Source organism: Flavobacterium xinjiangense (assembly GCF_900142885.1).
Classification (GTDB): Bacteria; Bacteroidota; Bacteroidia; order Flavobacteriales; family Flavobacteriaceae; genus Flavobacterium; species Flavobacterium xinjiangense.
This window is the reverse complement of sequence record NZ_FRCL01000001.1, coordinates 57,672-115,342: the sequence shown is the minus strand read 5'-3', so window position 1 is coordinate 115,342 and position 57,671 is coordinate 57,672. Positions and strand designations below refer to the sequence as shown.

The following is a 57,671-nucleotide window of genomic DNA, read 5'->3' as shown; positions in this document are numbered from 1 at the left end:
CATGAAGAATTCTTTTCTTATCAAATTCTGAAATCTGAACTCTATCAATCCCTTGTTTATGAAAGGCATAGGTTTTGTATTGACTGAAATCTACATTTTTGTCATAATCAGAATTTACTCTAATCGAGCTGCAGGAGCCCAATATAAAAAGAAATAGTATCGGAATGAATTTAATTGCTTTCATAATGTAAATATTTGATTGTTAATTCTTTATTATAAAGATACGGCCAAATTTTTAAAAATCCAACAAATTGTCGGCAACTGAGTTAGGAATGGTTACCTTCAATAGAGGCTGCGCTTCCATGGCTCTTTTTATGGCAAAAATGGCTCCGTCATTACGCGCCCAGCTTCTTCTGGAAATTCCATTGTTGACATCCCAGAAAAGCATAGATTCTAAACGTCTTGATGCTTCTTTAGATCCATCAAGAACCATTCCAAATCCACCATTAATTACCTCGCCCCAGCCAACTCCTCCACCATTGTGAATGGAGACCCAAGTGGCACCACGAAAGCTGTCTCCAATGACGTTTTGTATCGCCATATCAGCAGTAAAACGGGAGCCGTCATAGATGTTAGAAGTTTCTCTGTAAGGTGAATCAGTACCGGAAACGTCATGGTGATCCCGACCTAAAACTACAGTTCCAATTTCACCTTTGGCAATAGCCTGATTAAAAGCTTCGGCAATTTTCACACGTCCTTCGGCATCAGCATAAAGGATTCTGGCTTGAGAACCTACGACCAATTTATTTTCCTGAGCACCTTTTATCCAGTGAATATTATCCTGCATCTGCTGTTGAATTTCTTCGGGAGCTGTTTTTGCCATTTCTTCCAGAACCTGACAAGCAATTAAATCTGTTTTGGCTAAATCTTCTGGATTCCCTGAGGCGCAAACCCAACGGAACGGACCAAAACCATAATCAAAACACATAGGACCCATAATATCCTGTACATAACTCGGATACCTAAAATCAATATGATTCTCTGCCATAACATCAGCACCGGCACGGGAAGCTTCCAGTAGGAAAGCATTTCCGTAATCAAAGAAATACGTTCCTCTGGCAGTGTGTTTATTGATAGCAGTAGTGTGGCGACGCAATGTTTCCTGAACTTTTATTTTGAATAAATCCGGGTTGTTAGCCATCATTTCATTCGCTTCTTCAAAGGAAACGTCAGCAGGATAATAGCCGCCCGCCCAGGGATTGTGTAATGATGTTTGGTCTGAACCTAAATCGATATGGATATTTTCCTGATCAAATTTTTCCCAAACGTCCACCACGTTTCCGAGGTAGGCGATAGAAACAATTTCTTTGTTGGCTTTCGCCAAAGCGACTCTTTGTACTAATTCGTCAATATTTTCAATCACTTCATTGATCCAGCCTTGGCTGTGGCGAATATGAGTAATTTTTGAATTTACTTCGGCACAAACGGTGATGCAACCGGCAATATTACCTGCTTTGGGTTGTGCGCCACTCATTCCGCCTAATCCTGAAGTTACGAATAAACCACCTGTAGGACTGCGTTTTATTTTTCGGAAACCATTCAAAACGGTAATTGTTGTTCCGTGAACAATTCCTTGCGGACCTATGTACATATAACTTCCGGCAGTCATTTGTCCGTATTGCGAAACGCCCAAAGCATTCATTTTTTCCCAGTCGTCCGGTTTAGAATAATTAGGAATTACCATTCCGTTTGTTACTACCACTCGTGGCGCTTCTTTGTGCGAAGGGAACAAACCCATTGGATGACCTGAATACATCGTCAATGTTTGCTCATCCGTCATTTCTGATAAATATTGCATGGTTAATAAATACTGTGCCCAGTTTTGGAAAACGGCTCCATTGCCACCATAGGTAATCAATTCATGGGGATGTTGCGCCACGGCATAATCCAAGTTGTTTTGAATCATCAGTATTATAGCTTTTGCCTGTTCGCATTTTCCCGGGTATTCGTTAATTGGACGCGCACGCATTTCATAATCGGGACGAAAGCGATACATATAGATGCGACCGTATGTTTCTAGTTCTTGACGAAATTCTTGTATTAGCTCGCCATGATGCTCTGGTCCGAAATAGCGCAAAGCATTACGAAGGGCTAATTTTTTCTCCTCTGCCGAAAGGATTTCTTTTCGTTTCGGAGCATGATTAATGTCTGCCTCATACGGTTTAGGCTGAGGTAGTATAGAGGGAATTCCCTGTTTGATTTGTTCTTGGAAAGTCATGTTTTTTTATTGAAAAATTTAAATATTGAAAAATTTAAAGAAATTGCAATGTTTTTCACATTTTTATGTCTTCAAATTAACTCGTTTTCGAATTGTATTTATACTCGATTCGCATTTTGTTCCTCATTTTAATTAAGGAATGCAGTCAATAAAAAAACGGCTATGGATAACGAATATCCGACCTGTGGTAGGATTTATGAATTTTGATTCTATATTTTTGAGATTGAATATCCATTTTTATTGGTGAGTTGATTTTGTGATTGAACTCTCTCTACTTTTTTAAATTTCCCGTTTTCTTATCATAACCGTACGGACAATGACGACAGCCGCTTTTGCAACAATATCCTCTTTTTAAATGATGTTTTTCTGTAAAGCATTTATAACCTTCAGGCGTAAAGTAGAAGTCTTCGCCTTCAATTAATTTAGTTTCATTATTCTCGTCAATCATGTTCGGGTATTATTATGAAAATTAGTTAGAATATTTCAATTTATACGATTTACTCAAACGATTGCGTTTTTCGTTAAAGGAATTATTTTAGTTGCACAAATTTATAAATTTTATAATCTAAGTTAGAATGATTCCCTTTCTATTTTTTTGAAACAAATTAAATCATTTGATTGTCGTAAATATTTTTAAATTTTTCAAAAAAAAAACCACTCGGTGAGGAGTGGCTTTTAGAGTTAAGTTTTGCAATTTAGTATATTATTTTTTTGGAAACTACGGTATCATCGTCTAAAGTGATTTTTACAATTAAACCCGCCGTCGTTTTGTTTAAATGGCTCAAGGTATATTTTAGTGCATTTACCTTTGTATAACTATCAATTTTTCTTCCCAGTAAATCATATACTGTGATGTTTTTTATCACATGGTTTGAAGATTGAACCGTTACGTTTTGATTTACAATCACATTTACTTCCGTAGATTTAGACAAACTAAATGTATCTGTTCCTAAAGTTTTTTCAGTAAAACGAAGATAGAATCTATCGTTAAAAGTTCCTTCTGGAAGTTCTATCTCATAAAGCGCGTCCTTTATATTGTGATAGGTATCGTCTGATTTATCATAAATATAAACATTTTGACGATTATCAAAATTTTCTAATTCATCAATTGTAAAGGATACTTTTCCTACTGTGTCAGATCTTACACCAATTGGGAAAGAAGCATCTTCATCGAAAAAACCTTCGCCTTGAATTACTAATTGGTTTTCTCCATTCAACAAATACATATCATTAGAAAAATCGTCAAAATTTAATCCATCATAACCATAATCCATTTTGCTTGTCGCTTTTTCATTCATGAATCCAATTAAAACTTGGCGGTGAAAATCATTGTGCGAATTAAAACCTAAACGAATTTTTTTGTAGTTGTCTTCCTGTATAGCGTCATTTGCATTATCGGACCAATGATTTGGTTTCTTGTTAGCTGTTTTATATAACACATTAGAGTTAGCATCAGTCTCTCTTTCAAATCCTCTTTGACTATTTTTAAAAATAACATTTCCTCCGGTTGCACTCCCATTTACAAAAAAGCCCTGACCTACTGGAATAAATTTATTAGGAATACCTCTTGATGGAGATCCTGCTTTACTTATGAAATCTACACCAGAGGAGGAAGGAGCAAGACCTCCGGTAAGATTCCTTGCGGCATAGCCACCTTGATAACCTGCTAAATTATGGGTGTTGTTACTGGCGTAATGTTCCCAGAAATACAATGTTCCATCTATTGTGTTGTCATCTGGTCTTTGAACGGAATTTATATTATCCGTTATAAAAGCATCAGCATCAATAGCTGACGGGTAAGGATTTCCGGTAAGTAATAATTGATCAATACCCAAAGTATTACTGATAGTCCCATTATTTGGTTTTCCTACAAAAGTTAGATTTTGGGTTGCCGTTGGAGCTCCACTTCCTTTTAAAGTAAATCCTTTACCAACTTGCAGTAACCCTGTTTCTCCTATCTGAGTGTAATTCGCGTAGTCATTTGACAAGTTATCAAATTTATAAATCCAAAAACGAGCGAGGCTTATGGGCGATTTTGCCGATCCATCATATCCATCTACCCAACTGATATTTGTAGGCGTTCCAGTTGTACCATCTTTTAATATGCCACCAACTGTGTAATTGGTATTGTTCGCTGTATTATTAATAGGGTTTACAGGAGAACTCCAGTAATTATAATTGAATTTATTAGATTGCCCTTGCTGGTCTCTTTCGATGAAACCATTGCTTGAAGCGTCTAAGTCACTCCCTTCTTTTTGAATTAATTGGGAACGTCCCTCTAGATCAATTTTTCCGTCTAATTTCAAGTAATGGGAGACTTCAATTTTGCTGTCATTAATTGCATTTAAAGTATTAGTATTTACAAATAATCCCATAAGAATTTTATTCCCTTCAGACGTAATATTATGATTTGTTTTTACAATATTCCAATCAATAGTTTTCGAAGGATCTTCAATAGATACGCTAAATGGTAAATCTTGTAAGGTATTATTCAACCATGTTGCTGGAGACTGCCATAACCCATTGGCTTGGGATTCATATGGTAAAGGAGCAGTTTGTGCATCTACCGTGTTCAAATTTCTCAATGCGGCATAATTATTATTACCGGAGATGTCTTTGGCATTAGTATAGGTGTAAGTTGACATTGGATAATATGCATCTAAAGCAGTCCAAGGAACATTGCTGATATCATTTAGTGATATTGAATTAGGAATTATTGCGCCATTAGTAGATACACTATTTTTTATAATTTCCTGATTCATTACATATCGAAATTGTGCTTCAGTTAAAGCAGTTTTCCAAATACGAACTTCATCTATTGCTCCATTAAAATAGGAGGTTGGATTTACACCATCTGCGGCAGCGATTAAAAAGGATTGTGTAGTTGGTGGAATATTAGGCATTGAAGTGTTGCTTATTTTTGTCAAACCATCAATGTATATTTTAGCAGTTGTCGTTGCACTATTGTAGGTAATACCGATATGATGCCATTTTCCCAATGGAATTATCTCACTTGATGTAATAGAATATTTAGTAGTGCCTACCATCCAACTCATTTCTGCTTTTCCAGCGGTGTTTATGCTTAAATCATATCCTTCGGTAAAAGTTGCATTTCTTTTGGATAGGATTGTTTTGTTGGAAGAATTTCTTTTTACCCAAGCAGAAACAGTAAACGATGTATTTAAATTTAAGACTTTCCCAGAATCAAGATAATCATCAGCACCATCAAATGAGATACTGCGCACAAAAGTTTTTTCTGGAGCATATCCAAAAGTGATATACTTTGTGCCGTTAAAATCATAGGTAGTCTCCAGATTCGAACCATTAATCGTCATAATACGGTATTCAGCAGTTGGATTAAAAACAGGGGTATTAGATATAAACATCAAGTAGTCACCGGGAGGAGTAATTGTTGAGGTTAGCATGGCCGAAGGAATTGATACTTTAGTTGCTGCTACATTTCCTCCGGTCTCAACTACTTTCCATGTTCTGCCTACAGAGATAAAGCTCACAGCACTTGTTAAACCTGATATACCCGCGCTCATATTTACTTCAACAGCTGGTTGTGCTTGCAATGTTCCGCGATTGTTTCCCCAAACCAAGAATTTTTTGTCGGTATCGAAAGAATTAATATTTTCAGTATTAGTTGCATAAATAGTACTCAAACCTATTGTTATGTCGTCTGTAGTATTGATACTTTTAGATTGTTTCTGGTTTAACCTTGACAAGTCGTCTCGACCTATTCCAGTTATGTCATAATTGTAACCGGTATTTGCCGTAACGTCCCATAAAATGTTTGAAGAGGAGTTGGTGTAATTTATTGAAGTGCCATTTATTCCAAGGGTTATCCCGTATTTTATAGCTAAATAACTTTGAATATTACTTCTCTCATTACTATCATTTTTCCTGGAGCTGTATGTAATTACTTCAGCAACTCTTCCGTCTAAACTACCGTCCCATCCTTCACTTCGTCCAATCCAAAATCTAGAATCATTTACGTTCGAAAATAGTGAAGCGTCCGTTGTTAAATTGACGATGTTATTGGCATTAAAGTATAATTCTGTTCCTGTTGCCGCACTATTGTTTCGAGCATTTATAATACCTGCCGAACTGTATGAAGCCGAAGTGCTTTGCTGTGCAACTCCATAACCTATACCTGCTCCGGAAGACGTTCCTAATGCGTACGTTAAAATTTCATTACTCATTCTGCTGGTATAATTTCCATAACCAATACCTGTCGCATCTGTTTCTTGTGCAGCATTGTTTTTATCTCCACAAAAAATATCCATACTTGGCAAAGATGAGGTCACCGTAACATCAGGTATCATAACCACAAAAATATCCTGACTGTAAAAACCAGAGGCTCCTTTTAAATATTGCCTGGAAGCATCGTTATCAGTATATACCTGTGGAGTAGTAGCATAATTGTTTGTAAAGTCAACAACAGAGTTGAAATTAATGTTGTGCGTTGCATTATTTCTATATTTTGGTGCACCCACAGCTGATGGCTTTGTAGCATCACTACCGCGACCTTGTGTGTTCCAAGTGATTACATCAGTATTATCCGCAAGATTAGTTGTGCCATTAATTAAGTCCGGTCTCAACCATAATTGTAAATCGGAAGTGACACCTCCAGGACCAAAAGTTAATGGAGCTATTGTTCCCGTTCCTTGAATCGAAAAATCATAAGGATTTTCATCACTATCATTATTTACAATAGAAATTGTTGCAGTTCTAGTTCCAATAGTACTTGGATTAAAAACTATAGTAAAAGTTGTTGAATTTCCTGCAATTATTGTTGTACTTGGTAAATTTGCTATGGAGTAATCAGCAGCATTTGCCCCAGAAAAGCTAATTGTTCCAATCGTTAAATTAGTATTTCCACTATTTTGAATAGTAAAGGTTTTTGTAGTTGCTATACCTACGGTTGAAGAACCAAAATCAGTGCTATTTGTAGTCGTTGGGGTTGTATTACCATCAAAAACGGTATTACCATTTCCTGCGATATCAATTTCAGGAGCATTATAATTCACCGTTAGGTCAGCAGAACTTGAAGGGCATGAAGAGGAACTAATTGTCCAACGAAAGACATAAGTTCCAATTAGGCTAACTGTAGCAGTTGATGTACCTGAAGAGCTGGCACTAAAAGTTACAGTACCTGGCCCAGATATTTTTGTCCAAGACCCCGAGCCAGAAGTAGGTGTGTTGCCTCCTAATGAAGTTGATGTTAAACTACCATTTATATTCTGATTACTTCCTACCGTTGCTGTTGTTGGTGGGGTATTTACAACTTGAGTTTTTGATGCAGATGTTGTGCCACAAGAGCCTCCTGATGATGTGAGTGTTAGTGTTGCTGTTCCGGTATAAGTTGTTGGCGGCGTCCATGTCGCTGAGTTAGGTGTTGTGCCAGTATTATTAGCGAACACACCGCCAATACCTCCGTCTGACCATATTGCGCTAGTAGCCGCCCCACCAAATGATCCTCCTAATGCTGTTGATGTGCCACCTTTACATATTGCGGTAAGTACTGGCCCGGCATTGATAGTTGGGCTTTGATTTACAGTAAAAGAGGCAGAACTGCTAGCTGTACCATTTGTGGTTGTTACCATAACTGTTCCCGTTGTTCCAGATCCTATAACCGCAACTAAAACCGTACCTGAATTTGAAGTTATTGAAGAAACGGCAGTCCCACCAATTTTGACATCTGATGCAGTTGCACCTGCTAGGTTTGTACCATTTATAGTGATTGAGGTACCCACGCATCCACTAGTAGATCCTAAACTAGTAATAGTTGGAGTAGTAGATGAGGTAACATCTAAGACGTAATCCTCAGATTGACCTGAACTATAGGAACCGCAAGGATTTGTAATAGAATTGTTACTTTTAATAACTCGCAGACGGGTTTTTCCTAATATTGCGCCGCTAGGGACAGTAATATTTCCACTGCTAAGTTTACCGTCTGATCCATTTGAATTTGTGATTGTGGGAAGATCTATTATTTCGTTTGATAGATTTCCGAAAACTCCATTTTGGTCCCAATCAATATATACTCTAATATTGTTTAGGGAATTACCATTTGTGTTGCCTTGAATAGAAATCGAATTAGTAGTTGATCCTTGCACTACAGATCCATCGTCACAAAATATTTCACTTCCTGGAGTTCCGTTTATAGAGGCAGACGAAGTTTTGTTTATACCTGCAAAAGTGACATTTGTTATTGGTCCCACAGTTGAAAAACTGGAATTACAGTACGTTTTTAAATTAGAAGTGTAGGTTATTGTTATTCTTCCTTCCCCTCCTGAACCACCAGTTCGAGAATTCCCGGATCTGTCGCCAGAAGAACCTCCGCCGCCTCCAGGATTTGAGCCATTTCCACCATTTCCACCAATCGTACCTCCAGCACCTCCGCTCCCTCCAGCACTCCCTGCATTTCCTCCTGAACCACCAGTTGATCCAGATCCTGTTCCACCTATAAAACCAGTAAAGTTAGATGTTCCTCCTGATGCTGTCCCGCCACTTCCTCCAGCTGTTAATGTTCCACCACCACCACCATTTGCTGTAAATATTGAATAAGAAGAGGCACCGCCAGCTCCTCCATTGGTGGAGCCCGCAGTACCTGCAGCACCAACAATAACTGTAATTACTTGGCCGGGGGTAACGGCAATTGTTCCAATGGTGTATCCACCCCCACCCCCACCGTGACCTACGGCTCCGTCATTAGTGTTATCGCCATATCCGCCACCCCCACCGCCCCAAGCTTGTACTTGAATTGACGTAACGTCGCAAGGTAATGTCATTGACCATGTTCCAGGTCCGGGGGGGGATGTGACAGTAGTTGTTTGTCCATTTACATTTGATCCGAAAGGGATCATAATAGCTAAAATGAAGTATAGTTTTAAGGATTTTTTTTTGAATATGTTACCACGCTTTTTTTTAGAGGGAGCAGTATCAAAACTTAAATTATTTTTATTGTAATTTTTAGTAAAGTAATTTTGTTGCATATTTATTTATGTGGTATTTAGTTTTATCGGCTTGTCTTAAAAAAAACAGTGTTCCTTGTATATAAATACCTACGTAAAAAATATAGGATTGGTTTTATTTAATTGTTTTAATTTGAAATTAGATTCGTGTTAATTTTAGTGCGTACTTAAGGTCTTGGATTAAGTTGTTAAGGATGAAATTTGGGTATAAAAAAAGCCACTCGGTCAGGAGTGGCTTTTAGAGTTAAGTTTTGCAAATTAGTATATTATTTTTTTGGAAACTAGTGTATCATCGTCTAAAGTGATTTTTACAATTAAGCCTGCTGTCGTTTTGTTTAAATGACTCAAGGTATATTTTAGCGCATTTACTTTTTTATAGCTATCAATTTTTCGTCCTGATAAATCATATACTACAATGTTTTTTATCAGTTGGCTAGAAGATTGAACGGTCACGTCTTGATTAACAATCACATTTACCAGATCAGAATTAGATAAGTTAAAGGTATTCGTTCCTAAGGTTTTGTCGCTGTATCGGAGTACGAAACGATCGTTAAAATCACCTTTTTCTGTTTTGAAAACGTACGGTTTTTGTTTTAAATTATGAATTACACTCAGTTCTTTATCTTCTAAATAGATGTTTTGAGTGTTGAAAAGACCATCAATATGATCAATTCTAATTGATAGTTCCCCAGTAATTTCCGAATTATATCCTAAAGGAACTAGATCGTTTTCATCAAATGGTAACGCACGTCCTTGAATCGTTAATTCCGCTTCCGGTATAATAGAGTAGAAGCTAACATCGTTTCCTCCCAAAGATTCTCCGTCAAAACTCCTGTCTAATCCTTGTGTCGCATCCTGAACATATCCAACCAATGTTTGACTGAAAGCTCCTGAGTTATTGGTTAGGTTTATCCAAATGCGATGTCTTTCTATGTCTGTAACGCTCTTTGGAATGGCTTCGTCTTTATTGTTTTTAGTCAATTTAAAGAAATCGCTATTTTTCCCCTCTACACCAACACGCATACTATTGTTGAAAGTTGTTGTTGCAGTAGTCCCATTTGCCATTGTATTTGCTGCTTTCACGAAGAATGATTGTCCAGAAGCTATGTAGCCAGTGGGCGTAGATCCGCCGGTAGAAGCTGGTGCTGTAGCAGTACCTCCTGTTGTGTTAAAAACAGCATAATCAGTGTCAGTGTAATTCAATGCATAATCACCATAAAATGGATCTATCGTGGCAGCGTTAGGTTGTGAATTATGTGTCCATAAGTAAACTGTTCCTCCTATAGCCGGCACATTGCTTGCTAAATTTAAGAATTTTGCAGCATCAAGTGCCGAAGGATATGGATTTCCAATAAGGTTCCATTCGTCATTCTCGTCAGTACCGTCAAAAGTTGAAGTAGAAGCAGTTCCGCTTAAGTTACCTTTTGATATTGAAGTCGTTATATCACCGTTGTTTGGAGTACCAATAAAGGTTGTGGTATAGGTAGTGCCGTCTGTATGTCCCCAAGGAGTCCTTAGTATGTAGCCTTTGCCAGTACTCATAATACTGGAGTCGTTTTCCGGGTTCCAGTTACCGCTATTACCTGAAACTGTTGGAATCCAGGAATACATATACGAATTGAAAGAAGAAAATCCTCCTAAAGTAAAACCTGCTACAGGCGAACTCCAATAGGTATAATCTAGTTTAGATAAGGCGCGGGTAGTTCTTTGGATATTTACACTTCCTGTATTAGCAACATTATTAATTTGTATTAGACTAGCTTTGTCTCTTATGTTAAAAACTCCACTAGTGTTAACATTAACCCATTCTGAAACGGTTAAGTTACTTGTGGAAAGAAGCTCTAAATTACCGGTTGATTTAACCGTAAGGTTTTTAGCAAGAGCATTATAGTTACCACCAGGAATTACAGATGTGTTAGGTATGAAAACACAATTTGTTAAATCAGGAACTCCTACCGGTTTCCAGTTGTTAGCATCGTCCCAATTAGAAGTGGTACCTAGCCACTGTTTAGTTTTGTTGTAAATAGTAACTAGTTTTGAAACAGGACAGCCGTTAGAAAGAGTTGCGCTAGCGGTAAATGACCATGATGTTGCGGACAATTGTGTACTAGTTGGTTTGATATATATAGTAGTAACAGCCTGATTTGTATAGGCAGTTGAACAAGCTAAATCAAGATAGGCATCGACGGTTCCTCCGCTCCAAGAAAAAGTTGTGTTTAAAGGTTTAGTTCCATAGAGTCTAATATTATCAATTGCCCATCCATCGTCCCAAGTTCCTTTGTAGGTAAAACGAAATCTAAGATTTGATTGACCTGCGTATGCTGAAAAATTAACAGTTTCGTTTTTGAATTTAGAAGCAGAACCTAAATCGCTATTATATGTTGCTATAGCTGGAGTTATCCAAGTTGTACCGCCGTCAGTTGATACCTCAATAGAACCACTGTCCGCTGAATAATAAGAGTAATAATGGTCAAAATTAAGTGTCAAATCAGTGTATACGGATGCATTTATTATAGGAGTTGTTAGTCTTGTTTCAATGTTTGAACCACTATAATCGGAAGTTGTAAAAGCAAATTTGTTATTTGTAGTTGCTGGCGAGCTTGAATTTATTGCTGGTTTCCATACCGATGTCGTACTGGGCAGATAGGGACTAGTTTTAATACTCCAAGGTGTGTCTGCGCCTCCACTTGTATTAGTAGGGGTTGTAATTGTAAATCCAGCAATTCCACTCTCGAAATTTTGTAGTAATAAATTTTCAATAACTACATCACCTTTTGCAATAACTTCTACAATATTGTTTTCGCCACAAACTGTCGGAACAGAAGGTGTTAGTGCTATGCTTGAAGTAGACTTAATTGTTGCTATAACTGGTACTCTATATAGTGATTCACAAGTTCCATTATATGCTGTGACATAAAATGTAGTAGTGACACTTATTGGAGCTGTAGTCCAATTTCCTGTTGCGGTCGTTGCAAGTAGAATTCCTCCAGTTTCGGCTGTATACCACCTGAATCCTGTTGCCCCAGCGGATACTGCAGAAAGATTGACGGTACTTGTTGGACCACATGCTTCGCCGTCTGTCCAGCTTGTGATTTTTTGAAGACAGTCAGCCTGAATGTTTATCGTGTAATCTTCTGTTTCACCAGTTAAAAAATTAGTTGTACATGGATCTATAGTGCTATCTTCGTTATAACTTTTGGTTCTAATTCTCATTCTGTAGTTGCCTGACGCTTGTGTTCCTGCAACAACAAAACCAAAGGAAGTATCGCCAGTTGCGGTAGTTGCTGTGCTGTAAACTTGTTCAAGGGCATCAATAAAATCGCCATCATTGTTCCAGTCTACATAAGCTCTAACAAACTGTCCTGCCGCTCCTGCTAAATTGATGTTGATATTAATACCGCCGCCGGGAATTTGCTTGGCAATCGTTATTGCCGTATAGTTCCCGTACCCATTTGGAGAGAAGCCTGTTGGCGCATTTGAAATGTCATTTAACGTACCTATAGAAGTAATTCCGGAAATATAGGTGCTGGAAAACACGGACGATGGTGTGCAATAAATATTATTAAGTGTTGTAGTGGTTCCGTTTAAGGGAGATGAACTATTGTATAATGGTCCACCTGTGCAAACGCCGTTAAATGAATAAATATATATATAGTAGGCGGTATTTGGTGTAAGACCGTTTGCAAGGAAAGTCGTGTTGTCGTCTGTATCCACAACTGTATATCCAGCTCCCACAGTTCCGCCTATAGTATATACCGTTCCATTTGAAGGAGTAGGAGCTACTGCTGAAGTGCTGACAACTATTAGATAATTACTTGGGTTAGAGCTTGCTGCTGTAAAAAAACCTGAAATGGATGTGCCGTTTGGGGATAAAGTCAAAGCTGTTGGCTGGGAAGTTGGAGTTGTGCAAACAGCAGGATTTGAAATTATATTTATAGTATAGTCTTCGACTTCGCCATCGAATCCAGTACTACAAGATCCCGTCGTAGAAGAGTCGTACTTTGACTGAATTCGCATTCTCACAGATGCAGTTGCAGCGCCTAGTGGAACGGTAATTGGGTAGGGAGTTAAACTAGAAAGTCCATTTGTAACGTTTTTTGCTGTACCCAAATTATAAAATTCGCCTGGATCAGTAAAGCTTCCATTACCATTCCAGTCTATCCAAGCGGATTGATAATTTGTGAAATTACCTCCAGTATTGATATTTACGTTAAGATTATATGAATTTCCTTTGGTAAGTGTCGTGCTGATTGCTGTATAATTAGAATAAGCCACATTAACTGCAGTTCCGGTATTGCTTATCGTGTTGAAATCAACCCCTGTTATTCCATTTGCGGATGTTGATCCACTTGATGTGCAATAAGATAATGTAACCGTTAGCGTTGCCGAGGTAGATGCCGCTGACGTGCCACATGAATTTGTTACCTTGGCTCTGTATCTATAGTTGTTCATGCCAATAGAAGCATTTGTAATGTTCAAAGTGGCTGTAGTAGCATTTGTATAAACGCCACCATTAGAAACGGTTGACCATATTGTACCTCCATCAGTGCTTAATTCCCAGATGTAACTTGTGGGGCTGTTTGATGCTGTAGTTGAAAATGAAGTGTTTGCACCTGCTGCTATGGTTGAGTTACTAGGATTAGTTGTTATTGCAGACGTACTTTTTGTGGTAATAATCACATCGTCAGTTGTTGTGCCACATAAGCCATTATTTATTGTCCATCTTAATGTAGCAGTTCCTGAACTTGCTAATCCTGTTACTCCAGACGTAGGAGAACTTGGGGTTGTTATAGTTGCAGTTCCTGAAGCTAATGTCCAAGTACCTATTAGCCCTGCACTAGATGGTGCATTCCCTGTTAATGTTGTTGTAGTTACGCCGCAACCAAGAGGCTGGTCTGAGCCTGCATTGGCGGTTTCGCTAGGGCAGGTGAAAGTTATTCTAATTTCCCCTCGAGCTCCATCTCCACCAGCATATCCATTTCCTTTAGCACCACCACCACCACCACCAATTATTGCAGCATTATAAGCTCCATTTCCACTTGTAACTCCACTTCCACCATTTCCACCACCCGAAGTTGTTCCAGTACCTGCTGTAGTTAAATTTGCGTCACCTCCATTTCCAGTTGTACCTGCTCCTCCTCCTCCTGCACCCGAGTTACTAGAAGGAGAATTCCCACCGTTTCCACCTCTATAAATTATATCTCCAATTGAGCTCGCAACTAAACCACCCAAGGCTCCTGAGACAGCATTAACCCCAGGAGCACTCCCTCCAGCAGCTTTTACTGTCGTTGCATTATTAAAATATGAATCTCCACCACTTGCAGTTGATAAATAATTCCCGCCTAATCCAACATTAACGGTGTAGGTGCTTCCTGGTGTAACAGCTATTGAATTTTTTTTAGCATAAGCACCACCTCCACCTCCAGATGAAGCTCCTGATCCTCCTGAACTGTCGCCTCCTTTTCCTCCTCCACCCCAAGCTTCAACTGTAACTGAAGTAACGCCTTGCGGACAAACCCAATTTCCTGAAGCTGTATATGTTGACGTGGTTTGCGCAGATATTTTCCCTGTAAAGAAAAACATCAGCAGCAAACTTAAAAATGAAATTATAGATTGGGTTTTATAGTGCTTCTTTTTGACAATATTTGAGGAAGAATTAATATCAAGATTCACTGTACGATTAGGGGAATCGGTATTGTTGACTAAGTAATGTTCTTCCATAGGTTATTGTTTGTGGTATTTTTGGTTTTGGTGTGGCAAAAATAATTTTTTTTTGTTACGAAATAACATTTTGAGTCATTAATGTTAAATTATTCATGTGCTTTATCTGACTTTTTATACGTTTAGTCGATGATAGTGAAGGGATTGTCGTTTTTTTAATGAAATAGTACAAAATTGGGTGCTTCTTGGAAGTTTTCAGGTACACAGCAGAAAATTCGCCTTATATGAATTTATTTGTTACTTGCATTAATGGGTTTTTTGGGGAATCCGCTGTAAAATTATACAAAACGTAGATGTTTTTAAACTCGAAATAAATGATTTAAGTTTTTTACTAAACAGAAAAATTTTAGTAGTATTAAATTGATAAATTTTAATTGGTGCTAAACATTTGATACAAAGAAAAGCCCGTTTGTTTTTTGATTCTGTTGACATCAGTTCTATAATAGCAATAAGAAGGACTCCGTTCTCGTTTTTAATCTAAATATAATTGTATCAATTGCTTTCAAATTTTTCCAAAAAAAAACCACTCGGTTAGGAGTGGCTTTTACTGTTAAAAGTGATTTATTAGTATATTATTTTTTTGGAAATTACAGTGTCGTTTTCTAAAGTGATTTTCACAATCAAACCGGTGCTCGTCTTGTTTAAATGACTCAATGTATATCGTAGTGCATTAACCTTTTTATAACTGTCAATTTTTCTTCCTGCTAAATCAAATACCGTGATATTTTTTATCAGTTGATTCGAAGATTGAATAGTGACATTTTGATTGACAACCACAATTGCCTCATCTAATTTGGATATATTAAATGCATCCGTTCCTAGTTTTTTGTCGACGAAGCGCAGGTAGAACCGGTCATCTAGTGTTCCCGCTGGAAGTTCAATTTCATACAAAGTATTTTTTATATTATGATAGCTATCATCTGATATATCATAAATGAAAACGTTTTGATTGCCATCAAAATTTTCTAATCCGTCAATGCCAAAAGATACCTTGCCCGCTGTTTCTAATCTTACGCCAATAGGGTAGGAGTTTGTTTCATCAAAATAACCTTCTCCTTGAATAGCTAGTTCATTTTCTCCGTTTAAGAAGTACATGTCGCTTGGTGAATCATCAATGTTATACGCATCATAACCGGCATTCATCTCGCTATTTGCTTTTTCATCCATAAAGGCTAACAAGACTTGCCTATGGAAAGTTTCATTGTAAGAATTATAGCCTAAACGAAGTTTTTTATGTGTATCTTTTACTATTGGATCATCACTGTTATCTGTCCAATGGTCTAAACCTTTAGGAGTAACTGGAACTCTATACGTAGTTTGAGAAGCTGCATTTTCTTCTTTAATAAAAGCTCTTTGACTGTTTTTGAAAACCACGTTCCCACCGCTGGCATTTCCAAAGACGAAGAAACCTTGTCCAACGGGGATATATTTTTGTGGATCTTTCAGTTTTGAGGTAGTCCCTGATCCGCTTATGTAATCGATTCCTGTTGAACTTGAAGCAACACCACCAGCTAAATTTCGAATAGCGTATCCTCCTTGATATCCTCCCAAATTATGGGTATTATTTGTTGAATAGTGTTCCCAAAAATAGAGTGCGCCATCAATAGTTGGGTTGGTTGTTGTAACATCTAAAGATCCAATATTATCATTAATAAATTGATCTGCATCTATTGCAGAAGGGTATGGATTTCCTATCAATAGTAATTGATCTTTAGATACCGTATTAGTAATTGGTCCGTTATTTGGTTTTCCTGTAAAGGTAAGATTTTGGTTTCCAGTAGTTCCAGGTCCTTTCAAAGTAAATCCTTTCCCCGCTTGAAGTGTGCCATTTTCTCCTATTTGAGTCCAATTTGCATAATCATTAGCTAAGTTGTCAAATTTATAAATCCAATAGCCAGCTAAGCTAATTGGTGATCCGAGTGCTCCATTATACCCGGAAACCCAATTGATTGCAACTGGTGTAGCAGGCGTCGTACCGTCTCTTAAAACTCCTGCCACCGTAAATGCATTATTATTAGTAGTGGAGCTGATTGCCCCTACAGGTGAACTCCAATAATTGTAATTGAATTTATTGGCTTGCCCTTGTTGGTCTCTTTCTATTGAGCCAGCGCTGGTTGGATCTAAATCGCTGCTTTCAGTTTGTACCAATTGTGATCTTCCCACTAAATCAATTTTTCCATCTAATTTCAAATAATGAGAAACTTCGATTTTTGTACCGTCAGTTTGTGATCCTCCACTGGTCGTTGCTATTAAATTTGCAGTTGGTTCAATAAATAATCCTAAAACCTGTTTATTTCCTACCGAAGTTACTGTATGGGAATTTTTAATTTTTATAATATTCCATTCAATTGTTACCGGACTAGGTAATCCAATTGGCGGTGGTGCACTAGATGAACTGGTAGTAGGAGGGTTCTCTATTGAAGCACTATGAGGTGGCTCTTGCAATGTGTAATTTTTCCATATCCCAGGAGTCTCCCAATTTCCACTTGAAGCTGATTCATAGGGTAACGGAGCGGTTTGCAAGTCAACAGTATTTATATTTTTTAAAGCTGCTGTTAAACCATAACCAGATTTATCTTTGGCATTAATAAAGGAATACGTAGACATGGGATAATAGGCATTCAAGTTTGTCCATAGAATGCTACTTATGTCATTTAATGTTATCGTATTTGGCACTACAACTCCATTAGTAAAGGCGGTATTACTTACTATTTCCTGATTCATCACGTAACGAAATTGTGCATCAGTAAGTGCTATTTTCCAAATACGTACTTCATCAATAGATCCTTTGAAAAAAGCGGCTGGAGGTAAGCCGTCTGCAGCAGCAATCAGGAAAGAGTTTGTTGTTGCTGTTGGGATTCCGGCTAAGGGAGAACTTATTTTATTTATACCATCGATATACATTTTTGCAGTTGTACCGTCAAAAGTTAGTCCTATATGATGCCAGATTCCTAATGGAATTACTGCACTTGAAGTGATGGTTTTTTTTACTCCACTAACAAACCAGCTCATTTCCGCTTTTCCAGCACTGTTGATACTTAAATCATATCCTTGCGTAAATGCGCTGTTTCTTTTTGAAAGTATGGTTTTGTTTGCTTCAGTGCAGTTCACCCAAGCCGAAACTGTGAATGAAGTATTGAGATCTAATACATTTCCGGAATCCAGATAATCATTAATACCATCAAACTTTATACATCTTTCAAAAGTTTTCTCCGGTACAAAACCAAAAGTGATGTATTTAATCCCATCAAAATTATAGGTAGTTTCCAGATTAGATCCATTTGCCGTCATTATCACTGATGCCGAATTAGTGTCAAAAGTAGCAGTGCTTGAAATGAACATCCTATACTCTCCAGGATCTGCAGCTACATTTGTAGTAGCAAGCATACTTGTAGGAATTGAGATTTTACAAACAGATACATCTCCTCCTGTTTCAACGACTTTCCATTTTCTTATAATTGTTTTAAAACTTACATCTGTTATTAATGCCGCTGGTGTAGTAATTCCAGAACTTATATTGACATAAACAGATTGAGCTGTCAATGCATCTTTGTTATTTCCCCATACTAAGAATTTTTTGTCGGTATCAAAGTTGTTGGTATTTGCCGTATTGGTTGTGGCAATCGTTCCTAAACCGATGGTAATATCATCAGTTGTATTGATACTTTTCGATTGTCTCTGGGTTAATTTTGTGATATCATCTCTACCAATCCCAGCAATGTCGTAATTATATCCGGTTGCAGCAGCGTCCCAAATAGTGGTTCCTGCCGAGTTGGTGTAGTTTGTTGTACCTGCACCAGTAATTAAATCTGGTGCAAGGGTTATTCCATATTTTATGGCTAAATAACTGCGAATATTACTCCTCTGTGTGTCTGTGGTTCGTGAACTATACGTAATGACTTCCGCGACTTTTCCGTTTAAACTTCCGTCAATACCTTCGCTTCTTCCAATCCAGTATTTGCTATTGTTGACATTTACAAATGAAGGGAGATCTGAGGTAGCATTACCTACAATATTTGCATTATAGTATAGCTCTTCGGCATTACTGGCTAAATTAAGTCTCGCATTTATAATTCCTGCAGAACTATAGGACGCTGTTGTGCTTTGATGTGCAACACCATATCCAATTCCAACACCACCTGTTGGTCCTATTGCATAAGTTAATACTTCATTATTAAATCTCCCGGTATAATCGCCAAAACCAAGTCCTGTTAAATCTGGTTCCAGAACAGCAGAGTTCCTATCACCACAAAAAATATCCATTCGTCTTGACAATGAAGTAATGGGAACATTAGGTATCATAACTACAAAAATATCCTGATTATAGAAAGCAGATGAGCCTTTTAAATATTGTCGATTTGGATCGTTGTCCAGATAGTTATTAGTTGCAGTGGTGTTATCATTTGTAAAATCTACAACGGAGTTGAAGTTTAGGTTAGCACTTGCATTATTTTTATATATTGGAGCGCCAGTTGCAGCAGGCTTGGTAGCATTGTCGCCCAGAGCTTGTGTTTTCCAAGTTGTTACGGGACTGTTATCAGCAACTGTTGTGGTTCCATCTAATAAGTCCGACCGAAGCCATAATTGTAAATTAGAGGTAACGCCGCCAGGTCCATTTCCTAATAATAATGTAATAATAATGGCGCCATTCTGACCCGAACCACCAATAAGTGCATAAGCAGCACCATTTTTATCACCACCACCACCACCACCGCCGCCATAACCTGTGGTAGATGCATTTGTGCCTGAGTTGCCATCATTTGCTCCCTTACCTCCTGCACCACCAAAATTATTAACTAAAGCGCCTCCATTACCACCAGTAGAATTGTTAGTTGGTGTGGCCCCATCGTTGCCAGGGCCAGTACTTCCCGCACCACTACCGCCACCACCACCTGCGCCACTACCGCCAGTAGCTGTTGTTCCTTTACTATTTCCTCCATTCCCGCCCGGAAACAAAAAATCTCCAATACTTGCAGCCACTGTACCTCCAGCTCCTCCCGCGGCATTAAGACCAGGAACAGCTCCAATCGAACCGCCTGCCGCTTTAATAGTTTTTAAACCAAATACGGCAGTTGAAGCACTACCTGCAGTGTCATCTCCGCTTATACCGCCAACAGTAAGGGTGTATGTAGTTCCGGGTGTTACGCTTACTGTATTTAGTATAGCGTACGCGCCACCACCACCACCACCACCTGTGTAACCTTTATTGGAGCCGCCGGTTCGTCCTCCTGCTCCTGCGCCCCAAGCCTCTACTGTTATCGAAGTAACTCCAGCGGGACAGGTCCATGTTGAATTAGAAGTAAATACTAATGTTGTTTGTGAATGCATATTATTTCCTAAGAAAAACAGCAACAGCAAGCTTAAAAAGGAAATTATAGAGTGGAAATTATTTTGCTTGTTTTTTGCAACAATTGAAGAAGAATTAATAGGTAGATTCGCTGTAGATTTTGCAGAACCCGTATTTTTGAATAAATAACTTTCTTTCATGTAATTTGTAGGATTTGGAATTCAAAAATAGTTTTTTTTAACAGGAAAGTACTAATGTCTTGTTGATTATTTTTGTGCATTTCATCTGGTTTTTAGGGAGTTAGTCGGTTTTTTTTTAAAATATTTTATAAAACGTTATAAATTTTGCAAATTTGTTTGATTTGTAACATTTTTCCTTTCTAAAAAACGCTAGATATAGTTTAGTTTTCAGATACTTACACGCTAATTGTAGGAATTAGTTTAGCATCTGCATCGAGGTGTAAAAGTGGATGTTTTATTATGTGAATTTTTACTTAAAGTAAAATGGTAAGCACTTCAAAAAAATGAATTGCTACCTAATAAAAATTCAAATTTTTTTCCTATTTTTCTTTTTTTTTTTAAGTAAATCGTAACAATAGTATGTTTCTAATTATCACTAAATATTTAATCCCGAAAGGCTATCGCGGATTAGCGGCGTTTCCCTTTGTGTTTATAAAATATAAAGGCGATAAGAAAAATTTAGTCTTTATAAATCATGAAAAAATTCACCTTCGGCAGCAGCTGGAATTATTGGTGCTTCCTTTTTTTATTTGGTATTTGCTAGAGTATTTGGTTCGATTATTTCAGTATAAAAACGCTGATTTAGCATATAGAAACATCAGTTTTGAACGGGAAGCCTACGCTAATGAATTGAATTTAGATTATTTAAAACACCGTTCTTTTTTGCGATTTTTAAATTATTTGGTCCTACAAAAGTGAATTTTTTTTAGCCGGTTGCAATTGATGTTGATAGAATTTTTTTCCATTTATTTTGAAAATACTGTTGTACTTTTCGCAAAGGTTACCGCTAAAGAAATCTCGCAAAGACGCAGAGTCGCAAAGTCAGTCTTATGAATAGTGGCGATTCTACTAAAATAGTTATGTTTTTTAGCCGTAATATTGACTAGATTCATTTTTTGTGACACTACTTTGTGACTGTCCGTAACTAATACCAATGTATTTAAGTTTGTCATTTCGACAACGGACAAATCTCATTAATGCTATCGTTATGTGATTTACTTCGTCCGTTCGCTTTGTTCGGGTCTCCGTTGTCGAAATGACAAAACAGTTAAATTTTATTCATAAGATTTAGCTTGTCACATAAATCTGACCGTCCTGTTTTTTTTAAATCCTTTTGCAGTAAATTCTAAATAAGTGGCAAGAAAGATATATTGGTGCAATTATTGAAAAGAGTTCTTGCCACAGATTAGAAGGATTAAAAAGATTTTTAAAGTTACATGACGAATTAATCTGTGTTAATCTGTGAAATCTGTGGCAAAGTAATTTAGTGCTTTTATTAAAATAGGACATTAAATTTCAGCCATTACTTACAAACAACTTTATACTTAAAATTGTCATCATTATATCATGTAAATCTCAAACGATAATGAACATCAATTGTTTGTAATCTTAATTCTTGACCTAAATTTTTTCCTTTTTTCATATGTAAAATCTGAAGCTCAATTTTTAGCTTTTTTTTATCTCTTTTTAGTTGATTTTAATTATAAGAAAAAACATATAATATATTTTAAAAAGTGTATTTCATCGATTTTTTTAACCCTTTAACGTGTTTATTGCCTCTTGTAATACTACTTTTGTCGTAACTTTAACATAAAATATAGCCTATTTGTAAATTTTACCTAAAATTATTTTTCCATTCCTTGTGTACGTACTGCTAAATAAAAAGAATTGAGGATAAGCCGTTCGTTTTTAGATATCTAAAAAAGTACCATAAATTGGAAAACTTAAATAATAAAAAAGTAAATCTTGATATTTTAGATTTATTTCTCAAACAGGTAAGATTACAGCTAAGCATGAGAGAGTTTTAATTATTTAAATATACCTGTCTATGAGCTCAAAAATACTTAATCGATTATCCCTGTTCATTGCTGGGTTTTTATTTCAGAGCTACGCCAATGCCCAACTGTTTGTAAGTCCAAATACAAATGTATTTGTAAACAACGAAGTGGTGTTTGTAAAACAAGAGGTAGAGTTAAATGCGGCGTCCAGTAATTTTTATTTAAGAAAAGATGCGCAGTTACTTCAGGGTACCGCTGCGGCCGGAGCCAATAAAGGGTTGGGGAATTTGTCCGTTTTTCAAGAGGGAAGTACTAATAATTTTCAATTTAATTACTGGTGTTCGCCAGTAGGTGGAAATCTGGCTAGTGCAGGGAATGCCCCTTTTGGGATTACGCAACTTAGAGATATTGTTGATTTGACTAATAGTGCGACTTCTACTCCTTTAGCCATGAATAATTATAATGGAACAGCTAGTCCATTTGCGATAGCTCCTTACTGGATTAATAAATTAGTAGCCACTGGAGGATATGCGGATTGGGTTCAAGTGGGTTCTTCCTCAAACTTGAATGCCGGAGAAGGATTTACCATGAAAGGAACGTCTGGAACTAATTTAATTACCGTAAATGGAGTTCAAAATAATCCTGGTAGTGCGCAACGCTACGATTTTAGAGGAAAACCAAATGATGGAACAATATCTATCCCTGTTGGCATTGAGCAATTTACCCTAACGGGGAATCCATACCCTTCAGCTATTGACTTATCCGCTTTTTTAGTTGGAGCGACAAATAGTACCGGTATAGCTTATTTTTGGGAACAGGATAAAACGGTAAATTCACATTATATCGCAGATTATAAAGGAGGCTATGGCGCTTTTTCTCCAGGTGCTCCAGGTAGCAACGGACTTTATGTTCCTGCGACTTTTTATTCTTATGATGGTTCAGGAAATGAGGGAACAGCAACGGGAACAGGAGGAACTTATGAAAGACGTTTTTGTCCTATTGGCCAAGGATTTCTAATTGATGGAAACGCTATCGGAACCGTAGAAATGAAGAATAGTTACCGAGTTTTTGTTAAGGAAGGTGCGACTAATTATTCTCAATTTGAAAAAAATTCAAATCAATATAAAACGAAGAATACTTCGGGGTATATGTCTCCAATTCAATCTGTTTCTGGATATGATTATTCAAAAGTAAGTATTGCTCCTACACCTCAAATTCGTTTTAATACTTTGTTAAACAATGAAGGAGTTCGTCAATTAGCTTTGGCATTTATTCCCGAAGCTACAGATGGTGTAGATCGTGCGATGGACGCCATGTCTTCAAGTGATGATTCGGCAGCGGATGTATATTTTGTTTTAGAGGATTCAGAATTTGTGATTAATGCTTTAAAATTTGATATTGATAAAAGTATTCCAATTGGTTTTAGAAATACCGGAGAAGCGAATTATAAGATTACGGTTAAAGAAATTTTAAATTTTACTGGTGCTTCAAACGTTTACATACATGACAAGGTTAAAGATTTATTTTATGATATCAAGAATAGTTTTCACGAGTTGACTTTGCCTTCGGGAGTTAATAATAAACAATATGAAATTACTTTTAAGAATAAAGCTTCGTTAGGTTTAGAAGAAAAAGCAATTCAAAACTTTGTAGTTTATCAAAATAACACCGAAAAAAGCCTGACAATCAGTAATTCATTATTAATGGATCTTGCTACTTGCAGTTTGTATGATGTAGCTGGGAAAATAATTTTCAGCAAAAAAGATTTAGGTACAGATGCCTCGTATAAATTCCCTACTTCGGGCTTAAGTGACGGTATTTATATCGTTAAGCTTGCAACAAAAGACAAAATCGAAGTAGGAAAAAAGATTATCATCAAAAACTAAATTTATATTAAAACTTAAAACTGAAGTGCAATCTGTTAAGGTTGCACTTTTATTATTTATAAATTTTACCTTTGTCCAAAAAATTTTTGGGTTTGAATCAACAGTTAACAATGCAATTTCCAAACGGAATCACCATACATGTCAAACGGGAAGATTTGCTTCATCCTTTTGTTTCTGGAAATAAGTTTAGAAAGTTAAAGTATAATTTGCTTCAGGCAAAAGAGGAACAGCAAGAAACGCTGCTCACTTTTGGCGGAGCCTATTCTAATCATATTGCGGCAGTAGCTTTTGCTGGAAAGGAGAAAGGATTTAAAACCATTGGTGTTATTAGAGGTGACGAACTACGAGGTAAAATTTCCGAAAATCCAACCTTGCAATTTGCCGAAAACTGCGGAATGCAATTCGAATTTGTCAGCAGAGAAACCTACCGTTTGAAGCAAGAAATTTCATTTTTAAATAAATTAAAAGAAAAATTCGGCGATTTTTATCATATTCCTGAAGGAGGAACTAACGAGTTGGCAATCAAAGGCTGCGAAGAAATTTTGACTGAGGAAGATTGCGCATTTGACTTTATAGGCTGTTCAGTGGGAACAGGCGGGACTATTTGCGGAATTATAAACAGTATTTTTCCACATCAAAAAGTTTTGGGATTTCCAGCGTTAAAAGGGGATTTTTTAAAAGAGGAAATTCGTAATATTGTAAAAAATAATAATTGGGATTTAGTGACTGATTATCACTTTGGTGGATATGGGAAAGTTAATATTGAGTTAATCGCATTTATTAACCAGTTTTATGCAGAAAATAGCATTCCTTTGGATCCCATTTATACTGGAAAGATGGTTTTTGGCGTTATAGATTTAATACACAAGAACTATTTTCCCCCAAAATCGAAAATTTTACTTATTCACACCGGTGGCATACAAGGAATTCAGGGAATGAATATGAAATTAAGGAATAAACAATTACCAATAATAGATATCAATGTTTAAAAAATATATACTGATTATAGTAATACTGACTTTGGTTGGCTGTAATGCCACCAAGCATGTTATTATAACGACGAAGAAAATTCCTTCAAAGCCAAAAACGGAATTAGTTCGTACTGCTAAAAAGCCAATTATCACAAATGCAATCGTTACTAAACCGCTAGTCGCAAAGCCACCTGTGAAAAAACCGGTTGTAACAAATTCACGCAAACAAGAATATCCTAATCAAGTAACGGAAGTAATAGTTTCAACTTCACAAACAGTTGTCAGTAGTGATGTTGTAGTTAATTATGTGGCTCAATTTAAGAATGTCGCCATGGATAACATGAGGACTTACGGCATTCCTGCAAGTATTGTATTGGCACAGGGTATTCTGGAATCAGGGGCCGGGAGAGGAGATTTAGCGGTAAACGCCAATAATCATTTTGGAATAAAATGCCATGAAGACTGGACCGGAGAAACGATAAAACACGATGATGATTCGGCTCAGGAATGCTTTAGGAAATATGATAATGTTTCGGAATCTTTCAAAGATCATGCATTGTTTTTAACTACCAGAGGAAGATATTCTAATTTATTTGCTTTGTCAAAAGGAGATTACAAAGGATGGGCAAGAGGATTAAGAACAGCGGGTTATGCTACAGACCCAAAATATCCTAATAAATTGATTTCTTACATCGAACGTTATAATTTAAATCAATACGATGATCAGGTCTTAGGGAATGAGAATATACTATTAGAAAAGCAATTGACCGGAAAAATTCCCATGGAGACGATAAAAAATACAACTCGTGAAGTATCTTTTTACCAAGTTCAAAAGGGAGATACGTTATATTCTATTTCCAAAAAATTCAATTTAGGAATTAATGAGCTAAAAGAAAAAAATAATCTGGTAGCCAATACCCTTTCGGTTGGGCAACAGTTGAAAATTTAGTTGAAGAATATTCTAGTTTCACTTCAATCGGTATCAAAATCCAAATATAAAATCCAAATTTTAAAATGTTATATACAAGAAGTAGTCAGCTTTTTGCTGACGCAGAAAAAGTAATTCCAGGAGGAGTAAATTCACCCGTAAGAGCCTTTAAAGCAGTTGGTGGAACCCCGATTTTTGTCAAAAGTGCTAAAGGTGCTTATTTGTATGATGAAGATGGAAATCGTTTAATCGATTATATCAATTCATGGGGGCCAATGATTTTAGGACATGCTTATGAACCGGTGGTGCAAGCCGTAATTGAAAAAGCCAAATTAGGAACTTCGTTTGGGATGCCCACCGAATTAGAAACGCAAATTGCTGCTTTAGCCGTTTCGATGGTTCCAAATATTGATAAGATACGATTTGTAAATTCTGGTACTGAAGCTTGTATGAGTGCCGTCAGGCTGGCTCGTGGATTTACCAAAAAAGATAAAATAATAAAATTTGCCGGTTGCTATCACGGACATTCTGATTCTTTCCTGATTCAGGCGGGAAGTGGAGCAATTACTTTCGGATCACCAAATAGTCCTGGAGTTACCGCTGGTACCGCAAAAGATACCTTATTGGCAAAATACAATGATCTAGATAATGTTGCGACATTGATTGAAGCCAATAAAAACGAAATTGCCGCAATTATTGTAGAGCCTGTTGCAGGAAATATGGGTTGTATTCCGCCAAACAAAGGTTTCTTGGAAGGCTTGCGTCAGCTTTGTACTGATAATGGAATTCTATTGATTTTTGATGAGGTAATGACCGGTTTCAGACTTGCTGCTGGAGGTGTTCAGGAATTATTTAATGTCAACGCGGATATTGTTTGTTTCGGAAAAGTAATAGGAGGAGGCTTGCCGGTAGGAGCATTTGCTGCCCGTGAAGAAATTATGAATTATCTGGCGCCATTAGGACCAGTTTACCAAGCAGGAACTTTGTCAGGAAATCCTTTGGCCATGGCTGCAGGATTGGCAATGTTACAAGCATTAGATGGGGACCGTGCCATTTTTCAAAGATTGGAAGAAAAGACCGCTTATTTGGCTGCGGGAATGGAAAAAGTATTGAAAGCTAACAGTGTTGTTTTTACGATCAATAGAATAGGTTCTATGGTTTCGGTTCATTTTGATGCTGCTCCTGTAGTTGATTTTCAATCGGCAGCGAAAGGGGATAATGAAACCTTCAAAAAATTCTTCCACGGGTTATTGCAGGAAGGAATTTATATAGCGCCATCGGCATACGAAACTTGGTTCATAACGGATGCATTATCCTATGAAGACTTAGATTTTACCATTCAAGCGGTAGACAAAGTTTCTAAAACATTTTAAACGAAAAAAAAGACCCGAATTTGGGTCTTTTTTTATGAAATAAGATGAAGTATTTCAAGTAAATGGATTATTTTTTGTCATCCATATTTACTGGTTTTCCGTCATTATGGTGCATCATTCTTTTTTTCATTCCGTGATGTCTTTTCCCTTTCATGTCTTCCCATTTTTTAAATTGTTCTGGATTAAGAATTTTTCTCATTCTTTCTTTCATAGCAATTTGTTCATCCAGCATTCTGTTTTTTCTTGCAAACATTTCATCAGAAGTGGGTTTTGTATTAGAATCTTTGTTGGCTTTCATTTCTTTCATTCTTGCTTCTCTTTTTGCACTATTTTCAGCAATGACTTTAGCCATTTCTTTCTGTTGTGAAGCATTCAAATCTAATTCTAATGTCATTTTTTTCAACATTAATTGATTTCGTTGTTCTGGAGTAAATTTTTCCATCTCAGCTCTGTCGTGTCTTGTTCCCATCTCTTTTTTGTTTTGAGCAAAGCTTGTCATCCCAACAACTAATAAAGCAGCAATAATTAATTTTTTCATTTCTATTATTTTTAAGTTATAGTCATAAGATGCGGATAGTTGACTAAGGTTTAACTGTTAACAAAAATTTGTCATTTGGTTATTTGCAATAGAAAAAGAAAAAGAAACGTATATAAGTATGATTGAAGTCATAATCAGTACGGTAATATAATTGGAAATTTGTTAAAGAAATTTTAAAACTAATCTTATGTACAAATTATCTTTTTTTCTAGTTGCATTTGTAATGCTAACTTCATGTGGCGATAAAAAAACCAAATCCGAGGACAATGCGACAACGACAACTTCATCTGATGAAGGAATGCCAGCAGCTCCTGAAGCGGCTCCGGATGCTGCCACATATGACCCGAATAGAGGTCTTGGCAAATTTTCTACGGTTGATTTAGGTGATAAACTGGACGTGGCTATGGCTGCTGAAGGAGAAAAAATCCAATCCGTAAAATGTTCTTCTTGTCACAAAATGACGGATGAAAAATTAGTTGGACCAGGTTGGAAAGGGGTTACTTCTCGTCATAAACCAGAATGGATTATGAATTTCATCACCAATCCTGACCCAATGATTGATAAAGATCCAAAACTTCAGGCTCAGTTGGAAATTTGTTTAGTTCGTATGCCAAATCAAGCCCTTGCAGATAAAGATGCGAGAAACTTATTGGAGTTTATGCGTAAAAATGATGGCGTTAAATAGCTTTTAGCCAATAATTTTAATTATATAAAATAAATTATGAGTAAAAATAAATTAGTAAAAGTAACTTTTGCAATTGTTTTAGTAACCGCATTTTTTAGTTCTTGCAAGCCCAAAGATTCCAGTGATGCCGTAAGCGGGGATGCTGCACAAAAAGTATATGTTGCACCTGGTAAATATGATGAGTTTTATAATTTTGTTTCGGGAGGATTTAGTGGCCAAATGAGTATTTATGCGTTACCAAGCGCTCGTTTATTAAGAGTCATTCCTATTTTTTCCGTAGATCCCCAAAGTGGTTATGGATACAGTGAGGAAACAAAACCGATGTTGAATACTTCAAACGGATTTGTGCCTTGGGATGATCAACACCATTTGGAATTATCACAAACTAAAGGAGAAGTTGATGGTCGCTGGATTTTTGCCAATGCCAATAATACTCCAAGAATCGCACGTGTTGATTTAAAAACGTTCAAGACAGCAGAGATTATAGAGTTGCCAAACAGTGCAGGAAATCACTCTTCTCCATTTATTACGGAAAATACAGAATATGTGGTGGCAGGAACTCGTTTTAGCGTTCCGCCGGATAATGCCAATGGAGATATTCCTATTAATACTTACAAGAAAAATTTCAAAGCCTATTTGAGTTTTGTAAAAGTAGGCGCAAAAGGAGAAATGGATATTGCCTTTCAAATTGAAGCTCCAGGGGTAAACTTTGATTTGAGTCATGCCGGAAAAGGTAAATCTCATGGTTGGTTTTTCTTCTCTTGTTATAACACAGAACAAGCCAATACGCTGCTGGAAGTTAATGCTTCACAAAAAGATAAAGATTTTATAATGGCAGTGAATTGGAAAAAAGCAGAAGAATACATCAAAGCAGGTAAAGGTAAAAAAGTAGCTGCGAAATATGCCCACAATACATGGGATGAAAAAACGCATACCGCAAAATCAGAAATTAGAACGTCAGTTTTAGTTCTTGATTCAAAAGAGTTAAAAGACATTTGTTACATGATTCCATGTCCTAAATCTCCTCATGGCTGTGATGTTGATCCTACTGGCGAATATATTGTAGGTAGTGGAAAATTAGCCGCTTTAATTCCTGTATTTAGTTTTGATAAAATACAAAAAGCGATTGCTGCCAAACAATTTGATGGCGAATATGAAGGTATTCCAGTCATTAAATATGAAGCTGCTTTACATGGTGAAGTTAAAAAACCAGGTTTAGGACCATTGCATACTGAATTTGACGGAAGAGGAAATGCGTATACTACTTTCTTTGTTTCTTCAGAAGTGGTGAAGTGGGATATCAAAACATTAAAGGTTTTAGATCGTGCACCAACTTATTATTCTCCAGGTCACCTTTGTATTCCTGGGGGAGACAGTAGAAAACCGTTTGGTAAATACATGATTGTTTACAATAAAATTACCAAAGACCGTTATTTGCCTACTGGACCGGAATTGGCTCAGAGCGCACAATTGTTTGATATTAGTGGTGATAAAATGAAATTGCTATTGGATTATCCAACTATTGGAGAGCCACATTACGCTCAGGCCGCACCAGCTGATTTAATCAGAAATAATGGACAATTGAAGTTCTATAAAATTGAAGAAAATAATAACCCTTTTGTAACCAAAGGAGAGAAAGAATCAAAAGTGGTTAGACAAGGAAATAGAGTAGATGTGTACATGACTTCTATCCGTTCTCACTTTGCTCCTGATAATATTGAAGGAATAAAATTAGGTGATGAGGTTTATTTTCACGTTACTAATTTAGAGCAAGATTGGGATGTTCCTCACGGATTTGCTATAAAAGGCGCTGATAATGCTGAACTTTTGATCATGCCGGGAGAAACTACCACTTTGAAATGGATACCTAAAAAAGTAGGGATTTCTCCTTTCTATTGTACTGATTTCTGTAGTGCATTGCACCAGGAAATGTCAGGATATGTTAGAGTATCTCCTGCAGGAAGCAATGTTCCGCTAACTTTTAGTCTGGGAACTAACCTACCTGCCACCAAGTAATTATAAATTTTCAATAAAGGGAACATAATTATTATGTTCCCTTTTTTAAATCTACAAACATGAACAATTCAAAAATTTCAACACTTTCAAAAGGCGTGCTTTTGTTAGTGATGGTACTATTGGTGTCTTCCATTTTTGTTCCAATGTGGCGAATTGAGTTATCCGCACCGCAATATCCGGAAGGATTAGTACTTAAATTACATGCCAATAAAATTGCTGGAGATGTTGATATTATCAATGGATTAAACCATTATATAGGAATGAAAACCCTGCATAAAGAAGATTTTATTGAGTTTACAGTGTTGCCCTATATATTTATATTTTTTGCTGTTTTTGCTTTGGCAACGGCAATTATTGCAAAGAAAAAAGTACTTTATGTTTTATTTGTTTCACTTGTTATGTTTGGAGTCTTAGCAGCTGTCGATTTTTACAGATGGAATTATGAATACGGACATAATTTAGACCCGAATGCGGCGATACAAGTGCCCGGAATGTCTTATCAACCACCATTAATAGGATACAAGCAGCTACTTAATTTTGGGGCTTATTCTATTCCTGATATTGGCGGATGGCTGTTGATTGCTTCTGGATTTTTGTTGTTTATTATTGTTGTTAAAGAATCCAATCTTTTGCAAAAATTTAAAAAACATAAAACAGCAACAGTTCTCTTATTGTTTTTGTCTCTGTCCTTTTTTTCCTGTACGAATAATACCAAAGCGGTTCCGATAAAATTAAATGTGGACAATTGCGATTTTTGTAAAATGAGCATTGCCGATGGTAAATATGGAGCAGAAGTTCTGACCGAAAAAGGAAGAACCTATAAATTTGACGATATTATGTGTATGATGAATTATTGTAAAGAAAATTCAAACACAAAAATCAGTGCTTATTACGTTCATGATTTTACTCAGGATAATGTTTTAATTCCCGCTCCAACTGCTCATTTCATTTCAGGAGGGACAATAACAACTCCGATGAGAGGGGGAGTTATTGCTTTTTCATCAGAGAAGCATGCTAAGGAATTTGGAAATAAATTAGACGCCGAACTCATTACTTGGGATGCTATTTTGAAAAAATAAATGCATTATTATTAATACAATTTTCGACAAGAAATAATGAAAATAGTTCTCTATATATGTTTATTGTTTTCTTCTTTGCTTCATGCCAACGTGATCGAAGTGGGACCCAACAAGCCTATAAAATCAATTAAAAAAGCCGTCGCTTTAGCCAAAGTTGGAGATACGGTAATGGTTCATAAAGGATTGTATCAGGAAGGAAATATAATCATCAATAAAAGAATTGTATTTCTTGGTCAAGGTTTACCTGTTTTAGATGGTCAAAAAAAATATGAAGTACTTTCTATTAAAGCAGATAGTGTCGTTGTTGATGGTTTTAAAGTTATAAAATCGGGGTATGCTACCTTAGAAGATCCTTGTGGTATAAAAGTATACAACAGGAATAATGTAATAATTCAAAACAATATTTTGGATGATAATTTTTTTGGAATTTACATTCAAAACGGAAGTCATTGTATCATCAAAAACAATAAACTTGCGGCTTATGGAACAGAAGAACAACAGTTAGGCAATGGAATCCATTGTTGGAAAAGTGACAGCCTGCAAATTATCGGCAACACTATTTCGGGTCATCGGGATGGAATTTATTTTGAATTTGTAACTAATTCTATAATCTGGAGGAACATTTCAACCAGAAATATTCGCTACGGATTGCATTTTATGTTTTCGAATGATGATGCGTACATCACCAATATTTTTAAGAATAACGGTGCCGGTGTAGCTGTGATGTTTACCAAAAATGTGAAGATGTTCAATAATTTTTTTGAAGAAAACTGGGGCGATGCCGCTTACGGATTGTTCCTTAAAGAAATCTCAGACAGTTATATTATTGGAAACAAATTCAGCAAAAATACATCAGGAATTCACATGGAAGGTACCAACCGAATTCAAGTGGAAAAAAACGTTTTTGAAGCCAATGGTTGGGGAATGAAAATCCTGGCGAGCTGCTCCGATAATGTTATAAAAAACAATAATTTTTTAGGCAATACTTTTGATATAAGTACTAACGGAAGTTTGGTCCTCAATACATTCAATAATAATTATTGGGATAAATATGAAGGTTATGATTTAGACAAAAATGGAGTGGGCGATGTCCCATTTCATCCCCTGAGTTTATTTGCCGTGCTTACTGAAAATAATCCTTCTGCCATGTTGCTTTTTCGAAGTTTCATGATCACACTTTTAGATAAATCAGAAAAGATTTTGCCCAGTATCACACCCGATAATTTCATTGATAATTCGCCTTTAATGCATTCTTTAGCTTTATGATTGAAATAAAAAATTTAAACAAAAAATTTGGAAAATTAGAAGTCTTGAGCGATGTTGATCTTACTTTCAAAAAAGGAGAATGCATCGCACTAATAGGACCTAATGGTTGTGGAAAAACGACGTTGATAAAAAGTATTTTAGGAATGGTAATACCGACTAAAGGCGATGTTTTATTCAATCAAAAGTCTATCCTAAAAGAGTATCTGTATCGCGAACAAATAGGATATATGCCTCAAATAGGACGTTATCCGGATTATATGACTATTGGTCAAATTATCGAAATGATTAAAAAAATTCGAAATTCAAATCAGACTTTGGACGAAGATTTATTGAAGGCTTTTGATCTCGAAAAAATATTCGACAAGCAAATGCGGACACTTTCCGGAGGAACAACCCAAAAAGTGAGCGCTACATTGGCTTTTTTATTTAATCCTCAGGTGTTGATTTTAGATGAACCAACGGCAGGTTTAGATCCTTTGGCATCTGAAATATTGAAAGATAAAATTATTAAAGAGAAAGAAAAGGGAAAACTCATTTTGATTACGTCCCATCTTTTAAGCGAATTAGATGATATGATTACGCAAATTATTTTCATGCAAGACGGGAAAGTACATTTTCATAAAACGATTGCTGATTTACTGGAATCGACCAAGGAACAAAAAATATCGAAAGCAATTGCCAAAATTCTAAAAAGCCAAAGTAATGAATAGAATTATTAGAATTATTTTTTTAGACATTTTAAAAAACAAAATTATATTGGCATACACTATAATTTTAGGCATACTTTCATGGAGTTCATTTGGGTTAGAAGATAATTCTGCCAAAGGATTGCTTACCATTTTGAATATAATTTTATTTACCGTTCCGCTAGTTTCCATCCTTTTTGCGACAATTTATTTATACAATAGTTCCGAGTTTATAGAATTACTATTGAGCCAGCCCATCAAGCGAAAAAAGATATGGTTGAGTTTATTCTTGGGATTGTCTTTGTCAATGGTTTTGGCCTTTTTTATCGGGGCAGGAATACCGCTATTAGTTTATGCACCAGATTCCGTTGGGATAATGATGCTGGTTGTAGGATGTTTGATTTCTTTGGTTTTTGTGGCATTGGCCTTCTTGAGTTCTATCCTTACAAGAGATAAATCAAAAGGAATCGGAATTGCCATAATGAGCTGGTTGTATTTTGCTTTGCTTTTTGATGGAATTGTATTGTTTTTGTTGTTCCAATTTTCAGATTATCCTATAGAAAAAGCAATGGTTGCCGTTACGGCGCTAAGTCCAATTGATTTAGCCCGAATTCAAATTCTATTACAGCTTGACGCATCGGCAATGATGGGGTATACAGGAGCAATTTTTAAGGATTTTTTTGGTACTTCATTGGGATTGTTAATTTCATTTCTGCTATTGTGTTTCTGGGTAGTTGTTCCGTTTTTTATTTCATTAATAAAATTTAAAAACAAAGATTTATAATGTTTAAAGAAATTCTTCAAAAACTAGAAAATGCCGTAAATCCGGTAGCGCAGGTTGTACAGAACACCTCTTGCAGCAAAGTGATGGTTATTGCTTTCAAAAAAGGAATGATACTCAAAGAACATAAAACAGATGTTCCCGCTAAATTAGTAGTGATAAAAGGAAATGTGATCTACAAAGAGCAAAATCAACAAGAAGAGCTCTTTTTATATGATGAAAAGGATATTCCGGTAGCAGTTCTCCATTCTGTTGAAGCTATCGAGGACAGTTTGTGTTTATTGTTTAAAGGATAAAATCTCCAAATGAAAACAGATATAAAAAACAGGTCCGACATCGAGAAGCTCATAAATGCTTTTTATGATAAAATAAAAATCGATACTGAAATTGGTTATTTTTTCACAGAAGTAGCTCATGTGAATTGGGAAAAACATTTGCCTAGAATGTATGATTTCTGGGAAAATATTATGTTTTCTACCGGTGATTTTGTCGGAAATCCTATGGCTAAACACAAGGAATTGCATCAAAAAAGTGCAATGACCAAAGCTCATTTTCAGCATTGGAATGCCTTGTTTGATGAAACGGTTAATGAATTATTTTCAGGAGAAAAAGCTGAAGAAATTAAGCAAAGAGCGGCGAATATTGCAACTGCCATGATGTATAAAACATTAGGTTAGTAATACCTTTATGAAAAAAGCGTGAACTGCTGTGATTCACGCTTTTTTCAATTTAGTAAGAAGAATTAATAATTTTATTTAGGAAGCAATACATCATTTATTACATGGATAATTCCATTTGATGTTGGGATTGAAGCTACAATTTCGGAACCATTTACATATACTTTGTCTCCTTTTTTGGTGATTTTTACCTTACCGCCATTCACTTGTTCATATTCTTGGCCGTCTTGCATGTATTCTGTTTTTAAAGCACCAACATAAGTGTGGTATTCTAATATGTTTTTCAAATCATCTTTTTTCTCTGGTTTTAATAATCCTTCAACTGTTCCTTTTGGCAATTTATCAAAAGCGGCATTTGTGGGTGCAAAAACGGTAAATGGGCCGGCATTACTTAAAACATCTACTAATCCGGCTGCTTTTACTGCCGTTACAAGAGTAGTGTGATCTTTGCTTCCGGAAGCAGTTTGAACGATGTTTGGACTGGATGATTCGTCCTTTACAGCAGATTGTCCAGCACTTTGTGAGGATGCGTCTTCTGTGGTAGTTGGAGCCGTTGTTTCACTGTTTTGTTTACAGCTAAAAGCGGTTAAGAAACTGATGACTAATAATAATTGAATAGATTTTTTCATAATAAGGTTACTTTAGTTTTGTATAACAAAGTACTTAATTAGCAGTGCTTTATTTTATGAGTGCAATCATAAAGGAGGATTGTTTTTGACTTTTTTTATCGAAAAATAAGCAGTGAATCCTATTCCGAAAAACAAAATGATTGCGACCGCAAAAAGAAGCTCATTTACATAAGGAATAATAGTATAACTAAACGATGCAACACCTTGAACGGCCAGAAGCAACTCGTTTAATAAAACGCCAATAGAAAACACAAGCAATCCAATTTTTATTCTTTTGCTAATAAATATCAGGTGGTTCGCATAAATGTAAAACAATAAAAATAAACTAATAACGGCTAATAGAACTAAATGCAAGTAAGCAATTACAATGGGTCTGAAACCAAAAGCCAAATCACTTATGACCGGAATAGTGGAGCCTAGTTGAAGCAATAATTTTATACTCAACGCTACAGTTGCAATGAGCAAAATGTAACGCAATAATGGGGAGAAGTTTTTCAAAAACTCTTTTTTGGCCGGTATTAAAATATAAAGAAGTTTAAACCAGGCAAAAACCTGAACTATTGCAGCAAGAGCAGTAAGTACATAGATCCAAACGGGTAAATTCAGCCACAACGTTGATAAAAAATAAGCAGGAATGCAGGAAAATGCAAAGAGTTTGCAGGAAGTTTCGTAAAAGGGATTTTCTGATTTTTTTAAGTTTAAGAATCCAAAAATTAAGCCCATGCAACCAAAGAAAAACCAGCCATTGTATTGAAAATGAAGAAAATAATAGATAGATGATAAATAATAATCTTGAACAATATCCTTAGTCGCCATCATATAGGCCAAATAGAACGTGCCGAATGAGGAGATGATATTAAATAGAATAGCGGCTTTGAACCAGTTTATGGATAATAAATCGCGGTCAATTTTTCTTAAATCTTTAATGTAATAATAGCCAAAAACATAAGAAATTAAAATAGAAGCTGTAGAAGCTATTATAGAAATAAGTCCGTAGCCTTCAATGATAAAAGAGACCAGCATTACATAAGAAATAATCAAGTTGGCGATAATTATTTTTCGGTATTTTTCTACTTGAAAATCTACTGTTTTGTTTTGAAGGTAATAAACCATCAAAGTCATCAAAGTATGACTGACCCAACCGGAAAATGCAAAATGGGAATGGGAATGTTGAAGGTGTTTTTGGTCTAAATAAGGAAATTCGAAACCAATTTTATAACGCATCAAAACGCCTAATGTGGCAACAATACATAGATTCAACAAAGATAATTTTAACCAAAACTTTATATTTAATTTCATCTTAATAATATATTTTATGATTGACAATCTCTAGTTTATCGCAAGTGTTCATCTTGCATAAAACGCGAATGACTGTTTCTACTCTCAAACCGGTGAAATTTGCGATTTCCTGACGCGTGTAAGGAATCAATACTTTTTCATTACAACATTCGGATTTTTTCTTGTGGGTATTCAAGAAAGCAACAATTCTAAACTCGGGTTTTTGATTTATAATCTCTTTTGAAGTGTTTGATTTAGAATGGATTTTGTTTGCCAATAAAATCAAAAAGGATTTTTGAATGGACGGATATTCGTCAAGAATTTTTAAGAATTTGTCTTTTGATAACTTTATAATTGTGCTATCCTGAATAGTAATTGCTTTTGATGGATACGGTTGGTCAATAAACAAAGGGGGTTCTCCAAAACTGTTTCCTTTACAAAAAAGACCTTGTGTAAACTCTTTTCCTTCGTCATTGGAATTAAACATTCTCACGCTTCCTTCAATGATTTGATAATAAAAATGAGCCACTTCATCCTCATCAAAAATGATTTCGTTTTTTTTGTATTTTTTAGCTACTGCACCCCACGAGAAAAGTAAATCTATGTCTATTTGCATGGTTCGTTTTTAAATTTATTATTTTCCTCTGAATTATACATAAACTAAAAAATAGAGCTGTAATCTTATAAATGTACAATAATTTTCAATATGATTTAAATCATAAAAAAATGGAATTAGTTATTTTTTGTTTGTTTTTTTGGCAGAATGATATTTATAATTAATTATTTTTCTTAAAACTGCCTTTATTCCCATTTCTTATTATAGATTGTTGAACGATTAAATTCCCAATTGTAATCATATTGTTTAATTCGTACAACTCAGTACTAATTTGATTGTTTTTAAGTATCGTTTCCAGTTCGTCTTGCCATTGCATCAATTGTTCTTTTGCTTTATGCAAATCAGTTTCATAACGCACAATTCCCGCATTTTGACGCATTAAGAGCTGTAATCCTGTTTTAACCGTAGCAGTATAGTCAGAATTGATTTTAGGCTTTTCGACTAATTCCCAATTTGAAAGTATAGGGTTTAGATCCTTTTTTTCAAAAGCGGTGTCTGCCAAATAATTATAAATTTTGTCCGAATACACCAAAGCTTCCAGTAAGGAGTTGGACGCTAATCTATTCGCGCCATGCAAACCCGTTCGGGAACATTCTCCACAGGCAAATAAATTATCGATAGCCGTTTTTCCATTTTTATCAACTGTAATTCCGCCGCAGAGATAATGTTGAGCAGGAACAACCGGAATCCAGTCTTTTGCAATGTCAATCCCAATGCTTTTGCATCGCTCATAAATCATCGGAAAGTGTTTTATAAAAGCTTCTAAATCTAAATGAGTGCAATCTAAATAAACGCATTTGTCATCTGATTTTTTAAGTTCCAAATCGATACTTTGGGAAACAATATCCCGGGAAGCCAATTCCGCTCTGCTATCATAATCAAGCATAAATCGGTTGCCGTTTTTAGTGCGCAAATAGGCTCCAAAACCTCTAACTGCCTCCGAAATTAAAAACTTCGATCCAATGGAAGTATCGTACAATGCGGTAGGGTGAAATTGAATAAATTCCATGTCTTTAATGGTGGCATTCGCCCGAAAAGCCATCGCAATTCCATCACCTGTCGCAATTATAGGATTGGTAGTGTGTCCATAAAGATGCCCAATTCCACCAGTGGCAAGCAACGTAAAGTCAGATTGAAAGGTGATAATTTCATTCGTTTTTTGATTTAAAACAAAAGCTCCCAAACACTGATTATCTTCCGTAAGCAGATCCAGTGCAAAATGATGGTCTAAAACTGTAATATTTCCTTTTTGATGTACTTGGTCTAAAATAGCACGTTCAATCTCATGGCCGGTTTGGTCTTTATGGTGTACAACCCTGTTTTGGGAATGTCCGCCTTCTTTGCCTAAATCAAAATTTCCTTTGGCAGTCTTGTCAAATTTAGCGCCCCATGCTATGAGTTCTTTCAATCGTTTTGGACCTTCGGTAACGACCATTTTAACGACTTCAACATTGCACAACCCGTCACCACAGATTAGGGTGTCTTCAATGTGTTTTTGATACGAATCCTCGGTTTCATCTGTAACAATGGCAATTCCGCCTTGCGCATATTTAGTGTTGGATTCATCGGCATTTGACTTCGTTACAATAGTCACTTTTTTGTCGGGAAAACGGTCTGCAATTTTTATTGCAAAAGTCAATCCGGCAACTCCTGAACCAATGATTAAATAGTTTGTCGTAATCATTATTTAGATAATTCTAGCATTCGTTCAATAGGAAGTAATGCTTTTTTTCTAATGTCTTCCGGAACAATAATTTCGGGCGTTTCATTAAGCAAACAGTCATACACTTTTTGTAAGGTATTCATTTTCATATAGCCACATTCACTGCAAGCACAAGTGTTGTCGTCTTGGGCTGGTGCGGGAATCAGAATTTTATTTGGAACTTCTTGTTGCATTTTGTGAAGAATTCCCGCTTCGGTAGCGACAATAAACTTGTTGTTCGGGTTTGTTTTTACGTAATCAATCATTCCGGCTGTCGAACCAATATAACTGGCAGTTTCCAGAATATGCGTTTCAGATTCGGGATGCGCAATGATTTTAGCATCGGGATGCAGTTTATGGACTTCTATTAATTTATCCAAAGAAAAAGCTTCATGCACCACACAGGAACCATCCCAAAGTAACATGTCGCGCCCTGTTTTGCTGATGATATATTTTCCTAAATTCTTATCTGGAGCAAAAATAATTGGTCTGTCTTTTGGTACTGATTCTACGATTTTTACGGCATTAGATGATGTGCAAACAATATCGCTTAATGCTTTAATCTCGGCTGAACAATTTACGTAGGTAATGACAACATGATCGGGATGCTGGTCAATAAATTTCTGGAACAAATCAGGAGGACAGGATTCGGCAAGAGAGCATCCTGCTTTCAAATCGGGCAGAATTACTTTTTTAGTTGGGTTTAAAATTTTTGCGGTTTCGGCCATAAAATGTACACCGGCAAAAAGAATAATATCCGCATCCGTTTTCATGGCTTCTATTGACAATCCTAAACTATCTCCCACATAATCTGCTACATACTGAATTGCGGCTTCCTGATAATAATGGGCTAAAATAACCGCATTTTTCTCTTTTTTTAATGCCAATATTCGTTCTTTAAGACTATTCATATCTTTTTAATTTTTCTGATTCTACTATTTATATGCTGATCAAAAGGATTTCTTATTATTCTGATTTAACTTGTTTTAAACCCGTAAAAGTACTTTAATACCGGGCTACTGGATATGATATTTATCAGGTTTTAAACTATTCCATTTTTCGATATTTGTTGCCTGTTTAATAAATATATAATGATGACAACAACTAAACCGTTACATACTTTTCATATTCCCGTGATGGGACTTGCTTATACCATAGATAGTCCTATTCGAGTGGCGAAGTATGGGATATCCTCTGTAATTTCGATTATAGATGATGATCTGATAGAAAAAATGAATGCTTTTTACAGCGAAAAATTCAGCCTTCCGTATCAGGAGATTTCTCAAAAGATGCACGATTATCGAGCAGAGCGGATTACGTCATATCTAAATTTGGTAGACAAAATCGTTAAAGATAAATTCGAAAGTTTCAAGAATGAACTGGCTGAAAGTAAATTGGCATTAGAGAATTATATCGCCATGTTGCCGAACAAGTCGGAGATAAAAAAAGGACTTCAGAATCTAATGGATGATGGAATTGCCTTTAAGGAAAACATCAAAAATTATCTTGAAAATAACCTGAGTGCGGGTGAGATTGATGTAAATATCATGACCAAAATCGACAAGGACAATTTCATAAAAGACGAACAGTTACCCGTAGCTTTCAATGATGCCCATGCTTCACTTCGCGGTTTTGCTAATAGCAACTTAACTTCATCTGTGGTGCTTTCGGCAGGGATGAATCCAAGATTGTACAGTTATTTCGAAAATTTCGATGTCTTTTTCCCGGACAACAACAATACTTTAAAGAAGAAAATAATTCTAAAAGTGAGTGATTTCCGTTCGGCAATGATACAAGGGAACTTCTTGGCCAAAAAAGGGCTTTGGGTTTCTGAATACCGTATCGAATCCGGATTGAACTGCGGCGGACATGCTTTTGCTACTGATGGGTATTTGTTAGGTCCTATTTTGGAAGAATTCAAACAGAAAAAAGAACAATTGATTCAGTCTGCGCATGATTTAATGGTGAAAGCTTTAGCGCAAAAGGGAATGCACGTTCCGGAACAGCCATTGGAATTAAAAATAACGGTTCAGGGTGGAGTAGGTACTGCCGAAGAACATGACTTTTTATTGGATTATTATGATGTGGATTCTGTAGGTTGGGGATCTCCATTTTTATTGGTTCCCGAAGCCACTTCTGTAGATGAAGCCACGCGTAAATTATTGGCAAAAGCCAAAGAAGAAGATTTATACCTGAGTCATATTTCTCCTTTGGGAATTCCTTTTAATACCTTGAGAGGAACAACCAACGAGCACTTGAAACAAAAACGTATTCACGATAATAATGCGGGAAGTTCCTGCCCGAAAAAGTTTTTGGCGTTAAGCAAAGAATATGGAGCAAAAGGAATTTGTTCTGCTTCCAAAAAATTTCAAGATTTAAAATTAGAGGAATTAGACAGTAAGAAAGATACTTTGACGGCTGAAATGTTCGAAAACGCAAAAAATAAAATCACCGAAAAATCCTGTCTTTGTGTTGGTTTAGCCAATGCTTCCTATCTGGAAAATGACATTAAGATTAAAGGACAGGCACAAGGTGTTGTCATTTGTCCTGGTCCCAATATGGCTTATTTTGACCATGAAGTTTCGCTTTCTGAAATGGTTCAGCACATTTATGGAAATATTTCGGTGTTGACTGTCACCAATCGTCCGAATATGTTTGTCAAAGAATTGAAAATGTATTTGGATTATTTGAAAAACGAAATTGCAACTGTTTCTGCCGAAATTACGGCGCCGCAAATAAAAAAATGGAACTTGTTCAAGAACAATTTGGCGGAAGGAATCGCGTATTATCAATCCTTATTTTCTTCATCGGATGCTGCTGAAAACAAGAATCAAAATACACAATCACTCTTGCATTTTTACAAAGAGGAATTGTTTGGTATCAAAATTCCGGAACTGGAATTAATGTAAAACATATTTAGCTTTAAAAACAAGCCCTCTTCACATTCGTTTATCGAGAGGTGGAGAGGGTTTTTTTGATGTATTTGGTTAATAGGTTTTTATTTTAAAAATATAGAAATAATAACTTTAATTATTTGCTGTTGTGGCTTATGTTTAAGGGCACGGATTGCAAATCCGCGCAGTCAAATCCGTGACATCGGGATTTTCTTTTTAAGTTTGGTTGTTATAACGTCCTGACGCTTTGAGATGGTGTGTGGTTCGTAACCTTTCAATTTTCGGGTTTGCAGAAAATATGCTGCGAAACGGTAATTCCACTAAATCACACACTAGCTCAAAACGGCTGTTAGTGGTAGTGTTTCTTTTTTAGAATGGAGTTCTTTTAAGCTTTTCTTCAATTCTGGATATTATAAACTTTTCTTTTTCTGTTAATATTTCTTGTTTATGAGATTTGATATATTCGAACAAAGTTTTCATTTCAGAAAAACCCCAATCAAAATCATCGTTTATTATAAACTTTTTATTGTCTATTATGATTTCTATTTCGCAATCAAATCCCGCTCTTGAAGATGTGTTTTTAAGTTTGATTTCAATTTTTTCAATTGTAGATAAAATTGTTTGTTCTTCAGAACAATTTAGATAACATATTTCAACTCTATAAGAATCAGAATAAAAATCAGTTAAATATAGTTTTGTTTTATAAATTTTATAGATAATAAATAAACCAAAGACTAAACTCATAAACAATATAAAAGATAAAAATCCTTTCCTACCTTCATCGAAAGCGTAAAATAATCCAAATAAAGATATAATTCCAATATAAATTGAAATATAATATTTAACTCTCTCAAAGAAAGAAATTACAGGGTGTCCTATTTTAATTATATTTTCTGTTTTCATTTTTTTCCTACAACATTACCGCTAACTAGTATATAGGTGCCATAAAATGGCTCCAATCCACCCATTTTTGAATGGCTTTGTGCCTAAAACAGTTTTTATAAATATAAGATTACTTTTGATTAATACCGCAAGAAAGTATCGCCTGATTTTATTCCCATTGCCAATTCTTCCAGATTGGTGTTCTCGAGCATGAATGCCAATTCATTTCTGATGGACTTGAATTTTTCGTGAACCGGACAAGGGTGATCTTCGGAACAGTAACTTAATCCCAGACCGCAACCGGTAAAAACGCGATCTCCATCTAATGCAGTCACAATTTGGGACAGTTTTATTTGGCTCATGGTTTCTTTTGGGATTTCAAATCCGCCACCAACACCTTTAATAGAATGGATAATATTATTCTTGGATAGTATTTGTAAAATTTTGGCCGTAAAAGCCTCTGGAGAATCTATTTTTTTTGCAATATCTCTAAGCCCAACTCTATTATTTTGATAGGATTCTGATGCTATAAAAATGGTGGCTCGAATTCCGTATTCACAGGTTTTAGAAAACATAGTTGTTTTTTTACAAATTTATAGAAATAAGTTCTATTCCTTTTGAATATTCTTTATTCTTTGGGTTGACCGTTTTTTTATTTCCAAAAAAGATCATCGTCCTTTTCTGTAAAAGATGCTTCGGTATGAATTTCTTTAATTTTAGCTAATTGGTCTTCGGTGGCTATTTTTTGAATTTCAACAAATAAAATGCGTTCCTCAAAACGAATGTGTGCTTCCAATTCTTCTTCAATGTGTCCTAAAGATTTTTCTATATCGGTAGTTTGTTTGAATAAGCGTTTCAAACGACGATGTTCCGTCAACGCTCGTTTTATGAGTTCATTTTCTGCTCCTAAAATGGGAAATACGTGTTTTTCTTCCAGTTCAAAATGCGGTTTTAAATGCGTTTTAAAAAACCAGTCCGAATATTTTTTGATGCGATCGGGTTCAATTTGCTTTGAAAAACCCGTTCGTATTTTCCAACACAATTGTAAACCATGATGATGATCGTGGCTTAAAGGTTGTAATTCCGGAGCTCTTTTTAATGGTTTACTTGATATCATAATGTATAAATTTAAAACCCGCCAAAACGGATGTAAGAACCAAAAATGAGCATCAATACACCAATTATCGTAACGGACAGTATGTGAAACGCCATTTCAGGCAACTTGTCTGGATTATTTTTAAGTTTCGGAATTACCCTGAACTGTGCGCTCAAGGCGAAAGCTGCTGTCAAGAACAATAAAAGTAATTTTGAAGAAACCACTTTCTCAATAGGAGTGGCAAACTGGAACCAATATTCGATGCTGACGCCATATTTATAAGCCATTAAAATTCCCGTAACGACCAGTAAAGCCAAAGCCGTCATTCCTACAGGCTCATACTTTTTTTCGTAATTTAGAATGATGCTCGGGTCTTTCTCTTTAAGGGCTTTTGGCAAATGGCCAAAGACCAATATCAAATGGCCGCCCACCCAAATTGTGGCACTTAATAGATGGATAATTAACAAAAAATGATGGTTCATGTAAAATTTTAATTTGTTTTTAAAGATACGTTTTCTCGGGCACTCTTTTTTATAATCAACCTCTAAAATGTACTTTAATACTTGCGGTCGAAAGGTTTTCCTTTTCCAATTCCCTAACTGAATAGCCCAATTTTGCTAATGTAGTCGCTCCATTCACAAAATGCTGGATGTAATAATTTCCCTGATAATTTTGCTGCTCTAAATACTGTATCATAGCTTGCATGTGATTCGTATCAATCAAATCAGAATGCACCGTGGTGCGAACTTCAAACGGAAGTCCACTTTTTACTAATAACTGCAAAGACTTTTCAAAAGACAGAAAAAGATTGGACTGTGTTATCTTTTCAAAATGAACGGGCATGGCTTTAAAATCCAGCGCCACATAATCGATCAATTGATTTTCAAGTAATTGTTGCAAAACCTCAGGTCGTGAACCATTGGTGTCAATTTTCACCAAAAATCCCATTTTTTCGACTTCGGTTATGAGTTGGATACTGTTTTTATGAAGCAGGCATTCGCCTCCGCTAAAAACCACCGCGTCTAGCAAGTTTTTTCTGGAATGAAGGAAAGTAAGCACTTTGTCCAATGAAATAGTTCCTTTTCCTAGTACGATTTCTGGATTGTAACAATACAAACAGCGCATATTACAGCCTGCAAACCAAAGAATGCAAGCTGATTTATGCGCATAATCTAATAAAGTGAAAGGCGTTATGCTGTAAATGGGAGTACTAACATTTTCCTTCATTGAAATGAGTTCGCTGTTTGTGTTCTCCTTTTTTTCCAATATTGAAACTTTCTACAGGTCTGTGATAGCCCATTACTCTTGTATACACTAAACATTTGGTTCTCAAATGTTGGTTTTGTTCTAAAATCGGGTTGGTGGTTTTCATATATTTAAAAGGTTTAAGGTTTTGACGTCACTAGTTTTTCTATAAAGACTAAATTTTAAAATTGAGATTTTTTTTTGAACCATTAAGAAATTAAGAGAATTAAGGTTTCAGGTTAGCTGCTCAACTTTAAACCTTAAACTTTAAACTTTTTTTAATTACTCAACTTTATTTTTTTTTCTTCAATTAGAATTTCATCACATTTCGGACAATATTCGTGTTCACCATTCAAATACCCATGAACCGGACACACGCTAAACACTGGTGTAACGGTGATGTATGGCAATTTAAAATTGGATATGACTTTCCTTACAAACTGTTTGCAGGCTTCTGGCGAACTGATTTTTTCACTCATATACAAGTGTAAAACTGTTCCGCCGGTATATTTGCATTGCAATTCGTCTTGCAAAAACAACGCTTCAAAAGGATCTTCCGTGTGATCCACCGGAATCTGGGAACTGTTGGTGTAATAAATATTGTCGTCCTGTCCGGCTTGTAAAATGTTTGGGAAACGTTTTTTATCTTCTTTGGCAAAACGGTAGGTGGTTCCTTCGGCCGGTGTGGCTTCCAGATTATATAAATTCCCGGTTTCTTCCTGGAATTCTTTCATTCGATTCCGAATGTGCTCCAAGATTTCTGATGCAAATTCGATACCTGACGATGAAGTTATGGCATCTTGATTTCCGGTAAAATTTGCGATCATTTCGTTCATTCCGTTTACACCAATGGTCGAAAAGTGATTTCTGAAATGCTGTAAATACCGTTTGGTATAAGGATACAAACCTCTATCGTACATTTCTTGTATAAACACTCTTTTTTTCTCTAAAGTAGATTTAGAAATATATAATAATCGATCTAATTGTTTGAATAATTCTGCTTTATTTCCTTTGAACAAATAACCCAAACGCGCCATGTTAATGGTCACTACACCAATGCTTCCTGTCATTTCTGCACTTCCAAAAAGTCCGTTTCCACGTTTTAACAGCTCTCTTAAATCCAGTTGCAAACGACAACACATACTGCGAACAGCATTGGGTTTATACGCGTTTTCATTTTCCGTTTTATTGCCATTTTCATCCAAAATATATTGGCTTCCAATGAAGTTCTGGAAATAAGAAGAACCGATTTTGGCCGTATTTTCAAAAAGTAAATCGGTGTTTTCTCCATCCCAATCAAATTCTTCGGTAATGTTTACTGTTGGAATAGGGAAGGTGAACGGCTGTCCGTTGGCATCGCCTTCGGTCATTACGGTGTAATACGCTTTGTTGATGAGGTTCATCTCCTTTTGAAAATGTTCGTAACGCAATTCGGTTACTTTTGTAACGCCTCTTTCCCTAGCTCGCAATAAAAGGTCATAATCAAAATTATTTTCGAAAAAATGATAGTCATTTTTCGTCGGAATTTGGGTTTTCAAATCATCGGGAACGACCCAGTCCAAAGTGATATTCGTGAAAGGCGATTGTCCCCAACGCGCCGGAACATTCAAATTGTAAACAAAACTGCGAACTGCTTTCAAGACATCCTCAAAAGACAGATCATCTTTGAAAACATAGGGAGCCAAATACGTGTCAAATGAACTGAAAGCTTGCGCTCCGGCCCATTCGCTTTGCAAAATCCCAAGGAAATTCGCCATTTGTCCCAAAGCTTCTCTAAAATGCGAAGGCGCTTTGCTTTCCACGCGTCCGCGAACGCCATTAAAACCATCGTTGAGCAACACCCGCAGGCTCCAACCGGCGCAATATCCGGTCAAACAATCCAAATCATGGATATGGATATCGCCATTGCGATGCGCATATCCTTCCTCTTTTGTATATACTTTGTCGAGCCAATAATTAGCAATGATTTTTCCGGCAACATTGTTGACCAATCCCGCATTAGAGTAGCTGGTATTGGCATTGGCATTGATGCGCCAATCCGTTTGTTCTATGTATTCTTCGATGGTTTGCGTGCTGTCAACATAAGTGGTGTCTTCGTTTAAACCATTTACATGTTCGCGTTGCAATTTGCGCGTATGTCTAAACAGCATAAAGGAACGCATGACTTCGAAATACTGTTTTTTAAAAAGGTTTTTCTCGATTAAATCCTGAATTTCCTCAACGGCCCAGGTTTCTTTGGATTGTAAATCTTGAATAATTTTTTCAAAAAGAATTTCATCAAATGCTATGGAAACACTCTGAAAGCTTTTTTCAATCGCGTCTTTTATTTTAAAACTCTCAAAAGGTTTGTATTCGCCGTTTCTTTTGATAACATATTTTTCCATAGCATCTGATGGTTTAAGGTTAGGTTATTGGGATGTGTTTTATTCTTGTTCGGAGAATTTTTTTTCTAAAAGCATCGCACTTGGAAACAAAATGTTGTTTTCTAAATGAATGTGTTTGTGTAAATCCTGCTCAAAATCTGCTAGCATGGAATAAGTCACACGGAACGTACTGCAACCATCTGCCGGTGGCGTATAATTATTAGTTAGCGCTGCTATTTTAACAAAACGATCTCCTTCGGCTTCATGTTCCTCCATCATCATAGCAATAGGATTTTTTACGGTTCCAAATTGTGGTTTCGCAATGTGTTCTTCTGTAAGCGCTGCTTTTGCCATTTTTTTGATAAAAGGAAACAAAATCAGTTCTTCTTTTTTCATGTGTTGCGCTAATTCACCTGCACAACCAATAAACAGTTCATTGATTTTGAATAATTCAGGATGATTTGCGCCATGAACTTTGCATAGTTTGTCTAAAAAAGGAAGTAAAATTTGCGTTTTTTCTTCTACATACCGGTGATGCGTTTTCTCAATATAATCTGCCAATAAATCCAAAGGCCAAATATTGAAATCTATGGTGCTGTCATTTTTGGTTGCCAAAACCGTGTTGATCTGGTCCATTAATTGATCCGTATCAATGTCTTTTTTTTCGCAAGCTTCCTCTATTGTTCGATTGCCTTTGCAACAAAAATCTATTCCGTATTTTGAAAATATTGCTGCTGTTCTAAAATCTTTTGCAACATATTCTCCGATTGTCATTTTCTCTAAAGTTTCCATAAGATCAGTTTTCGATTAAAATTTATTTATACAAAAATAATCATTATTTTTAATAAAAGACAAATTTATCTTTAATTAAATTTTTAAATTTATTTTATTTGTAATTTAATAGTTGTCAGGGAGATGTGTTTTTTAGGAGTGTTTTTTAATGGATTATAATTTTACGATTTAAAAAAAAATCAAAAGATGATTTTTATCATGTTTTAACTTTTTTTAATGACATTAATTTGCAACAAACAAATAAAAGACATTTTTATCCTTTATTTGAATTAGAGTAAATTTATTAACTAACAAAAACGAAATACTTATGCTTTCAAAATCACAGGCAAGAGCATTTTTTTTAGGAGGAACATTGGTCACCTTTTTAATCTTTATAGGATTGACCATTTATTCGTTCATGCCAAGGAATGATCAAACAAACTACAGCAAGATTACCAAAGATGTAGTGAGAGGAAAAGAAATTTGGGAGACCAACAATTGTATGGGCTGTCATACCATTATGGGCGAAGGAGGGTATTATGCTCCCGAGTTGACAAAAGTGGTGGATCGTCGCGGCGAAGGATATATCAAAGCGGTTTTGATGTCGCCAATTCCATGGGCACCAAATGGGCGAAAAATGGTGGCTTATAAAATGAATGAAAAAGACGCCAATGCTGTTGTTGCCTACTTAAAATGGATTGGAAAATTAGATTTAAATGGTTTCGACCGAATCGTTTCCCCTTTAGCTAAAGAAAATAATTAAAATTTTTAAAAATGAAATATAAATCACAGAAAGTTGCCTACTGGTTTTTTGCATTATGCATGCTTTTGTTCTCGCTTCAAATTATCTATGGCTTTATCATGGGCTTTGACCGAATAGGAATACAAGGCTTACATGAAATTATTCCTTTTAACGTGGCACGAGCGGTGCATACTAATTTGTTAGTGGTATGGTTGTTAACCGGTTTTATGGGTGCGGCGTATTACATTATTCCCGAAGAAGCGCAGCGCGAATTAATAAGCGTAAAATGGGCTTATGTACAACTCATATCATTAGCCATTGTTGGCGTTGTTGCCATTGTTGGTTTTCACTTCAACCATTGGGAAGGAAGAAAATTTTTAGAAATCCCTAGAGAATTAGACTATTTAGTAGTTGTAAATGTGCTGTTGTTCTTATTCATAATTTTGGGTACACTTTTCAAAGGGAAACGACAAACTACTACGGCTTTAGTGCTAACAATGGGATTGTTCTTTGCAGCCCTGCTTTATATACCCGGAATGATTTGGTTTGACAGCCAGGTAATGGACTCCTTTTTCCGTTGGTGGGTTGTTCACTTGTGGGTTGAAGGTGTTTGGGAATTAATTATGGGAGGTATCCTTTCGTTCTTATTGATCAAGTTAACTGGAGTTGACAGAGAAGTTATCGAAAAATGGTTGTACGTAATTGTTGGTCTAACCTTCCTTTCCGGAGTTCTGGGAACTGGGCACCATTACTACTACATTGGGGTAAATAAAATTTGGTTAATCGTTGGTGGTATTTTCTCCGCATTAGAGCCTTTGGCTTTCTTAGCGATGGCATTATTTGCTGTAAACATGTACAGAAAAGGGGAAAAAAGTCATCCGAACAAAATTGCTTTATTCTGGACTATCGGTTCGGCTATCGTTTCTTTTGTAGGTGCGGGATTACTTGGTTTTGCGCATACATTGCCACAAACAAACCTATATACGCATGGAACTTTAGTAACGGCAATGCATGCTCATTATGCATTCTGGGGCGCTTATGCCATGATTGTTCTAGCAATGATTAGTTATGCTTTACCCAATCTTACGGGACGTAAACGTTACGAAAGTACACAGGGTATGATGGCTTTTTGGCTATCGAATATTGGAATCTTGGGAATGACTGTAGCCTTTGGTGTTGCCGGAGTTGCTCAAGTGTATATGGAGCGAAAAATGAAAATGGATTTTATGGTTGTTCAAAGCGAAATCAGCATCCATTTTGTAGTGCTTCTTATTTGTGCCACGATGTTTACCACAGGAATTGGTTTGTTTATTTTTGATTTTATTAAATACGGCAGACCTACTGATGAAGCTTTAGATACCGACAATCAAGGGCATAGAGTAGATGGATTTAAAATCGATGGACATAAAATTGAAAATCTAACCGGAACAAGTGAGAAAAAAGGGAAAACAGTGATTTAAAACTGAAACCTTTTTCGTGTAACGAAATACTTAAAATAAAATTTCCAGAATGCTTTAACCACCGTTTTTTAGAATTGCATTTCCGAAAAAACAATAGTTATGGTGTTCTGGTTTTTTTCTAAAATAAAAGAAATGTTAGTAAATATCCCATATTATCACGCGGTAGGCAAAGAAAAAGAGGTCTTTGAACACGCCTATAAAAATAAAATTCCTTTCCTGTTGAAAGGGCCAACCGGAACAGGAAAATCCCGTTTTGTGGAATACATGGCGCATCAATTGGATAAAAAGATTATCACAATTAGTTGTCACGAAGAAACATCATCAACGGATTTAATTGGACGATTTATCATCAAAGGTGCCGAAACGGTTTGGCTGGATGGTCCGTTAACCACTGCCGTAAAAGAAGGAGCGATTATTTATTTGGATGAAATCGCCGAAGCGCGACCAGATGTTATTGTAGCCATTCACTCCTTGACGGATCACAGAAGGGAATTATTCATTGATAAATTAGGCGAAACCGTAAAAGCGCATGACGATTTCATGTTGGTTGCTTCCTTTAATCCCGGTTATCAAAGGGGTTTTAAAGAACTAAAACCATCAACTCGTCAGCGATTTATTGCCGTTTCTTTTGAATATCCTGAAACGAAAATTGAAACTGAAATTTTGGTAAAAGAAACGAATGTTGATCATGATGTAGCCAAGAAACTGGTAGCCATTGGAAACAAAATCAGAAACCTAACCGAATTGGGGTTGACAGAAACCGTTTCGACCCGACTTTTAGTGGATGCCGCTAAAATTATTCATTCTGGTCTTCCAAAACGATTGTCGGTTCATGTGGCTATTGTAGAACCGCTAACCGATGATTTGCAAACGGTGGAAGCATTGAAAGATTTGTGTGATTTGATGATATAGAAAAAAGTGGTCAGTGTTCAGTTTTTTTAGTGTTCAGTTGCATGGATGATTAAATAAGTGTTCCGTTGATGAGAAAGCTACATTTACTTATCAAAATAAAAATGAGTACTAAAAACGAATAATATTACTGACCACTGACTTCTAAATTATGGTTCACTAAATATAACTGATCACTAAAAACTGATCACTGAACACTAAGAAAAAATGGGTTTCGAAATAGATGAATACATATATGGAAAGTTTGTCAGACATTTTAAAAAGTCTAAGAAAATTGATGTTGAAATTCTTAACAGAACGATATATTTAAATAATATAAAACCTCGATTGACTATTTTGGCTCGTGCTTTAACGGGGAAACCAATCGAAATTTTCCCTGCCGAAAGAGAAGGAGGATATAAAAACAATAATTTTTTCCTTCCCATTTCTTTTTCCCAATTGCCAACGAAAAAAGAGAACCTTACTTTTTATCTATTTAGGATTTTATACCTGAGCGTACAGCAGCGGTTGAATTTGAATTGGACTTTGGAAGAAAAAGACCAGCCTTTGGCACTTTCACAACAAAAAGCATTTGAAACATCAGAAGAAATTCTGGCCATTTTATTTGAAGAATTTTCTATCGATAAAAAATTTCATACCGAAACAAAACAGCATTTCATTCAAAAAGAGAACGGTAAAAATGCTCCTGATTTTTCTTGGCTGTATGGCAAATGGATGCAAAATGAAATAGAAAAAAACAGCAATACCATTCTCGAAAATTTCTCTGATAAAACCAAAAAAGCAAATGAAAATCAGGCTTTAACAATTTTAAAATCAAAAGCGGTCGAAGAAGTGATTACAGTTGAGGTCGATAAAAAACAACAGGAAGATTATGTTTTGCTTCACAATTTTGAAAAAGTGGAAACTGCCGAAGAATTCAATGGAACCTGGCGTGACTTTGATGGTTCTGACGAATTAGAAGATCATCAGGAAGCATTGGAAGATTTGAATATGAAATACACGGTTCGGGTAGATGATACGGCACATTCCGTTTATGAATCTGATTTTATTGAGAATACTTCCATCTCCGAAAGTGCCGAAATTGATGCCAAAGGATTCCACCTTATGTATAACGAATGGGATTTTAGCAAGCGTATTTACAAAGAGAATTTCTGCAAAGTATATCCAAAATCACAACAGAAAATGGATCCTAATTATTATAAAAAGACCATTACAAAAAATGCTTCGACCTTATTGGGTTTGCGAAAAATGCTGACCAATGTCAATAACAGAATGCAACAGCAAAAACGCCAGACACAAGGAGACGAATTTGATATTGACGCCATTACTGATTTGTATATTGATGTTCATTCGAAACGTACCCCATCGGAAAATATATACATTTCGAATCAGAAAAAAGAAAAGGATTTATCGATTTTAATCCTCTTGGATATTAGTCTTTCCAGTGATGGATATGCCGCAGGAAATCGGGTAATTGATGTGGAGAAAGAGGTTTCTATTCTTTTTGGAGAAATCTTAAACGAGTTCAATATTGATTTTTCAATTGACAGTTTTTACTCCAAAACGCGAAACTTTTCGACTTATTTAACGGTAAAGGATTTTGATGAAAACTGGAATGTTGCTAAACATAAAATTGGAGCCATTGAACCCAATGGTTATACCAGAATTGGAGCCGCTTTACGTCACGCTGGTGCAAGACTCGATAAAAGAAATACTAAAAATAAATGGGTCATCCTGATTTCTGACGGAAAACCCAATGATTACGATAAATACGAAGGAAAGTACGGCATCAATGATGTAAAACAGGCGCTTCGAGAACTCAATAACAGGAATATTAATTCCTATGCTTTGGCTATTGAAGCCCAGGCAAAATACTATTTGCCACAAATGTTTGGGCAAAATCACTATCAAACTCTAACAACACCAGTCGAATTATTGCGATCCTTGGTGCAATTGTACGAAAAAATTAAACATCAAAAATAAAATTAAACCATATAAGAAATATAAGGGCATTTAAGCAAGATTTTCAATAGTTTGCCTACTAACTTATATGATCTCATATTTCTTATATGTTTAATCTTTTTCTAATTATTCATAGAAAATTGTTTACAAGTTTTACCCTAAAACCAAATTTTCTTAATGGTTCAATATCAACCTTAAAAATTAAATGAAAATGAACGAAATTTCTAATACCACAACACTTCCTGAAGGACATCCGGTTCAGATTTACTTTCAGGAAAACGACATTATTCATGCACTTTTAGAAGAATTATCAGCTGTAAATCCTGAGGATGATTTGCAGAAATACACTAATATATTCAACCAGCTTCACACCATTGAGAAACGATTTGCCCGTAAAGAAAATCAGCTTTTTCCATTTTTAGAAAAAAAAGGATGGAACGGTCCTTCTCAGGGAATGTGGTCCTTTCATGATAATTTGAGAGAGCAATTCCGTTTAATTCAGTACTATCTTAAAATGAATAATCCGGAGAAAATCAATATCAATACTCCTTTTCTTATCAATGGAATTTACAGATTGATGAAGATGGAAGAAACGGTTTTGTTTCCAAATGCCTTAGACCTCCTTACCGAAGCTGACTGGATTGAAATGCGCAAAGGCGAAGAAGAAATTGGCTGGATGCTGTCACAAGCTCCTACTCCTTATCCAAAACAAGAATACATTCACCCAAGTGAAGATTTTACTAAAAGAGAAATGTCTTTTTCGCTCGAAAATACATCTCATTATGATGAAGGATATATGACTGTGGAACAGGTGAATTTACTATTCAAAACGATGCCGTTAGATCTTACCTATGTCGATGAAAATGATAAAGTTATTTTCTATAATCGTGGTGAAGAACGCGTATTTCCCAGAAGTGCCGGAATTATTGGTCGTGAAGTCAAGTTTTGTCATCCACCAAAAAGTGTTGGGACTGTGCTTAAAATCTTGGATGAATTTAGAAAAGGAACACAAAATGAATCCTCCTTTTGGATCAATTACAAAGAACGCCTAATTTACATCCGCTATTTTGCTGTCAGGGATGCCGATAAAAACTACAAAGGCATCATTGAAATGTCTCAGGATATTACCGATATCAAGAAAATTGAAGGGGAGAAACGATTATTGGACTGGGAGTAGATTTATCTTAAAAACAGACAAAAATGGATACACTTAAAATTAATTATAAAAGCATTTATTATCCTCCAGGAGGAATACTGATGTGGATTATTATATTTCTGGAGCTCATTACTTTCGGGATGGCGATTGTAGTATTTGCGTTTTACGCAAGTGAACAACCAGAATTGTTTCATCATTCTAGAATGCAACTCAACAGTACATTTGGTGCTATAAATACCGTTTTTCTGCTGACAAGTGGTTTTTTTATGGCGAATGCTGTACATGAGTTTAAAGAGAATAACTTAAAAAAATCCTCTTTATATTTTAAATTAACTATGCTTGGCGGAATGTTCTTTTTAATACTAAAAAGCGTTGAGTATTACCATAAAATAGAAGCTGGCATTACGCCGGAAACCAATGTGTTTTTTACTTTTTATTGGTTGCTAACCGCTTTTCATCTTGTTCATGTAATCATGGGTTTGGTTATTTTAATCTGGACAAACTATGGAATGATGAAAAAAAAATCGGATACAGGAGTTGAAGACATCGAGGCTTGCGCCGCTTTCTGGCATATGTGCGATTTAATCTGGCTTCTTTTGTTTCCTGTTCTATACTTAATTTTTTGAAAATGAAAAACACACTGCTTTTTACCTACGGATTCTTGATTTTATTGACCATAAGTACCGCTTTGATTTCGAATTTAGTTACAGTTTCAGGTCTTGCGGTTGGTTTAATTATGGGTTTATCAATGCTTAAATTTTTCTTGGTTTCTTTTCAATTCATGGAATTAAAAAAAGCAAATTCTTTTTGGAAGGGAAGTTTGATTTTTGTTTTAGGTGTGATTGTTTTAGTGTTTATTTCATTAAAATAAGGTCTAAATTCTTTTATATATATGATAAATATCATAATAAAAGACAAAATTGTCTTTTATTTTTGTAGTATAAATTAAGACAATTTTAACACCTTTTTAATTATGAAAACTAAATTTAAAATCGCGGTTTGTGTGTTGGCAGCGACTGCTATTTCAGCAGGATTATTCTCTTTTAGAGACAATTCACCAACAGACTATTCAAAAATACCTGTTGAAGGAGAAATAATCGCTGAACTTACAGCTCCTCCTTTAGTTCCAAAACCAATAGGAAATCGTGCACCTACGAAACTTATTGTTAATATGGAAATCAAAGAAATTGAAGGCGAAATGGTCGATGGTGTGAAATACACGTATTGGACATTTGGAGGGTCAGTTCCTGGAAGTTTCATCAGAACTCGAGTAGGGGATGAAGTGGAATTTCACTTAAAAAACCATCCTGATAATAAATTGCCTCACAACATTGATTTACACGCAGTAACAGGACCAGGTGGAGGAGCCACTTCTTCATTGGTTGCCCCAGGACATGAAAAAGTGTTCAATTTTAAAACATTAAATCCAGGATTGTATGTATACCATTGTGCAACCGCACCTGTAGGGATGCACATTGCTAACGGGATGTACGGGTTGATATTAGTTGAACCAGAAGGAGGATTACCACCTATTGACAGAGAATATTATGTTATGCAAGGCGATTTTTATACCAAAGGAAAATACGGAGAACAAGGTCTTCAGCCTTTTGATATGGATAAAGCAGTAAAAGAAGACGCTGATTATGTCGTTTTTAACGGGAAAGTAGGAAGTATTACCGGAGATAATTCCCTTACGGCCAAAGTTGGAGAAACAGTTCGTATTTACATGGGTAATGGTGGTCCTAATTTGGTTTCTTCCTTCCATGTGATAGGCGAGATTTTTGACAAAGTGCATATTGAAGGGGGTGATATGATTAATAAAAATGTTCAAACGACTCTAATTCCTGCAGGAGGTTCAGCCATTGTTGAATTTAAAGTAGATGTTCCCGGAACCTTTATTATAGTGGATCACTCGATTTTCAGAGCGTTTAATAAAGGGGCCATAGGAATGTTGAAAGTAGAAGGACCCGAGAATAAAAAAATCTATTCTGGCACCACTCAAGAGGGAATTTATTTAGCCGAAGGAGGAACTATTCAAAACATGCCAAAAGTGAAAAATGAAGCGAAAAATGTATTTGCCAAAACATTACCGCAACAGCTTAAAGCAGGGAAAGAACTTTTTGGAGGGACTTGTTTTGCCTGTCACCAATCTGAAGGACAAGGAATACCAAGCGTGTTTCCTCCACTTGCCAAATCAGATTACTTAAATGCAGATCCTAAAAGAGCCATTGATGCAGTTCTTCACGGTTTAAGTGGAGAAGTAAAAGTAAATGGGAAAAAATTCAATAATGTGATGACCAGTCAAAACCTTACTGATGAAGAAATCGCTAATACATTGACTTATGTGTATGATAGCTGGGGTAATAATAAAACACGCGTTACGGCGTCCATGGTTAAAGCGCAAAGAGTAAATGCGACGCCACAATCTGGAGGCAGTCATTAAAATAAAAACCAGATGCGGTTTAGATAAAACGAATAAGCCGCTCCTGTTTTAAATCCAAATAAAAAATAAACAAATTAAAATTACGATTATGAAAAAGTATGTTTTAGCAATTGCAATGATTGCGTTAGTGTTACAAGGTTTTAACACCCTATCAAAAGATAGAAATGACGGATATATCACAAAAAAAGAATCAAAAAAAGGAGTCTATTCAAGTGCTGATAAAGGAAAAAGTGTATACAATCAAACCTGTGTTGCCTGTCATCAGGCTACCGGTTTAGGAATACCGGGTGCTTTTCCTCCATTAGCTAAATCAGACTTCTTGAATAAAGATGTCAACCGTGCTATTAGAGGAGTTGTAAAAGGATTGTCAGGTGCAATTACCGTAAATGGTAAAAAATTCAATGGGGCTATGCC

The 57,671-nt window shown here is 35.9% G+C and carries 43 protein-coding genes (2 of these 43 cut by a window edge); 23 read left to right on the top strand and 20 right to left on the bottom strand.

What is annotated here, in order from left to right; translation table 11 throughout:
• From BUC23_RS00450 to BUC23_RS00430, 6 genes are all read right to left on the bottom strand, one after another.
• Nucleotides 1-184: the start of a DUF4136 domain-containing protein gene (locus BUC23_RS00450; protein WP_073203687.1), read on the bottom strand. The gene continues 350 nt to the left of window position 1, outside the view; 184 of the gene's 534 nt are visible here — the first part of the coding sequence; the start codon lies at nucleotides 182-184; its stop codon lies beyond the left edge, outside the window.
• A gap of 51 nt (nucleotides 185-235) precedes the next feature.
• Nucleotides 236-2,218, bottom strand: a complete 1,983-nt coding sequence (locus BUC23_RS00445; RefSeq protein WP_073203685.1) for a urocanate hydratase — start codon at nucleotides 2,216-2,218, stop codon at nucleotides 236-238.
• A 271-nt stretch (nucleotides 2,219-2,489) separates the two neighbouring features.
• A complete protein-coding gene (locus tag BUC23_RS17400) occupies nucleotides 2,490-2,666 on the bottom strand; it encodes a C1orf53 family protein (RefSeq protein WP_167365540.1) in 177 nt (58 codons plus the stop codon).
• A 247-nt stretch (nucleotides 2,667-2,913) separates the two neighbouring features.
• Nucleotides 2,914-9,090, bottom strand: coding sequence for a DUF8202 domain-containing protein (locus BUC23_RS00440; protein ID WP_456236307.1), 6,177 nt, complete (start codon nucleotides 9,088-9,090; stop codon nucleotides 2,914-2,916).
• Nucleotides 9,091-9,456: 366 nt separating this feature from the next.
• Nucleotides 9,457-14,919, bottom strand: coding sequence for a GEVED domain-containing protein (locus BUC23_RS00435; protein ID WP_073203678.1), 5,463 nt, complete (start codon nucleotides 14,917-14,919; stop codon nucleotides 9,457-9,459).
• 564 nt (nucleotides 14,920-15,483) lie between these two features.
• A complete protein-coding gene (locus tag BUC23_RS00430) occupies nucleotides 15,484-20,406 on the bottom strand; it encodes a DUF8202 domain-containing protein (RefSeq protein ID WP_073203675.1) in 4,923 nt (1,640 codons plus the stop codon).
• Nucleotides 20,407-20,805: 399 nt separating this feature from the next.
• On the opposite strand from BUC23_RS00430, the gene BUC23_RS17640 reads away from it, so the two are divergent.
• From BUC23_RS17640 to hemL, 5 genes are all read left to right on the top strand, one after another.
• Nucleotides 20,806-21,144 (top strand): hypothetical protein, encoded by a 339-nt coding sequence (locus tag BUC23_RS17640; protein ID WP_073203672.1) that lies wholly within the window; start codon nucleotides 20,806-20,808, stop codon nucleotides 21,142-21,144.
• A gap of 1,129 nt (nucleotides 21,145-22,273) precedes the next feature.
• A complete protein-coding gene (locus BUC23_RS00420) occupies nucleotides 22,274-24,109 on the top strand; it encodes a T9SS type A sorting domain-containing protein (protein ID WP_073203669.1) in 1,836 nt (611 codons plus the stop codon).
• 110 nt (nucleotides 24,110-24,219) lie between these two features.
• Entirely contained in the window at nucleotides 24,220-25,098 is an 879-nt protein-coding gene (locus BUC23_RS00415) for a 1-aminocyclopropane-1-carboxylate deaminase/D-cysteine desulfhydrase (RefSeq protein ID WP_073204758.1), read from the top strand.
• Nucleotides 25,091-26,029: a glucosaminidase domain-containing protein gene (locus tag BUC23_RS00410; protein WP_073203666.1), complete on the top strand. Its 939-nt coding sequence runs from the start codon at nucleotides 25,091-25,093 to the stop codon at nucleotides 26,027-26,029. Before BUC23_RS00415 ends, BUC23_RS00410 begins: the two co-directional genes overlap by 8 nt.
• A gap of 65 nt (nucleotides 26,030-26,094) precedes the next feature.
• Nucleotides 26,095-27,381, top strand: coding sequence for a glutamate-1-semialdehyde 2,1-aminomutase (hemL, locus tag BUC23_RS00405; protein ID WP_073203662.1), 1,287 nt, complete (start codon nucleotides 26,095-26,097; stop codon nucleotides 27,379-27,381).
• Between the two features lie 67 nt (nucleotides 27,382-27,448).
• Here the strand turns inward: hemL and BUC23_RS00400 are convergent, their stop codons facing one another.
• Complete coding sequence (locus tag BUC23_RS00400) at nucleotides 27,449-27,919, bottom strand: hypothetical protein (RefSeq protein WP_073203659.1); 471 nt, start codon at nucleotides 27,917-27,919, stop codon at nucleotides 27,449-27,451.
• A gap of 187 nt (nucleotides 27,920-28,106) precedes the next feature.
• Here BUC23_RS00400 and BUC23_RS00395 point away from each other — a divergent pair, with 187 nt between their 5' ends.
• From BUC23_RS00395 to BUC23_RS00360, 8 genes are read left to right on the top strand one after another with little or no spacing between them, the layout of a single operon-like run.
• Entirely contained in the window at nucleotides 28,107-28,604 is a 498-nt protein-coding gene (locus tag BUC23_RS00395) for a c-type cytochrome (RefSeq protein ID WP_073203655.1), read from the top strand.
• A gap of 36 nt (nucleotides 28,605-28,640) precedes the next feature.
• On the top strand, nucleotides 28,641-30,620 hold the full coding sequence (nosZ, locus tag BUC23_RS00390) for a Sec-dependent nitrous-oxide reductase (protein WP_073203652.1): 1,980 nt from the start codon (nucleotides 28,641-28,643) through the stop codon (nucleotides 30,618-30,620).
• 59 nt (nucleotides 30,621-30,679) lie between these two features.
• The gene (locus tag BUC23_RS00385; protein ID WP_073203649.1) at nucleotides 30,680-31,699 is read left to right on the top strand and encodes a nitrous oxide reductase accessory protein NosL; all 1,020 of its coding nucleotides are present in this window, start codon (nucleotides 30,680-30,682) and stop codon (nucleotides 31,697-31,699) included.
• A 36-nt stretch (nucleotides 31,700-31,735) separates the two neighbouring features.
• Nucleotides 31,736-32,965 carry a nitrous oxide reductase family maturation protein NosD gene (locus BUC23_RS00380; protein WP_073203645.1) on the top strand — a complete coding sequence of 410 codons (1,230 nt, stop codon included), beginning with the start codon at nucleotides 31,736-31,738 and terminating at the stop codon, nucleotides 32,963-32,965.
• Nucleotides 32,962-33,675 (top strand): ABC transporter ATP-binding protein, encoded by a 714-nt coding sequence (locus tag BUC23_RS00375; RefSeq protein WP_073203640.1) that lies wholly within the window; start codon nucleotides 32,962-32,964, stop codon nucleotides 33,673-33,675. The genes BUC23_RS00380 and BUC23_RS00375 overlap by 4 nt, the downstream gene beginning before the upstream one ends.
• A complete protein-coding gene (locus tag BUC23_RS00370; RefSeq protein WP_073203636.1) occupies nucleotides 33,668-34,435 on the top strand; it encodes an ABC transporter permease subunit in 768 nt (255 codons plus the stop codon). The genes BUC23_RS00375 and BUC23_RS00370 overlap by 8 nt, the downstream gene beginning before the upstream one ends.
• Nucleotides 34,435-34,728, top strand: a complete 294-nt coding sequence (locus BUC23_RS00365) for a cupin domain-containing protein (RefSeq protein WP_073203633.1) — start codon at nucleotides 34,435-34,437, stop codon at nucleotides 34,726-34,728. Before BUC23_RS00370 ends, BUC23_RS00365 begins: the two co-directional genes overlap by 1 nt.
• Before the next feature lie 9 nt (nucleotides 34,729-34,737).
• Nucleotides 34,738-35,109: a group III truncated hemoglobin gene (locus tag BUC23_RS00360; RefSeq protein WP_073203630.1), complete on the top strand. Its 372-nt coding sequence runs from the start codon at nucleotides 34,738-34,740 to the stop codon at nucleotides 35,107-35,109.
• 74 nt (nucleotides 35,110-35,183) lie between these two features.
• On the opposite strand, the gene BUC23_RS00355 is transcribed toward BUC23_RS00360, so the two are convergent.
• The 5 genes from BUC23_RS00355 to nadA form a co-directional block, all read right to left on the bottom strand.
• On the bottom strand, nucleotides 35,184-35,738 hold the full coding sequence (locus BUC23_RS00355; RefSeq protein ID WP_073203627.1) for a fasciclin domain-containing protein: 555 nt from the start codon (nucleotides 35,736-35,738) through the stop codon (nucleotides 35,184-35,186).
• A 66-nt stretch (nucleotides 35,739-35,804) separates the two neighbouring features.
• Complete coding sequence (locus tag BUC23_RS00350) at nucleotides 35,805-37,037, bottom strand: hypothetical protein (RefSeq protein WP_073203624.1); 1,233 nt, start codon at nucleotides 37,035-37,037, stop codon at nucleotides 35,805-35,807.
• A gap of 1 nt (nucleotide 37,038) precedes the next feature.
• Nucleotides 37,039-37,632 carry a Crp/Fnr family transcriptional regulator gene (locus BUC23_RS00345; RefSeq protein WP_073203621.1) on the bottom strand — a complete coding sequence of 198 codons (594 nt, stop codon included), beginning with the start codon at nucleotides 37,630-37,632 and terminating at the stop codon, nucleotides 37,039-37,041.
• A gap of 160 nt (nucleotides 37,633-37,792) precedes the next feature.
• The gene (gene nadB, locus BUC23_RS00340) at nucleotides 37,793-39,316 is read right to left on the bottom strand and encodes an L-aspartate oxidase (RefSeq protein ID WP_073203618.1); all 1,524 of its coding nucleotides are present in this window, start codon (nucleotides 39,314-39,316) and stop codon (nucleotides 37,793-37,795) included.
• Nucleotides 39,316-40,245: a quinolinate synthase NadA gene (gene nadA / locus BUC23_RS00335; RefSeq protein WP_073203615.1), complete on the bottom strand. Its 930-nt coding sequence runs from the start codon at nucleotides 40,243-40,245 to the stop codon at nucleotides 39,316-39,318. Before nadA ends, nadB begins: the two co-directional genes overlap by 1 nt.
• A gap of 183 nt (nucleotides 40,246-40,428) precedes the next feature.
• Here nadA and BUC23_RS00330 point away from each other — a divergent pair, with 183 nt between their 5' ends.
• Nucleotides 40,429-42,243, top strand: a complete 1,815-nt coding sequence (locus BUC23_RS00330) for a hypothetical protein (protein WP_073203612.1) — start codon at nucleotides 40,429-40,431, stop codon at nucleotides 42,241-42,243.
• 354 nt (nucleotides 42,244-42,597) lie between these two features.
• Here the strand turns inward: BUC23_RS00330 and BUC23_RS00325 are convergent, their stop codons facing one another.
• From BUC23_RS00325 to ric, 8 genes are all read right to left on the bottom strand, one after another.
• A complete protein-coding gene (locus BUC23_RS00325; protein ID WP_073203609.1) occupies nucleotides 42,598-43,131 on the bottom strand; it encodes a hypothetical protein in 534 nt (177 codons plus the stop codon).
• 119 nt (nucleotides 43,132-43,250) lie between these two features.
• Nucleotides 43,251-43,685: an RrF2 family transcriptional regulator gene (locus BUC23_RS00320; protein WP_073203605.1), complete on the bottom strand. Its 435-nt coding sequence runs from the start codon at nucleotides 43,683-43,685 to the stop codon at nucleotides 43,251-43,253.
• A 77-nt stretch (nucleotides 43,686-43,762) separates the two neighbouring features.
• The gene (locus tag BUC23_RS00315; protein ID WP_073203602.1) at nucleotides 43,763-44,227 is read right to left on the bottom strand and encodes a hemerythrin domain-containing protein; all 465 of its coding nucleotides are present in this window, start codon (nucleotides 44,225-44,227) and stop codon (nucleotides 43,763-43,765) included.
• Nucleotides 44,228-44,238: 11 nt separating this feature from the next.
• Nucleotides 44,239-44,688: a CopD family protein gene (locus BUC23_RS00310; protein ID WP_073203599.1), complete on the bottom strand. Its 450-nt coding sequence runs from the start codon at nucleotides 44,686-44,688 to the stop codon at nucleotides 44,239-44,241.
• Nucleotides 44,689-44,743: 55 nt separating this feature from the next.
• Nucleotides 44,744-45,433 (bottom strand): anaerobic ribonucleoside-triphosphate reductase activating protein, encoded by a 690-nt coding sequence (locus tag BUC23_RS00305; RefSeq protein WP_073203596.1) that lies wholly within the window; start codon nucleotides 45,431-45,433, stop codon nucleotides 44,744-44,746.
• Nucleotides 45,417-45,578, bottom strand: a complete 162-nt coding sequence (gene nrdD, locus BUC23_RS17255; protein ID WP_073203594.1) for an anaerobic ribonucleoside-triphosphate reductase — start codon at nucleotides 45,576-45,578, stop codon at nucleotides 45,417-45,419. The genes BUC23_RS00305 and nrdD overlap by 17 nt, the downstream gene beginning before the upstream one ends.
• A gap of 151 nt (nucleotides 45,579-45,729) precedes the next feature.
• Nucleotides 45,730-47,835, bottom strand: coding sequence for a ribonucleoside triphosphate reductase (locus tag BUC23_RS00295; RefSeq protein WP_073203591.1), 2,106 nt, complete (start codon nucleotides 47,833-47,835; stop codon nucleotides 45,730-45,732).
• Nucleotides 47,836-47,874: 39 nt separating this feature from the next.
• Nucleotides 47,875-48,606: an iron-sulfur cluster repair di-iron protein gene (gene ric / locus BUC23_RS00290; protein ID WP_073203588.1), complete on the bottom strand. Its 732-nt coding sequence runs from the start codon at nucleotides 48,604-48,606 to the stop codon at nucleotides 47,875-47,877.
• A 307-nt stretch (nucleotides 48,607-48,913) separates the two neighbouring features.
• Between ric and BUC23_RS00285 the strand changes: the two genes are divergently transcribed.
• The 9 genes from BUC23_RS00285 to BUC23_RS00245 all read left to right on the top strand — a co-directional run.
• A complete protein-coding gene (locus tag BUC23_RS00285; RefSeq protein ID WP_073203585.1) occupies nucleotides 48,914-49,348 on the top strand; it encodes a c-type cytochrome in 435 nt (144 codons plus the stop codon).
• An 11-nt stretch (nucleotides 49,349-49,359) separates the two neighbouring features.
• A complete protein-coding gene (locus tag BUC23_RS00280; protein WP_084538279.1) occupies nucleotides 49,360-50,787 on the top strand; it encodes a cbb3-type cytochrome c oxidase subunit I in 1,428 nt (475 codons plus the stop codon).
• A 132-nt stretch (nucleotides 50,788-50,919) separates the two neighbouring features.
• Entirely contained in the window at nucleotides 50,920-51,699 is a 780-nt protein-coding gene (locus BUC23_RS00275; RefSeq protein WP_073204756.1) for a CbbQ/NirQ/NorQ/GpvN family protein, read from the top strand.
• A 204-nt stretch (nucleotides 51,700-51,903) separates the two neighbouring features.
• Nucleotides 51,904-53,679, top strand: coding sequence for a nitric oxide reductase activation protein NorD (locus tag BUC23_RS00270; protein WP_073203582.1), 1,776 nt, complete (start codon nucleotides 51,904-51,906; stop codon nucleotides 53,677-53,679).
• 190 nt (nucleotides 53,680-53,869) lie between these two features.
• A complete protein-coding gene (locus BUC23_RS00265) occupies nucleotides 53,870-54,835 on the top strand; it encodes a DUF438 domain-containing protein (protein WP_073204752.1) in 966 nt (321 codons plus the stop codon).
• Nucleotides 54,836-54,858: 23 nt separating this feature from the next.
• Nucleotides 54,859-55,440: a cytochrome c oxidase subunit 3 gene (locus BUC23_RS00260; RefSeq protein WP_073203578.1), complete on the top strand. Its 582-nt coding sequence runs from the start codon at nucleotides 54,859-54,861 to the stop codon at nucleotides 55,438-55,440.
• A 2-nt stretch (nucleotides 55,441-55,442) separates the two neighbouring features.
• Nucleotides 55,443-55,685 (top strand): hypothetical protein, encoded by a 243-nt coding sequence (locus BUC23_RS00255; RefSeq protein WP_073203575.1) that lies wholly within the window; start codon nucleotides 55,443-55,445, stop codon nucleotides 55,683-55,685.
• Between the two features lie 102 nt (nucleotides 55,686-55,787).
• Entirely contained in the window at nucleotides 55,788-57,257 is a 1,470-nt protein-coding gene (gene nirK / locus BUC23_RS00250) for a copper-containing nitrite reductase (RefSeq protein ID WP_073203572.1), read from the top strand.
• An 88-nt stretch (nucleotides 57,258-57,345) separates the two neighbouring features.
• A protein-coding gene (locus tag BUC23_RS00245) for a c-type cytochrome (RefSeq protein ID WP_073203569.1) crosses the window boundary here: on the top strand, nucleotides 57,346-57,671 show its 5' portion. Its footprint extends 115 nt past the window's final position; the window shows 326 of its 441 coding nt (coding positions 1-326); the start codon lies at nucleotides 57,346-57,348; the stop codon falls past the right edge of the window.

Coding starts and splice junctions, on each gene's coding strand:
- BUC23_RS00445 (WP_073203685.1), bottom strand. CDS start 2,218: ATGACTTTCCAAGAACAAATCAAACAGGGAATTCCCTCTATACTACCT.
- BUC23_RS17400 (WP_167365540.1), bottom strand. CDS start 2,666: ATGATTGACGAGAATAATGAAACTAAATTAATTGAAGGCGAAGACTTC.
- BUC23_RS00440 (WP_456236307.1), bottom strand. CDS start 9,090: ATGATCCCTTTCGGATCAAATGTAAATGGACAAACAACTACTGTCACA.
- BUC23_RS00435 (WP_073203678.1), bottom strand. CDS start 14,919: ATGGAAGAACATTACTTAGTCAACAATACCGATTCCCCTAATCGTACA.
- BUC23_RS00430 (WP_073203675.1), bottom strand. CDS start 20,406: ATGAAAGAAAGTTATTTATTCAAAAATACGGGTTCTGCAAAATCTACA.
- BUC23_RS17640 (WP_073203672.1), top strand. CDS start 20,806: ATGTTTCTAATTATCACTAAATATTTAATCCCGAAAGGCTATCGCGGA.
- BUC23_RS00420 (WP_073203669.1), top strand. CDS start 22,274: ATGAGCTCAAAAATACTTAATCGATTATCCCTGTTCATTGCTGGGTTT.
- BUC23_RS00415 (WP_073204758.1), top strand. CDS start 24,220: ATGCAATTTCCAAACGGAATCACCATACATGTCAAACGGGAAGATTTG.
- BUC23_RS00410 (WP_073203666.1), top strand. CDS start 25,091: ATGTTTAAAAAATATATACTGATTATAGTAATACTGACTTTGGTTGGC.
- hemL (WP_073203662.1), top strand. CDS start 26,095: ATGTTATATACAAGAAGTAGTCAGCTTTTTGCTGACGCAGAAAAAGTA.
- BUC23_RS00400 (WP_073203659.1), bottom strand. CDS start 27,919: ATGAAAAAATTAATTATTGCTGCTTTATTAGTTGTTGGGATGACAAGC.
- BUC23_RS00395 (WP_073203655.1), top strand. CDS start 28,107: ATGTACAAATTATCTTTTTTTCTAGTTGCATTTGTAATGCTAACTTCA.
- nosZ (WP_073203652.1), top strand. CDS start 28,641: ATGAGTAAAAATAAATTAGTAAAAGTAACTTTTGCAATTGTTTTAGTA.
- BUC23_RS00385 (WP_073203649.1), top strand. CDS start 30,680: ATGAACAATTCAAAAATTTCAACACTTTCAAAAGGCGTGCTTTTGTTA.
- BUC23_RS00380 (WP_073203645.1), top strand. CDS start 31,736: ATGAAAATAGTTCTCTATATATGTTTATTGTTTTCTTCTTTGCTTCAT.
- BUC23_RS00375 (WP_073203640.1), top strand. CDS start 32,962: ATGATTGAAATAAAAAATTTAAACAAAAAATTTGGAAAATTAGAAGTC.
- BUC23_RS00370 (WP_073203636.1), top strand. CDS start 33,668: ATGAATAGAATTATTAGAATTATTTTTTTAGACATTTTAAAAAACAAA.
- BUC23_RS00365 (WP_073203633.1), top strand. CDS start 34,435: ATGTTTAAAGAAATTCTTCAAAAACTAGAAAATGCCGTAAATCCGGTA.
- BUC23_RS00360 (WP_073203630.1), top strand. CDS start 34,738: ATGAAAACAGATATAAAAAACAGGTCCGACATCGAGAAGCTCATAAAT.
- BUC23_RS00355 (WP_073203627.1), bottom strand. CDS start 35,738: ATGAAAAAATCTATTCAATTATTATTAGTCATCAGTTTCTTAACCGCT.
- BUC23_RS00350 (WP_073203624.1), bottom strand. CDS start 37,037: ATGAAATTAAATATAAAGTTTTGGTTAAAATTATCTTTGTTGAATCTA.
- BUC23_RS00345 (WP_073203621.1), bottom strand. CDS start 37,632: ATGCAAATAGACATAGATTTACTTTTCTCGTGGGGTGCAGTAGCTAAA.
- nadB (WP_073203618.1), bottom strand. CDS start 39,316: ATGATTACGACAAACTATTTAATCATTGGTTCAGGAGTTGCCGGATTG.
- nadA (WP_073203615.1), bottom strand. CDS start 40,245: ATGAATAGTCTTAAAGAACGAATATTGGCATTAAAAAAAGAGAAAAAT.
- BUC23_RS00330 (WP_073203612.1), top strand. CDS start 40,429: ATGACAACAACTAAACCGTTACATACTTTTCATATTCCCGTGATGGGA.
- BUC23_RS00325 (WP_073203609.1), bottom strand. CDS start 43,131: ATGAAAACAGAAAATATAATTAAAATAGGACACCCTGTAATTTCTTTC.
- BUC23_RS00320 (WP_073203605.1), bottom strand. CDS start 43,685: ATGTTTTCTAAAACCTGTGAATACGGAATTCGAGCCACCATTTTTATA.
- BUC23_RS00315 (WP_073203602.1), bottom strand. CDS start 44,227: ATGATATCAAGTAAACCATTAAAAAGAGCTCCGGAATTACAACCTTTA.
- BUC23_RS00310 (WP_073203599.1), bottom strand. CDS start 44,688: ATGAACCATCATTTTTTGTTAATTATCCATCTATTAAGTGCCACAATT.
- BUC23_RS00305 (WP_073203596.1), bottom strand. CDS start 45,433: ATGAAGGAAAATGTTAGTACTCCCATTTACAGCATAACGCCTTTCACT.
- nrdD (WP_073203594.1), bottom strand. CDS start 45,578: ATGAAAACCACCAACCCGATTTTAGAACAAAACCAACATTTGAGAACC.
- BUC23_RS00295 (WP_073203591.1), bottom strand. CDS start 47,835: ATGGAAAAATATGTTATCAAAAGAAACGGCGAATACAAACCTTTTGAG.
- ric (WP_073203588.1), bottom strand. CDS start 48,606: ATGGAAACTTTAGAGAAAATGACAATCGGAGAATATGTTGCAAAAGAT.
- BUC23_RS00285 (WP_073203585.1), top strand. CDS start 48,914: ATGCTTTCAAAATCACAGGCAAGAGCATTTTTTTTAGGAGGAACATTG.
- BUC23_RS00280 (WP_084538279.1), top strand. CDS start 49,360: ATGAAATATAAATCACAGAAAGTTGCCTACTGGTTTTTTGCATTATGC.
- BUC23_RS00275 (WP_073204756.1), top strand. CDS start 50,920: ATGTTAGTAAATATCCCATATTATCACGCGGTAGGCAAAGAAAAAGAG.
- BUC23_RS00270 (WP_073203582.1), top strand. CDS start 51,904: ATGGGTTTCGAAATAGATGAATACATATATGGAAAGTTTGTCAGACAT.
- BUC23_RS00265 (WP_073204752.1), top strand. CDS start 53,870: ATGAACGAAATTTCTAATACCACAACACTTCCTGAAGGACATCCGGTT.
- BUC23_RS00260 (WP_073203578.1), top strand. CDS start 54,859: ATGGATACACTTAAAATTAATTATAAAAGCATTTATTATCCTCCAGGA.
- BUC23_RS00255 (WP_073203575.1), top strand. CDS start 55,443: ATGAAAAACACACTGCTTTTTACCTACGGATTCTTGATTTTATTGACC.
- nirK (WP_073203572.1), top strand. CDS start 55,788: ATGAAAACTAAATTTAAAATCGCGGTTTGTGTGTTGGCAGCGACTGCT.